The following is a 57671-nucleotide window of genomic DNA, read 5'->3' as shown; positions in this document are numbered from 1 at the left end:
AAAGGTCGGGTGAAAATAGCTGAAGGCTTCCAGCGTGGGAGGGCGACGGTCGGGGGGGATGAATAGCTTCCAGGGCAGATCAGTAGGGACACCAAATGCTTCGGAGTTGAAGAAGTTTCCCCAACGGCCAATTGCCTGGCCCAGAATCAGCGCCGGTACAACCAGATCCGCCAGCTGCCAAAAAGACACGCCGTTACGTCGGGCAAAGAGAATGGCCGCCAAGCTGCCGCCGATGATGGCACCGTGGATGGCAATGCCGCCCTGCCAGATCGCCAGAATCTCTGAGGGATGGTCGCGATAGTAGCTCCACTGAAATAGCACATAGTAGGCTCGCGCAGCGGGAATAGCCCCAGCTACAAGCCAGATCGCTAAGTCCCCGATCAACTCGGGATTGACCCCACTGCGCTTAGCAAGATTTTGGGCTAGGAATGTGCCCAGTAACAAAGCACTGGCAATCAGTAGGCCGTACCAGCGAATAGCGAAAGGACCAAGCTGTACCAAAATAGGGCCAGGCGAGGTGAACTCAAAGGCTAGAGGCAGCGACGGGGCGACATGAAATAGAGTCGATAGCATACGTGACAGGGTCAGAAAGTCCCACCTTTGAAAGATAACTCCCTGAGCCCACTCCGAGGGCGCAGCCAGAGGCGTTCTAGTTTGTGGGGGAGAGGGGAGCAAGTTAGCACGTCTCAGACCAAGGTCAGCAGGTGACGAAAGCTGGTCAAAAACAGGCTATAGACCTCGATACAAAGCCAGGGATTCTACTTCTACCTTTAGACAGAATTCAAATTAAATAAATTCAATCTCTAGACAGAGGAAGGGACTTAAAAGAATTGCTTACGTGTTATGCTGGCTACACATAAGCTCGAATTAAACACACATAAAAACGGGCGAGATTATACTCTATTTTTGTGGCTATTCTGTGCTTGACGCTGAAATTTCATAGAGTGCTAACAAAGCGGTGAAGTTTCAGAAAAATTAAGGATCAAGCTAAAGGTTGGTGGTCCGAACTGGCGTACAAAGCTATCTATACCTCGGTGTTTAACGATATAGACAACTGCCATCCGCCTGCATGTTTTAAGATGCAAAGTCTTCACCACTTTTCTAACCCGTTCATTTAAACCCCCAAACTGTTTGGCTGAGATCCCTATCTTTAAGCGGTTAATATTTCTCCTGATCTACCTAAAGAGATGGGCGCATTTCCCGCAAAGGGCTCACAATCCTGAAAGTGACTAACCTGAGTTTCACCCTGTGCCTGAACCTGAAAGCTAGCTGTCTTGAGTGCTCAGCCCTTGTGTAAGATTTCGAGGGCAAGCTTAAACCCAATAAGGGTTAAGCCCCAAAGCACATTCGAGTAACAGGCTGATTACTGCCGGGCTAATTGCTACCGGATCTACTCGTTTGCACCGTTGTAGGTGTGTTAGCTCATTTGTTAGTACAGGTTGCCCCATGTCTTTTAGCATGCTTGAGGAAAAAGCTCGGAACCAGCAGCTATTTGGCATGAGCTTTTATAACGGCGATTTGCAAACTGCCGTTGCTGAGATGCTTTCGTGGGTTCGCCAAGGTGACCATCTGCGGGTTGTAGTTACCCCAAATGTTGATCACATTGTGAATTTGAGGAATCAGTCTTCCAAGTTCAATCAGGACTATGCCGGTGCTTATTGGCGTCTTCCAGATGGCATGCCGGTGGTTTGGGCATCAGCGCTCTTGGGCTATCCTCTGCGGTCGCGGATTCCCGGCTCCGATTTGTTGCCACAGTTGCTGGCTGGTGCTTCGGAGCGTCAATTCAATGTTGCGGTGATTGGGGCTAGCTCAGAGCTCCTCAATCAATTCAAAGCCTATTGTCGAAAGCATCATCCTGGGATAAATTTAGTTTCCCTTTGGGCCGCACCAAAAATGTTTGATGTGCAGAGCTCAGTTGCGGCTGCTCATGCCCAATCCTTACATCAACTGCCAATCGATATTCTGTTAGTGGGTCTAGGCTTTCCTAAGCAAGAAACCTGGATTTTTAAGTATGGTAGCCAAACTTCAGCCAAGTTAGCTGTTGGGATTGGAGCGAGTATTGAGTTTTTGGTGGGAACAAAGCCCAGAGCCCCAGCTTGGATGCGCGAGCGAGGTCTAGAGTGGCTACACCGAATGATGCAAGAACCGCAACGTCTTGCTCCACGGTACTTGCACGACTTCTACTTTTTCAAACTGCTGTTGGATGAATGGCAAAGGACTAAGATTTCCGGGAGAAAACATGGCTGAATTCTGACCAGGTGCGTCCGTAGAGCACAGTTCACTCAAAGCCTGTTTTAACTTGTCTTATGAACATTTCCAGCTCAGCAATTCCAGTCTCACCGCCTAAAGCTCTACTGAGCCTGCCCCGTGCGTCACGCTATTTAATCGCAATCGTCGGCGCTAATGTTTTGATTTGGGGTTTGACACTGGCTTACCTAAAACTTGCGCCTAAGGCTTACACCAGTGACTGGTCTTTGATCTTGCCGGGCGCTGGGGCGAATTCCAGTGTCAACATCGGCGGCATTGGACAGGCTTCTTACTCTGCTGATTCTGCCTATGCAGGTGGTTCGGTTCTGGATCCGAAAGCCAACTATAAGGCAATTGCTGCAAGTGATGAGGTTCGCGAGCTTGCTGCTAAATCTTTAAAAATCGAACCCCGAGATTTAGATAAGCCTCGAATTGAGCTGGTCGATTCCACTTCGGTGATTGAATTTTCCGTGACTGGTGACAGTCCTGAAGAAGCTCAACGTAAGTCTCTGGCTTATTACGAAGCGTTGAATGCGCGTCTTAACGAACTGCGCTCGGATGAAGCAGAGCAACGGGAAATCGGGGTTCAACGGGCGATTGGCGAAGCTGCCAAGAAACTTGAGGGTGAACAACAACGATTATCGGCGTACAAAGCTAAGTCTGGCTTGGTCTCTGCTGACCAAGTTGAGAACCTGCTGCAAGGCATTGAGGAGTTGCGCAAACAGTGGATTGCGCTGGTGGCACAACAGCAACAGTCCAGCAGCCGTCTGGCGCGCTTGTCGCAAGATCTAGGGCTGACCCCTCAGCAGGCTTCAGAAGCTTTTCTCCTCCAGTCAGATCGACAGTTTCAGCAAAATTTGAAAGATTACGCTGAAACCAGCGCAGCTCTAACAGTGCTGCGTTCTAAATGGGGGACCGAGTATCCAGGCGTACTGATTGCAGAAGATAAACAAGAGGCGACGCGAGAGGCGCTGCTCAAGCGGGGCCGTACCCTATTAGGCCGACCCGTAGATGAAGTAACACTGCAAAGATTGGGCTTGCCGGGTGAAGTCGAGGGCCGTGAAACTCTGTACAAGGATTTGATCGCCTCTCAAGCAGATCAAAAAGGCATTACAAGTCAGGTTAATGAGTTAGCCAAGCAAATTTCTCGCCAGGAAGAAAAACTGAGCGAACTAGTGCGACAGGAGCCTGGATTAGAGGATTTACAACGCAATTTGAAAGTGTCAGAAGCGGTTTTTACCTCGACACTGGCTCAGCTCGATCTGGGTAAATCGGATCTGTACGCCTCTTATCCCCTGGTTCAACTGCTAGAGAAACCAAGCCTGTCGCGTTCACCCAGTTCTCCCAATCCACTTCTGGCCTTTATGGGTTCGGGTTTTGCTTCTGCGCTAATTACGGGCGGCTTGATTCTGCTGTGGCTGCGTGGGGGCGGTGGCGGTGCTCAGCCACCGAGTGAAGTGTCTCCAGAGGTGCCCCACAAAATCCTTTACTTGCCTGAAAACAGTGCTGAAACTGTCTCGTTGAACGGCACTAGTCCTGTTCTAAGTGGGCAGGGAACAGCCAATGAAGCCGATAAGACCAAAGACCCTTAATGCCTGATCGCTGAAGTCAAGCTACTGGAATAGAAACTGGGGAACAACGCAACGCTGCACCGGAGCTATTAGATGCACCTTCTATCGAAGACCTTTGCCCAGAGATTTTGGCTAGTTCTCACTGTCTCGATCGTTAGCGTTGTTCTGCTGGCCAGTTTATTTTGGGTGCTTAACCATCCCTACGCGACAACTTGGGATGAGGCAGCTTACATCAACCGTGCTTACGAAGATGTTGGCTCCTTTCAGAAGGACGGCCTCTACGGGTTAGCAAAGTCGATTATGGGTGCAGACCGAGGCAGGCCTCCGGCGAATCGGCTGTTGGCATTACCGGTCACGCTGTTGGCTGGTGTGAGTCCAATCTTGCTTCGTCTGGTGTCGCTTAGCGGCTGGGCTTTGAGCCTGGGTTTGATTTACCTTGCGGCTCAACGGTTAGCAGGTCCGACTGCCGGGGCTTTCGCTAGCCTGTGGCTCGCGCTCTGCCCAATTGCCATTTTGTCGAGCATGAGGTTCTACACCGAGTTCTCTCTATTCTTGGCAATTTCGGCGATGCTGTTCTTCCTATTTCAGGATTGGAATCATCAGCAAACTTCGCCTTGCAACTGGATTGGTCTAGGTTTGGCTTTAGGTGCAGGTACGTGGGCCAAGCCAACCTTTATTCTCATTGCCGGTCCTGTAATCTTGCTGGCGCTTCTATTGAGTTGGCGCCGAGTTGTAACCGGACCAGAACCGAAATTTCTACTCAAAGCCTTGGCTCTAGCAGGGGTTGTAGCGGCTCCTTGGTGGCTGCTGAATGCTCAGTATTCCCTGGGCAATGCGACTCGCTCCAGCACCAAATTTGTGCGGCATTCTATGGGGTCTCCCTCCTTGGAAACCTGGGCCAAGTGGCTAATTGCTTTTGTTCAGACAGCAACTGGCCCCGCTCTAGCTATCCTGGCCGTGGCTATCCTGTTGAACCTGCTATTGAAGGGCTATCTCAAGCAGGGACTTGACCTGAACCTGACTCAAAAAACTGCTCTCTGGCTTTGCTGTGCGGGCTCATTACCCCTACTCACAGCCCAGCTCTTTGCCACTAATCACAACCTGCGTCTGGTATCACCGTCACTACTGCCTTTGGCGATTGGCCTAGCCGTGATTGCGGCAACTCTGCAATGGACTCAAATTCGCCTATTGGCTTTGACGGCCAGCGTGGTCTTTTGCACTCAATTGTTTGTGTTAATTACCCCCACATTGCGAGATCCTCAGGCCCAGTTTCAAGCTGTGCAAGCCAAAGTCTTTCTAACGGACAGCTCAGACACTGTCCTACTGCGACGGGAACAGTGGGATTGGAGTCCATTACGACAAATCTGCCTCCAACACCAAATTCAAAAGCCTGTGATTGCCTATATAGGAGGCAATGGTGGCGCGTTTAATCTTCCCCAAATTCGCTACCCCTGGGTTGAAGTGGGTGAAGCTGTACAGGTTGAATGGCTGTGGCGCTATGAGCTGGGAGAAATCGATTGGCAGACCGTGACGAATAGGGTCAATGCCAGCGATGTTGTTTTGACGGCCCCTACCTATGTCCAAATGGTTCGCGAAAACGCGAATAAAGACCATTTAGACAACCAGCACAACTTTGAACTTGCACACCGGCTTGAAACCAATTCAAATTTTCAGGAACCGATCGAATTGGAGATGGGACAGTTTGAGCCGGTCAAGGTGCTGGTATTTATTCGTCAACGAGAACACACGAAAACTAGCTTTGCCTAATCAGCTTTGCCTTACTGAAATTTCTGAGCTTGCAAATTTTTAAATCCGTTAATGGCTCTGGAGAAGTGTATGAAAAGCCCTGTGATTGCGATTGGACTAGATGCGGCAGACCCTACCCTGCTTGAGAACTGGATGTCGCAGGGATATTTGCAAAATCTCAATCGCTTACGGGAGCAGGGAGCCTACACCCGCTTAAAAAACATCGACTACTACCGAGCCGAAACGCCCTGGACAACCTTTTTGACCGGCTGTTCCCCGCAGAAGACAGGCTACTGGTCGCCTGTAAAACTACGGCAGGGTAGCTATGAGGTTGAAGATATTGGCGCTTACGATTTCAGAGAATACTCGCCTTTCTATGCATTAGGAGAAGAGCACCGAGTCGCAGTCTTTGATATGCCCCAATCCACCTTGTCTGAGCAGGTGAATGGTGTGCAGGTTCTGGCCTGGGGAGCGCACTCTGCCCTGACGCCCAGCAGCTCCCAACCCCCAAGCTTATTGCAGGAACTGGTTGAGCAGTATGGTGAGCATCCAGTCTTCAACCGAGACCACGCTGATACTCGAAACTTAGCAGCGCTTAAGAAGCTTCAGCAATCTTTAGAGACTGGTATTACCCGCCGCTCAGCCATTTGCCAAGACTTATTAAAGCGCGAGCCTTGGGATTTGTTTTTGACCATCTTTGGCGAAACCCATTCAGCAGGGCATTTCTTTTGGCATCTTAGCCAACCCGATCATCCCCTTTATGGGCAGTTAGTTCATAAGCAATCAGGTCACTGCCCTGACGATGCTATGTTGGCGATTTTTGAAGCAGTGGATCAAGCTATTGGCGAGATTCTAGCCCAAGCTCCTGAGCAAGCTACGATCTTAATTTTTGCGGCTCATGGCATGGGAACTAACGTGATGGACCTTCCCAGTATGCTATTCTTACCTGAGCTGCTTTATCGGTTCTCTTACCCAGGCAAATTTGGCCTTGCTCTAGGTCAGAGGGAAGAACCCCTAGAGCCTCCCATTACAGCCTATAGGTCACGGGGCTGGTTAGGAGAGATATGGAGCCAGAAGCATGACTCTAATAAGCTCCGCTGCTTCCTAAGACGCGAGGCACCAACCAAACTTTTCAACTTATTGGAGAAGTTCATTGGTACCACTGAGCAACCCGATTTAGTTTCACCTCACCAGCTCTACAAACAAGCTGATCCCCTCTTCTTTCAACCAGCTAGATGGTACAAGCCTTTCTGGCCTCAGATGAAAGCCTTTGCGATTCCGAGTTATTCGGAAGGTTACGTTCGAATTAACCTGCAAGGGCGCGAACCAGAGGGTGTTGTTACCCCTTCTGAATATGAGGCTCTCTGTGATCAATTAAGTGGCTGTCTCTATGCCCTTAAAGATGGCAGAACTGGTCAGCCGACGGTCAAACAAGTGCTGCGAACCCGGCAATCAGCAACGGACAATGATCCCAAATTGCCTGATGCCGATCTAGTTGTGATTTGGCAAGAGGAATATGCCACTGATGTCGTTGATAGCCCAGACTTAGGTCGAATTGGTCCAGTTCCTTACAACCGTACTGGCAGTCACCGAGCCAATGGATTTCTGCTAGCGCAGGGACCTGGAATTGTTCCTGGCTCTCAGCTTCCGGTTGGTCATGCGCTGGACTTAGCCCCCACTATTCTCAATCTGATGGGAGCGCCGATCCCTCAACATTACGAGGGTAAGCCACTGCTCGAAACGGTTGCCCTTGCTAACTAAACGCTAAGCAAACAGGCATTGCTCTCCCACAAAACGAACAGATTTCAAACCAGCTTAGAAACTAGATCGAGCTGTTTCTGAAGACTAACTCAGATATTACAAATTCTGATTGGCTCGTATGGATCTGCACCGGCATGAGCATCGATCTTTTTTCACCTGCAAAGTGGTTCCGTTGGCCTGAACTTGTTCTTGTTGCCCTGGTCGGTTGGGTTCCCTACTTCCCAGGAAAAACTCTTCGTAGGCTTCTGTACCGTCTAATTTTTAGACAATTAGGCACTGCAGTACAAATTCAACCTGGCTTTGAATTTGTAAGAGCTGATCGTATTGAAGTAGGGCATGGTACTCGGATTGATCAGCAGGTACGAATCAAAAATGTAGGGCCGAATAGTAAAATAAAACTTGGCAATCGGGTGCACCTAGATCGGGGCATTGATATCAAAGCTCATCCCGGTCTTGATGACTATATTGAGATTGGTGAAAACACTTATATCGGTCCTTACACCTGCATTTCCGGACGCTATATCAAGATTGGCCGTGATTGCTTGATCGCCTCGCACTCAAGCATCTATGCCAACAATCACAACTTCTCTGATCGAGATCGAATTATCAAAGAACAGGGAAGTAATTACCGAGGTATTGTGATTGAGGATGATTGCTGGTTAGGCAGTGGTGTCAGGGTATTGGATGGTGTCACCATTGGCCGGGGCAGTGTCATTGGTGCAGGAGCTGTCGTAACCAAAAGCATTGCACCCTATTCTGTTGCCGTGGGAGTTCCCGCCAAAGTGATCTCCAAACGCGAAGAGATGCAAGTTTGTCAGAGTTAGTAATCCTTCGGGGTAACAAAATTCACAGCGAAATATACCAATTCAATAGGCTGAAAGGTGCAGGATGAAAACGATCCAAGCAGTTGCCCGTTATCTCCCAGATGACTGTGGGGGTATTCAAATTCGCCTCAGTGAACTACTACCGGTTCTGCGGGCCCATGGCATAGACAGTACAGTTGCGGCAGCCAGCAGCAACGCTCAGGAAGATTTCTATCATTACGCTGGAACTGAAGTTTATCGATATCCCATTTCGTCCACTCCTAGACTGGAGCCCAATCATGGAGAGGTTCCCCACGGTGGCTTTGAGCGTTTCGCACGTTGGCTAAAAGCACAGCGAGCCGATCTCTACCATCAACATCAGTGGAACCCTCGCTGTGGTTTACCCCATTTGCGCCTAGCTAAAGAATTAGGCATGACAACAGTTGTCTCGATTCGCTTGCCAGAGGCTATCTGTCAACGGCAAACCTTGATGCTGAATGGTCAAGAAGCCTGCGACGGCAAGATTGATGAAGTGCGTTGTAGCCGCTGCTGTGACAACTTAACCGCCAATTTGCCTGAGCCAGTGATCAGAAATCTAAGCCGCCTGCCTATATCAGTGCTCAGTAGGTTGCCACTGCCCCAAAGTGCTCACTTGGCTACATCCAGTGGCTCAGCAGGATCAATAGTGCGGCCTTTAGTTGTGCCAGCCTACATCGCAGCTCGTCGGCAAGGCCTGTTAGAAATGGCCAAGTTCGCAGATCGAATTGTCACGCTTAGCGAGCGTCTGTACGAGATGCTGTTAATTAATGGCATTCCTGAAGATAAGCTAGTCATCTGCCGTACAGGGATTCCTGATTCATTTCCTAAACCAAGTTCTCAGGCCCAAGCTAGAACAGGGCCTCTGCGCATCGGTTTTTTGGGACGCTGGAACCATACGAAAGGAATCCACATTTTGGTAGATGCGGTTCGCGCACTACCAGCAGAGATTCCAATTGAGTTAGTGATTCACGCAGTGCCAGATAGCCAGCCTTATGAACAACGATTGTTAGCTGAAATTGAACAAGAGCCGCGCATCCGGGTTGCCTCCAAGCTCGCTCGCGAGGAAGTACCCGCTGCTATGGCTGGTTTTGATGTGTTTGCCTTGCCTGCCCAGTGGTTCGATGTCCGGCCGATGGTTGTTCTAGAAGCTCATGCCTCAGGGGTGCCTGTTCTAGGCTCAAATATGGGCGGAATTCCTGAGCTGATTAGGCACGGGGTTGATGGCTTATTGCTGCCCCCTACGGATGTACAAGCTTGGACGGATGCATTGGCGCGATTGGCAACCGATCCTATCCTCTTAGCAGAGCTACGAGCAGGAATTAAGCCCCTTCGCACGATGAGTGAGGAAGCAGCCGATACTGCAGAGCTCTATCAGAGCTTGGTCACGCAATCAACGCTTAGTGTTGGAGCCGGACGCTAATGAAGCCCCAAAACCTAGAAGAGAAAGTAGTTTGGTACTACATCATAGGCACCTACCTGCTGTATTTTCTGGGGGCGCAACATATTTCGGCACCAGCAATCGCGTGGTTGCTGGTGCTGTATTTGGGTAAAAAGCTTTGGCAGCAAACCGATCAAACACCAGTTGAAGACAGAGTCCGCATTCCCCTAGGAGTGTGGGTATGGGCCATCTCTATTCTGTTCATCGAACTGGCCCTAGTTATGGGCTTATCAGACTTCGGTGCGGATACATTCCGAATCGTTAAATCTAGTATTAACGGGTTTGCTAGAACCTGGGCTCTGTTAGCACTGTTTCCTTTAGTCGGCTGTCTCAACATTCGATTCCAACTGCTGAGTCGAGCTATTTGCATTCTCTGTTTGCAAAGCCTGCTGATTATTCCCGTTCTCTATCTGCTCAGTCAACTAAATTTACCCGGAATCCTATACACTTCTCCACTATTAAAAATCGGCGGTATTGGCCCAGAGTATTACAATGTGGGCCTTTATGTGATGGAATCAACTGGACGCATCCGCCTTCAACTGTTTGCACCTTGGTCACCCGCGATGGGGTTAGTTGGCAATGTCTGTTTCGTGCTGGCCTCACAAGAACCAGATCGGAAATGGCGTTGGATTGGCATGATTGGTGCCATCGCAATGACGCTGGTATCGGTCTCGCGGCTTGGCCTAGTGTGCTTGTTCTTTGTGCCAATTGCTACTTATGTTCTCGCTCGGGTCAGCCGACCTCAAATGCAGATTGCCGCTGGCGTTGGTAGTTTTTTCGGAGGTCTGTTTGGCTTTCAACTTCTGAGCGCACTTCGTGATTTCAAAAATTACTTTGACAGCCAAAGAGCAAGATCTTCAGAAATTAGAGAGCTTCTGGGCCGTATTGCCCTGTATCGGTGGTGGAATGATGCCCCGATTTGGGGGCATGGCTTAAAAGAGAGACGAGGCCCTGAGCTTGTGGTCTTCAAGCCGATCGGCTCTCACCATACCTGGTTTGGCGTTCTATTTACGCATGGTTTAGTGGGTTTTATGGCCCTGGCAATCCCTTTTGCCTGGAGCTTTATTGAGCTATTGCTGAAGGCTCAAACTAGCAAAATTGCCCAGGCAGGCTTGAGCGTCATTTTGGTCTTATTTCTCTACTCTTTCGGCGAGAATTTAGAATCTTTGGCTTATGTTTATTGGCCCGGTCTGGTTTCCATTGGTCTGGCGCTGAAGGAGAAGCGGATGGCAGCCAGTCTACCTAGTCAGCCAATGGGTGTTGGGGCTCTTGGCTAAAGCATAGTTTGGATGATTTTCGACCTATATTCCAATAAATAAACTCTCAATTAGCTTAGTGAGATTTTTGCTCTCTCAGGCTAATTTTTTGCTGTCAATCTATCTGCTTTATTGTTGCTTCAAATATGTAATGCTCTTGTGAAAATATCAGCGACAGCTGACAATATTCACTATTCAAATGTACGATGTTGCCATAGCTTTCGAACTAATAAAGCTACTTATTTCTGCAATGAATTGATTTCAGCAGAATGGCAAGATTCTGTTGATGATTTTTACAGAAAAACGAGAATTTCAGCTGCACTACAAAGGCTGAGAATCTCCCGCTAGGAGAGCAGTTTTTATGCCGACAATCTCTGTCATCGTTCCTGCCTACAATGCTGAACAGACAATTTCTGAAACTATTCAGTCCGTTCAGCAACAAACTTTCACAGACTTTGAACTAATTGTCATCAATGATGGCTCGACTGATAAAACCTTAGACATTCTTGAGCAGATTCAAGACCCAAGGCTGAAAATCTTTACCTATGCCAATGCAGGCTTGCCCATGGCTCGTAATCGCGGCATTGGCATAGCTACAGGGGAGTTCATTACTTTCATTGACGCCGATGATTTGTGGGTTCCAGATAAACTAGAGCTACAGTTGATGGCGATTCAAAAATCTCCCGAAATTGGGGCTGCCTATAGTTGGACTGCATTTATCGATGCCGCAGGACGATTTTTGTATGCCCGTGAGCCAATTTTTCTAGAGGGTGATATCTATCCCCATCTACTGGTTAAGAACTTCATCTCGAATGGTTCCAATATCCTGGTTCGTCGCCGAGTTGTCGAGTGTGCTGGTCGCTTTGAGCCAACACTTAAGTCGGCAGAGGATTGGGACTATTACCTGCGCTTAGCTTCTCGCTGCCAGTTTGCGGTGGTGCCAAAGTATCAGATTTTGTATCGGCAGTCCTCACAGTCTATGACCTCCAAAGTAGACGTTATGGAAAAGTACAATCTGCAGGTTATTGAGAGGGCCTTCCAGTCGGCACCGTTAGAGTTGCAGTACTTGAAAAAATGTAGCCTTGCTAACACCTATCGATACATTGCTCAACTCTATTCAACTCACGCCCTCAACTCGCAGAGTATTAAGCAAGCTTCTCAACGGCTACAAATGGCAATTCGCTTAAATCCTGATCTTTTGATGGAGCGCAAAACGCAGCGGCTGGCATTAAGATTGGGGCTGTTGCAGTTATTGCCTTATCAGCTGGCAAGTGACTGGGTCGGTTTTCTGGGTAAACATTTCCCCACTGCTGCCAGTCAAGTGCTATCAGAGGAGGGAGTTTCTCTAAGTTTGCGACCTGCCGCTAATTGACCTAAAAGAGAGGTGTTTTCCCAATCAACTGCTAGTGTCGGAGGTTTGGGATTCGAGAGCTAGGAAATTAGCGATTGAGCGAGATTACTGTAGTAAGAGACGGTTGGGGACTCGCTAGTGATACTGGTTGACAAAATTGGGGTGAAACTCAAGCAACAGTTGAGAAGCAAGTTCATTCGTAATTTGGGCTGGCTAGGCGGATCAGAAATCGCAATTCGGCTGGTGCGCTTAGCGGTAACGGTCATTCTAGCCCGCTTCCTGACTCCCTATGACTACGGGTTGGGGGCAGTGGTCTTAGCCGTTCGAGAGTTCACGCAGGTCTTCACGCGCATTGGCATTGGCGCAAAAATTGTCCAGGCCGATTCAGAAGATCTAGAGCGCTTGTGCAACGCTGGCTACTGGTTAAATTGGGTAGTTTTTTGTGGCTTATTCGTAGGCCAATGCCTGGTTGCCTTTCCAGTTGCTTGGTTCTATCACGATAGCAAGCTGATCCTACCCATTTGTGTCTCTGCCCTGGTTTACTTGCTCACGCCTATGGCTGCGGTACAAGCCGCTCTCATCCATCGGGAGAACCGTCTTGAAATCGCAGCTTTAGCGAAAACTCTTCAGAACTCCTCAAATTACGTTCTGTCTGCGCTACTGGCTTGTTTAGGGCTAGGAATGTGGGCAATTGTTCTGCCGGGAGTTTTAGTCGCCCCAGTTTGGGTTTGGGTTTACTATAGCCACCACAGTTGGCAGCCAACCTCCGGCTTGACAACCAAAGATTGGCCAGAGATCTTTAGTTTCGGCAGAAATATTTTAGGAGTTGAGTTGCTGAAGGCCCTGAGAAATAATCTAGACTATCTCATCGTTGGCCGCTTCATTGGCATCGCAGAACTCGGAATTTATTACTTTGCCTTTAATGCTGGTCTGGGTATCAGTCTCAGCATTATTAGTGCGCTCAACTCAGCATTATTGCCCCATTTGTGTGCTGCTCGTTCCAACTGGTTGGAATTTAGGAAACGCTATTGGAGCAGCCTGAAAATCATTGCCTGCATTATTGTTCCTTTGGTTGTTTTGCAGTCAAGTCTCGCGTCTTTCTACGTACCGACCGTTTTTGGTAAAGAGTGGACCGCTGCCATTCCTATTTTGATCATTATCTGCTTGTCGGCTATTCCAAGACCTTTCGCCGAGGCCGCTTCTCAGTTGCTAACCGCTGTTGGTAAACCAAATCTTGACTTGAGATGGAATGTGCTCTTTACAACCATCTTCGCGATTGGCTTATTAATTGGCGTCCGCTGGCAGGCCTGGGGGGTTGCAACTTCTGTTCTGTTAACTCACGCGATTTTTCTGCCCCTGTTCGTGATCTGGGCTACGAATCATGTCTTTCACTCATCCAAGCTGCTCACCTCCAATGTCTAAATCCTAAATGTGGATGATTTCGTAATTGCTAACTTTTTAGATGAACTACCACAATGCCTAAAGTAGCTGTCATTATTCCAGTCCACTGCGTCGAGAAATATATCGCTGCCACTGTGCAGTCTGTGCTTAAGCAAACTTTTTCAGATTTTGAGCTGCTGATCGTTGATGATCAATGCCCGCAGCGCAGTGTAGAGATTTGCCAGCAGTTCTCAGACCCCAGAATCAAAGTTATTCATCAGCGGAACCGGGGGTTGGCTGGAGCTAGAAATACAGGGATTCGGCAGGCTCAGGGTGAGTATCTGGCCTTTCTAGATGGAGATGACTTATGGCTGCCTGAGAAGCTAGCTAAACATGTGGAACATCTCGAACGTTCACCCGAAGTGGGCGTAAGTTTTAGCCGTTCGGCCTTGATCAACGAGGCAGGAGAGGCGCTAGGAACCTACTTGATGCCACAGCTTCAGAACATTACCGCCGCTTCTCTGTTTCGAGTTAACCCCATTGGCAATGGTTCCGCTGCTGTTCTGCGTCGACAAACATTAGAGGCTATTCGCTTTCAAGCCAATCTCTATGGCACACCTGAAGACTTCTACTTTGACGAGCAGTTCCGTCGAGCTGAAGATATTGAGTGTTGGTTACGCATCGCCAGTTTGACGGATTGGCAAATCGAAGGTTTACCTGAAGCCTTGACCCTATATCGTGTTAACTCAGGAGGGCTTTCAGCCAACTTAGAACAGCAGTTGGCTGCCTGGCAACAGGTGGTTGAAAAGGTGCAATCCTACGCTCCAGATCTGGCCGAGCAATGGGGCAAGTTGGGCACAGCCTATCGCTTGCGCTACCTGGCTCGCAGTGCCGTCCGGCTTCAAGCAGGACCAATGGCTGTGCAATTTCTGCATCGGTCCCTACGCCTGGATCCACGCATCCTCTGGCAAGAACCACGCCGTACACTGCGTATTTTGGCAGCGGCCTATTTACTCTGGCTCCTACCTCAATCGCTCTACAACCAACTTGAAAACTCGGCAGCAAAAATTGCAAGCACGCTGCAAAAACGTCGCATTTTACAAGAGCAGTCTGGACAATCAGCGTGAAACCGTGTTTTACAAGTTCTGAACAACGGTTCTGAGCAGCGTGGGCAAAGACTCAATTTCAGGTTGCATGAGGTAATGAAGGTCTATGACTCCGAACGTTTCAGTCATTATCGCGGTTTACAAAGTAGAGCAGTATATTGCTGCTACGGTGCAATCAGTTTTGGCGCAGACCTACCAAGACTTTGAATTATTGATTGTCGATGATGGTTCACCCGACCGCAGCGTTGAAATTTGCCAACAGTTCCAAGACCCTCGCATTCGGATCATCCGTCAGAAAAATCGGGGTGCTAATGCTGCCAGAAATGCCGGTATCCGTCAGGCTCAAGGTCAATACCTTGCCTTCTTGGATGGCGATGATTTGTGGCTGCCAGAAAAACTAGCTAAACACATTGAGCATTTGGAGCAATCGTCTAAGGTTGGTATTAGCTTCAGCCGTTCAGCCTTTATTGATGAGGCAGGCAATCCTTTAGGCATTTATCAAATGCCCAAGCTTCAGGGAATCACCCTTGCCGATACTCTGTGCCGTAACCCAATTGGCAATGGTTCGGCGGCAGTGATCCGACGGGCCGTATTTGAAGCAATCAAATTTCAGGATGAGCTTGATGGTACCCTCCAGGATTTTTATTGGGATGAACAGCTTCAGGGCTCGCAGGATTTAGATTGCTGGTTTCGCATTGCAATTCAAACTCCTTGGCAAGTTGAGGGTATTCCTGAGGCTTTGACTTTGTATCGGGTCAATTCAGGCGGGGTATCGGCGAATCTACTCAGAAAGCAGGCCTCTTGGGAGCAAGTAATTGAGAAAACCCGCGCCTATGCGCCTGCCCTAGTCGCCCAGTGGGAGAATCCAGCTCGTGCTTATCACCTGCGCTACCTGGCCCGCCGAGCTGTCAGTTTGCGGGACGGTGCTGTTGCCGTGCAACTCTTTCAACAGGCTCTAACAACTTACTGGCGAATGCTACTGGAAGAACCTCGACGGACGGTTTTGACAGGGGCAGCTGCCTATTTGATCTGGCTTCTACCCCAGCCTCTGTACTACCAATTAGAAGCTCTGGCACTGAAAGTAACCGGTGCCAATCAAAAGCGTCGCATTTTGCAGGACCAAGCGCAGGAGCAACAGGTTGGGCAACTGGTGTGAGCATTCACTGCGGCCTTTTGCTTTCCTAATCTTATGAGTGAGCTGCTGGTCTTTACAGGGGCAGTTACGGGATTGATCCTTGCCGGGTTAGTAGTTTTCCTGGTGGGACAGTCTCAACTTGCGCTTCAGCTCCTGACCAAGGGACTTCGTTGGTTCCATCAACGTAGGGGGCGACAGCTGTTGCTCCTGCTGCTGATCTTGGCAGTTTTCGGATTGCCTCAAGTTGGCAGGATGGGTGGTGAATTTTTAAATTCTTCCAATTCTGGACCTGTTTCAGGAAGTGCTTCAGAATATCAACGTAACGCCGTTTTGGGAAGAACCAATGTCGCTATTGGGGGTGGCGGCTATGTTACTGGCATCTATCTGCACCCGCTGCAAGCTGATCTGATTTACATCAAAACTGATGTCGGCGGTTTTTATCGCTGGAATGCTGCTGATCGAAGATGGATTCCACTCACGGACCATTTTCCGTTAGCCCAAAAAAATTACTATGGGGGTGAGGCGCTAGCACTTGATCCCAACAATCCTGATCTTGTTTACATTGCAGTTGGCAATTACACTGCCCGTTGGTGGCCACATCAGGGCACGATTTTCAAGTCCACAAACCGAGGTGAAATCTGGACTAAATTAAACCTGGATTTGAAAATGGGCGGCAATGAAAAACTACGTTGGACTGGCGAAAGATTAGCTGTGAATCCGCAGGATTCCAGAATGCTTTTTTTCGGTTCTCGGCGAGATGGGCTTTGGCAGTCCTTGGATGCTGGTTTGAATTGGCACCCAGTCACTGCTTTCCCCGGCACCCTCAAACCTGGTATTGGCATCACAGCCGTTGTGTTCAAATCGCAAGTGCCCGGATTTGTTTACGCAGTCGCTTATAAAGACGGCATTTATCAGTCCCCTGATGCCGGAATCACTTGGAGTAAATTAACAGGTAGCCCAGCCGAACCTAAGCGTTTAGCTGTGGCTAGGGATGGCAGCCTCTATGTGACCCACGAATCAGGGGTAAGCAAATACGCTAATGACACCTGGCAAGATATCACACCCTTTAGAAGAGCTAAAACCTTCAACGCCCTGAGCGTTAATCCGAGCAATGCCAACGACCTTTTGGTTAGCTTAGGGGAGACAACCTCAACAAAAATCTATCGCTCTTTAGATGGTGGATCGAGTTGGACCGAACAAGCTCGCCGTAGGCATAGCACTGTGCCTTGGTGGACTCGTTTTATGCGTTCGCAACCCTGGATTGCTGCCATCGCTTTTGACCCGAAGAACACGGGTAGAGTGTGGCTAACAGATTGGTATGGTATCTGGCGCACTGACGATATTAGTCGCCAGCCAGCAACCTGGACTAACCAAGAGCAAGGCCACGAAGAATTGGTTTTATTTAGCTTGGTATCGCCGCCTGAAGGAGCCTTGTTGATTAGTGGCGCGGCTGATGTCGAAGGCTTCTATCACGACAAGGGATTGGACCAATATCCGTCCCGGAAATTGGAATTAGGCAAAGCTGGAGAGTCGCTGCAAGACACCTACAGCATCGCCTTTTGTGAAGCTGATCCTCAGCGGCTGGTGCGTGTGGGCGCCAGACGCTGGAACTCGACTTATAACGGAGCAACCTCAACCGATGGTGGTCGAACCTGGCAACCATTTGCAGACTTTCCCACCAATAAAATGCCCTTACGGGTTGCGGTATCGGCAACTCAGCCCGATGTGTTTGTAGTGACGATTAGTGAAGACCAAGCCCTACGTAGTACCGATGGTGGTGCTTCCTGGCAAAGGGTTTCTGGTTTGCCAGATGCCAGTAAAGGACCGTGGAATTGGTCCCAATCTTTGACTGCCGATAAGGTCAATGGTGATGTTTTCTATTACTACAGCAATGGCAAAGTTTATCGCAGCATTGATGGTGGGAACTCGTTTGTGCCTGTCAATCGCAGCCTACCTCGTGAAGATTGGCACTCGCTGAAAACAGTGCCAGGTGTTGAGGGAGAAGTTTGGCTGAGTCTGGACCAGCAAGGGCTTTACCAATCAACCAATGGTGGTAAAACGTTCAATGCCGTCTCAGGTGTGAAAAGAGCGTATCTGTTTGCTTTTGGCAAACCGCAATCGGGTAGTACAACACCAGCCTTATATCTATACGGTGAGCTGAACGGTGAGCTAGCTGACCTCGGCGAAGGCATTTTCCGTTCGCTAGATCGGGGTAAAACTTGGCGACGGCTGGGTGACCCACAAAGACCAATTGGCAAAGACCCGAAAGTGATGGAAGCGAGTCGTCAGCAATTTGGTTTGGTCTTCGTTGGTACTGGCGGCAGGGGAGTTTACTATGGCACGTCCTAATCGGACACGGTTTAAAACAAACCCATCGAAATATTTTTGACCCGCTCATTGTTGACTTGCTGACTTGTTCACTGGCTGCCCTTAGGAGAAACTAATGCCTCTAGCCCGTCCCCGTGTCCTGCTGATTGCTGAACTGGCTAACCCTGAATGGGGCAGCGTGCCCCTGGTTGGTTGGTCCCATAGCCAAGCAATTGCAGCTCTGACTGATGCTTACATCGTCACCCATTCGCGCAATCGCAAAGGCTTTGTCCGAGCCGGTTGTGTGGAGGGTAAAGACTTCACTGCAATTGATGTCAAGCGAATCAGCAAGCCGATTAATCAGGCGTCATCTTGGCTGCGCGGTGGAGCGGGCCGAGGCTGGACAACAGTGATGGCGCTATCGGTTCTGTCGTACTACTACTTTGAGCACTTAGTCTGGCAACAGTTCGGAGATCGAATCAGCGCAGGTCAGTTCGACCTCGTTCATCGGGTCACACCGGTCAGCCCGACGGTCCCTAGCCTGCTTGCCCGCAAGTGTGCGCAGGCGGGTGTACCCTTCGTGCTCGGTCCTCTCAACGGTGGCCTCCCCTGGCCTCGAGGCTTTGATGCCTTGCGTCGCAAGGAGAAAGAGTGGCTGTCCTATATTCGCTGGATGTATCGGCTGTTGCCTGGTTACACTGTGACTCGACGCCATGCGGCGGCGATTATGGTTGGCTCACAGGCTACTTGGGAGCAGATGCCCGCTCGCTATCGAGACAAGTGCATTTACATGCCTGAGAATGCTATTGATCCCCAACGCTTTTCTCGGCAGCGTAGTCGTCAAGTTACTCAGCCTCTGCGAGCTATTTTTGTCGGACGCCTGGTTCCTTACAAAGGCGCTGACATGCTGATTGAGGCAGTGGCTCCGTTGGTCCGAGCAGGAAGATTAACCCTGAAAATCTTGGGGCATGGGCCTGAACTCCCTGTGCTCAAGGCGTTAATCGAACGGGAAGGGGTTAGTGAAGGCATTGAACTCACAGGTCGAGTGGAGCACACTCGCGTTCAAGGCTATCTCGCTGAAGCCGATGTCTTTGCCTTCCCCAGCATTCGCGAATTTGGCGGCGCGGTGGTACTTGAGGCGATGTCAATAGGGCTAGTCCCGATCGTGATTAACTACGGGGGGCCAGGTGAACTCGTTACCCCATCAACTGGCTATGCCCTACCTCTAGGTTCAAGAACAGAACTGGTAACCCGTTTACGCGATTTGCTCAATCGCTTGGCGTCCGATCCCAGTGGTCTAGCTCAGATGAGCCAGAATGCCCGAAATCGAGCCTTGGAGCAGTTCACCTGGCAGGCTAAGGCGAAGCAAACTCTGGCAGTTTATCAATGGGTGCTGGGTCAACGGACCGATAAACCTGACTTCGGCATGCCCTTTCCCGAGTTAATTCCTCAGAGCTCAATAGGACATTGAGCCGCAACAATCATTCTTAAGAATGATGCAGCTTTACAGAAGCTTGATATCTGCACAGTTGCTCAATCTTTGTTCAGTAACCGCTGATGAATCCTCAAAAGCCTTATCCTGTAGGGAAAAAAGACTGAAGTAAGGCAACCATAGCCCAGTAAATCGACCCTTTTAAGCTAAAGACAGGTCTGTTATCTTCACCGGAACTTCATGAAAATTGGTAAAAACGGCAAAGATTCAGCAAAGCATCAACAACAAGTTAGTGTAACTACGCAAACTCTCTAAGATGTTGATCAAGTGGCGTAGCGCGAAGCAACGTAGAGTCGCTCAGAACTGACTGAACGATCAAGAAATCTCACTCGATTAGGAATATTGAGCCATTGGCCTGCTTAGGCGTGAATAGTTCTTTTCCTGCGGCGAGCACTGATTGCTTGACTGCTAGATTGCTCTTGCCATATCAGGGTTTCAAAGTATGCCAGTGATATCTGTCATTGTTCCTGCCTACAATGCTGAAGGCACTATTCTAGAAACGATTCGCTCAGTTCAGCAGCAAACTTTCACTGATTTTGAATTGATTGTTGTTGATGATGGCTCTAGAGATCGCACATTGAAGGTTCTAGAAACCATTGAAGATGAGCGTCTAAAAGTTTTCTCTTATGAGAACGCTGGTGCTGCCATTGCCCGCAATCGAGGCATGGTCCAAGCTAAAGGCGAGTTTATTGCTTTTCTCGATGCTGATGATCTTTGGACGCCAGATAAACTAGAGGCTCAGCTTCGGGCATTGCAGCAACATCCAGAAGCAGGTGTTGCTTATAGCTGGACAGAATTCGTGGACAAGGATGGCAAGTTTTTGTACGCGCAGAAGCCTGTTCATTTTGAGGGCAATGTCTACGCTCAGCTCCTGCTTAGAAATTTCTTTGTCTGTGGCTCGATTCCGCTGATTCGTAAAGCCGCAATTGACTCAGTTGGCGAGTTCGATCCTGCCCTGAAACTGGCTCACGACCGGGATTACTGGCAACGTTTGGCTGCTCAGTGGCCTTTTGTTCTAGTTCCCCAGTACCAAATTCAGTATCGTCAGTCCTCTAGTTCTCTATCGGCTAACCTTGACTTTCGAGAGAAGTACAGCCTGCTAGCTGTGGAAAAGTCATATCAAGCCGCACCCATAGAACTTCAACCGCTCAAAAAACAAAGTCTCGCCAATGTTTATCAGCATGTAGCGCGTATGTATCTGTTTCACCGCCCTACGACCGAAGGAGTGCAGCAAGCAGGTCAAAGACTGGGTGAGATGTTGCACCTGTACCCCAAGATGTTATTCAAGCGGGAGACCCAAAAGTTGCTGCTGAAATGGTCGCTGATGCGCCTGCTCTCGCCACAAGTAACTAACCGTTTGCTACAACGCTTCAAAGATAGGTCTGTCCAAATGCCGGGGCTTTCTGTAGGGCCCTAGAAACAAAGCGGGTTAAGGTGCTCTGCCTGCCTAGTAGATAGATTGAGATACCTGATTGAGCACGCAGAATCTTGAGGCCAAACTGAGGCAGGCAAGCCGTGCTCGTGTTGAGAAATACCATACTATTCAAAAAATAATGAATAAATTATTTGGCATGATAAGAGTCTACTAAGTTCTCAAGATTCAGAGATGACAACACAGCCGAAAGTACAGTAGCGCAGGGACATCGCGATGAGAGTAGCTTGCCTGGTTGGTGAATTTCCTGTTCTGTCGGAAACCTTCGTCCTGAATCAGATTACAGGCTTGATTGACCGGGGGCATGAAGTTGATATTTACGCCAATCAACCAGGTGACACATTAAAAATTCATCCCGATGTGGAAAAGTACAACCTTCTGGAGCGCACCTATTTTATTCGGCGGCCGCTAGACCGCTCGGAATGTGCGCTCAAGGCACTGAGATTGCTGCTCACCCATTTCCACAGGGCCCCCTTAAGGTTTTTAGATACTCTCAATGTCTTCGCGCATGGCAGCCAGGTCACCTCATTTGGGCTGCTATATTCACTTGTGGCATTACTAGACAAAAAGCCTTACGACATTATTCACTGCCAGTTTGGAACTCTGGGATTTAGAGGCATGTCATTTCACGCCCTGAATGGGAAGCAGGGCAAACTAGTGGTTGCGTTTCGAGGCCATGACATTAGCAAGTATCTTCAGGAGGTTGGTGACAGAGTTTATGACCAGCTCTTTCAAGTCGGCGATCTTTTCATGCCCAACTGTGACTACTTTAAACAACGGTTGATCAAACTAGGTTGCGAAGAACAAAAAATCTCTGTTTACCGTTCAGGTATTGACTGTAGCCGTTTTCGATTTGCACCCCGTCATTGGCCTGCCGATGGACGAGTTCGCATTGTCACCTCGGGTCGCTTAGTTGAGAAAAAGGGCATCGAATATGGTATTCGGGCGGTTGCTCAACTGATTCAAACCAATCGAGATGTTGAATATATTGTGGTTGGCGATGGCCCACTCAAACCTGAATTACAGCAACTAATTGACCAATTGGAAGTTAGCCATGCCGTCAAATTAGTGGGCCGCAAGCAACAGCAGGAATTGATTGAGATTCTTGACAGCGCCCATATTTTCATCGCGCCCTGTGTGACTAGCAGAGATGGTAATCAAGACGCACCGGTAAATGTCTTAAAGGAAGCAATGGCAATGGGCTTACCCGTCATTGGTACTTGGCATGGGGGTATCCCTGAACTCATTGAAGATAGTATCTCTGGCTTCCTGGTGCCTGAGCGAGACAGTGAGACTCTGGCTGCAAGATTGAACGAGTTGATCGAACACCCAGAACAATGGCCTGACAGGGGCCGAGCTGGACGGGCCTATGTAGAGCAGCATTATGACCTGTATCGACTGAATGACCAACTGGTTGACCAGTACCAAAAACTGATGAGTGTTTAAGTCCAAGGCAGCTTTTCAAGCAGTGTGAGGAATTCTCTATGATCAAAGCCCTTTCCAACCCCAGATTTTTTAAAAAACTAGGACCCTTTGAAAGGCTAGCCTCCTCTGTTTGGCAAGTGCCTCGTAAGTCTTTGTACTTTGGCTTGGTCATGATGTTTGTCGCGTCTGTACTAGACGCAATTAGCATCGGCCTGATGATTCCTTTTTTAAAGATTCTGCTGAACGAAGGTAATACGTCTTACTTTCCTCAAACCCGTTTTACTGAAGGCTTAAACAGCTGGCTAGTTCAGCAACCCAAGAGTGAGATTGTTGGGCTTTTTGCCTTGATTTTGGTAGGGGTTTTTATTCTTAAAAGCGCCTTTTATTATATTGCGCAAGTCATCACCGCTTTCTACCGGGAATCGGTAATCGAGCTGCTCAAAAAACGGATCTATCAAATTTACCTCTATTCGCCAATGAGCTTTTTCGATGAAGCTCAGATCGGTAAGATCATGAGTACGCTTCATGGTGAGCTGCTCGATACGAAGAAGCTGATAGGAGCCTTTTTCTTAGGCCTGTCGAGCTTGATGATCCTGCTCGCTTACCTGGGTGTGCTTCTACTGGTGTCCTGGCGCATGACCTTGCTCACTGCGCTTTTGATCTCAAGCGTTGCTTTAGGGCTTACGGTTTTGCTCCGGCAGATCAAGAGAGATGGCAACGCAGTGGTAGTTGCTAAACGTGCCCTCAATGCTCTAGCTCTGGACTCGCTAGGTGGCATCCGCATTGTTAAGTCCTATGGCACCGAAGAGTTTGAACTAGAGCGGTTCAATCACATTTGTGATGACTACATGGAGGCCAATTTAGGCTTAGCCAGAAAGCAAAGCCTGATTGACCCACTCACCGAGCTCGTCACGCTCATGGCTGCCATGCTGATATTAGTGGGCAGCTATACATTATTAATTTCTAAAGGGCTACTCGGTACGTCAGAGTTGCTCATCTTCATGCTGGTTTTGATCAAAATTGTTCCAATCACCAAACGTATCAACAGCGCTAGAGGCTTGGTTCAGGAGAGCCAATCTTCACTAGCTAAAGTTGCTGAAGCTTTGAGCATACCGCTTCAGTATCCCGTGCCGTCAGGATCTGAACCTTTTAGGGGCTTACGCCAAAGCATTGCCTTCAACAATGTGCGTTTTTCTTACAACGGTAGAACCAATGTTCTCAATGGTATTTCGCTAGAAATTCCCCAAGGCAAAACGATTGCCCTGGTGGGAGGATCAGGTGCCGGAAAGTCTACAATCGCGGCCTTGATCCCACGTTTTTATGAGGTCACCGAAGGTTCTATCACCCTAGATGGCAAAGATATTCGCCAGTACGATCCAATCTCTTTGCGCCAATGCATTGGCATTGTTAGCCAGGATACTTATATTTTCAACGCTTCGATTCTGGAGAATATTGCCTACGGGCTTAAGGGTGTAGATAGAGCTAAGGTCGTTGAGGCTGCTCGTCTCGCTAATGCTCACGGCTTTATCTGTCAATTATCAGAGGGCTACGATACTGTAGTTGGCGATCGGGGTGTGAAACTGTCTGGCGGTCAGCGTCAGCGCATCTCGATTGCCCGGGCTATGCTCCGTGACCCAGAGATTCTGATTTTGGATGAGGCCACCAGCGCCCTAGATTCTCAGTCAGAGCATCTGGTTCAAGAGGCGATCGAGCGGCTGCGCTGCAACCGAACAGTGATTGTGATTGCTCACCGTTTATCGACGGTGCGTAATGCTGACCGGATTGTGGTGTTGGAGAAAGGACAAATCGTGGAACAGGGCGAACATGACCAACTGCTGGCAACCCGCGGGCTTTACTGGTCCTACCACAACCTTCAGTCGCTGCCCGTCTGAAGTCTTTCAAGATTGGGCAAGCGAGCGCCTCAGCCAATTTTGACTTAGAGGCTCAGGACCGGAGCTTTGTCTGTACCAGTTCCAGGCCCAAGCTGAAGAAAAAGATCCCAAGGAAAATCTGCCAGAATGCCAGTTCTGGGAAACCAGTATTTGGCACCAGCAGATAATGCCAGAGCAGATAGACACAGCCGCTCAGCACAAGGTGGAGCAGCAAGCTCCTGCCAAAGGCTAGAACCAATAGGCTGAGCAGAGCAATGGCGTTCGTCAGCATCCATTGGATGCTCTCAGCCAAGCTCCTTAAGGTCTGGTCTAGCCATTTCCAGCTTGCTCTCATCATCTGTTCCTTGGGCTGTGAAAGTTCCTCGGCCTGGGAGAGATGGTCCCCGTGCCCGCCCCCTGCTCCGAAAATATACGGAGACTACCTTCACTGTTGACCAGGTCCTTTAGCAGTGTCAACCGGTAGTCTTAACTATCCGTGTCAGCCATGTTGATTGTCAGTGTCAGCTACTTTTGGCCTGGCGACTGGCCTGATGATTGGCCTGATGACTGGGACTAGCGGCTTTAAGGGGTTTCGCCAGTCTCGGGTCAGGTGCAGTTGCCCTAGACTCGATCGTAAAGTTGGGGATTTCGCTCAACTCACTGTCACTGAGACTGTACTGCTCACAAACTAAACTGAGTCGAGAGCCAGCACTGTGTACGGCATTCACTGAGTGAGTTAGGTCGCCCTGGAAGTGAAGCAAGGTATTAGTCTGCGGCCGAATTTGACCGACCTGACGTTTGCCATAGCGCAGCACCAATTCGCCGCCCTCCAGATCAGGCGGAACCTGGACATAGAGAACACTCACAGTGAGGGGCGGCTCAATAATTTTGCAGTAAGAGCGCAGACTGCGGTCGATATGGGGGTCCACCCGAGAGCCCGTCTTTAGCAACAGAGGGTTAAGGTAAAAAGCATTACAGGTAGTTTGCAAAGCTTGCTGCAAATAAGGTCTAAAAAAGGGAAAGCGGCGCTCAACCTGATCTAGCCCAGCGCGCTGGAATACCACAGAGAAGCCGCGTGTTCCCACAAAATCACGATTGAGATTATTCGTAGCTAGGTAAGGGCAAGCCAGAATTTGCCCTCTCAGCTCATTGAGGTAAGCCAATGGAAAAGCCTGAGTCGTGGCGGTGTAGTAGCTCAAAGACTGAATACCTGACAAGTATGAGGGGTGACGTTGTATCGCCGTTTCTCAACCTAGAAGGGTAAGCTGAGCGAATGGATATCCTGCGCTCTCTGCCCATCGGTCTGTATCTAGAGCAGCCACTCACCTGGCTGCATTATTTAGATCCCCGGATCAAAATGGCATGGCTGCTCAGTTTTCTGGCAGCTCCCATTTTGGCGAGTAATGCCTGGCGACTGGCGATGGTCGCTGGCCTTATCCTCCTAACTATTGCCGTGCGAGTGCCCTTGCGGGTATGGCGGCAACAGATGGGTTGGTTGATGATCCTAGCGCTGTTTGTCCTGGTTGTGACCTCTGCGGCTCCTGATGGCATTAGAGCTAGCCATCAACCTCGGCGTGAGGGCTTAGTCTCAACCACGTCTGCCAGTGGGCAGGAGACAGAAAGCCCACTCTTTTTCAATTTGCTACGTCCACCGGGTGAACTGCCCCAACCCACTGACTACCACTACAAACTGGTGGATATTGGGCCGCTCCATGTCACTCGGCGGTCGCTACAACTGGGCTTGCGAGTGAGTACGCTGCTCTTCACCCTGATCTACGCCACAACTCTATTCCTGCTGACCACTGCGCCAGAAGAAATTACCAATGGTCTAGAAAGCTTGATGCGGCCACTGCGCAGCTTCGGCCTACCGGTTACGGAGATTTCACTGGCACTGACGCTGTCTCTGCGCTTTGTTCCTTTGGTCCTCGAAGAGGTGCAAAATCTGTTCCGAGCCGTGCGGACCCGAGCGATTAACTGGAAAAAGCTGGGAGTTCGCCGCGCGCTCAATCTCTGGTTAACCGTAGCTGAGCGACTGCTGGAGAATTTGTTGCTGCGGGCTGAGCAGATCGCCAGTGCTATGCAGGTCCGGGGCTTTACTAGCCCTAACGAGCACCGGGTGATTTGGAGTCGGCTGCAACTCCGCCTATGGGATTGGCTAGCCCTGGCGGTCCTGGGCGGCTTTTGGGCCTTACGGATTGGCTTCGGCGGCGTTTCTTAGGCTCGTCTCGGTTTGTCTGGTCAAAACATCGCTTTGTCTAATCGAGACGTCGGCCTGTCAGCTCAATGAAAATATCTTCCAGGTTGGAGGGGCGAGCCATCATACCGGTTCGGTCTTCCTGCGCATCGACATAGGCAATGGCCGCCGGCAAATCTGGGAAAAAGTTATGATCTCCGTTGCCTTTAATCACTACGCCTTCGCCATGGCGAGAGCGTAACTCCGAGGGCCGACCCAGTTCAATCAGCTTACCCGCGTCCATGATCCCAACTCGTTGACAGAGAGTCTCTGCCTCCTGCATGTAGTGCGTAGTTAGCAATAGGGTAAGCCCCTTGCTATTGAGATCCCGGATAATTTCCCAGATACGGCGACGGGTTTGAGGGTCAAGCCCTACGGTGGGCTCGTCTAGAAATAGGATCGAGGGCTCATGCAGCAGAGCCCGCGCGATTTGTAAGCGGCGCCTCATGCCCCCTGATAGCGTCTTGACCAAATCATCGCGTCGGTCGCTGAGTTCGACATAATCCAGCCAAGATTCAATTCGCTTCTGCCGGTCCGGATTGGGAATGTGATGGAGCCGCCCATGCAGCTCCATGTTCTCCCACGCCGTCAAATCGAGATCCACGCTTAGCTGTTGCAAAACCACACCGATCGAGCGTCGCACCGCCAAAGTTTCACGGGTGACGTCGTAGTTAGCAACCTGGAGCTGACCAGAGCTAGGGGCAGTCAGCGTGGTCAACATGCGAATGGTCGTCGACTTGCCGGCCCCATTAGGACCCAGCAGGCCAAACATCTCACCTCGTCGAATTGCCAGAGACAGGTCATTGACCACTGGCACGCCGTTGTAGCTCTTGGAGACGTTTTCAAGGGAGATGGCGATTTCTGTCACAGGTTACCTGGAATAAGCAGGGGGAGAGATACAACCTTCATTAAACTATTTGTCTAGGTTTTTCTCCTCAGACTCAGGCTTATACCGGGATCGCAAAGGCAGTAGCCTGACTGAGAGATGGCACCGGACTGATGGAACTTAGTCTCGGGCTGCTTCGATCAACGTGCCAGGGAAGTTGTTCTCTAGCCATTGGGAACGATTGCGTTCAGCCGTATCCCGATCTAAGTAGGACGCAGCCTGGATAAAAGGTTGGTCGTTGACAACCCGCTCGAATGCATCTGGCGCCAACTTCTGCACCTGCCCTAGCGTGCCGGGATTGTAGCGGGGAATCAGGATGCGATAAATCACGCGTCGCTCTTGTTCAGAACGAGAACGATTGGTCCCCTGGCTACCTTGGCTGCTCAGGCTAACTGGGCTACTATTGGCCCGTTGGTTTGTCCGACCTGGGAGTCGGGAGTTAGAGTAATTAGCTGCTGATCCTATAGGACGACTAGCAATCTGGGTGACTCTCAAGGGCTGAGAAGTGCTCAGTTGGCGGTCCAAGACGTTGGCCTCAAAGCCACGGCGACGGAGTTCAGCAGAGGTTTGGTTCGCCTGAGCTGCGATATTCGTGCCATAGGCCGCGATCAGTGTCTGTTGACCATAGAGAATGTATTGAGCGTCTAACCCCGTATTCTGGCGCAGGAGTGGTAGAGCATTGCCATTGCCCCGAGGATCAATCAGGACCAGGTAACGGGCAAAGAGGTTATTGCCCGTTTGGGTGTTGGTGCGTTGCACAACCGTCACCTCTTGACTAGAGTTGCTTGGAGCAGCGACCACCAGAGCAGGTAGGTCATAAGTTGACCCTAAATAGTTTGCCCACTGGTTGGCCCGCTCCAGGTCCATATACCCTAATCGGGTCGCGGTTTGGTTGTAGTAGCTACAAGGCGTTGCTCCCGCAAACAGCGGCTGCACCTGCGATAGTGCCGTGTAGTCACTGCGTAGCACGAGTAGTAAAGCGCCTGCTACACCTGGGAGTTGACAGTCTGGCAGCGTATAGCTGCCAGTTGTGGTTCCAGTTGAGAGGTTTGTACTGAGCGGTGCGGGTGAGACTTGAGCTGCTGCTGGAGCCATCTGTGCCAGTGCCATTTGTCCCAGCGCCAATGCCACTGCCAAACTTGCAATTTGGCGGTACAGGAGTTGCAAGACGTTATAGCTCATGGGCTTTTCCCCGTGAGTGGGTGCGGTGCCCCAAATGCCTCAGCCCACAGAAAATCCACCCGATTGTAGCTTGTAAGGCTACTAAATGGGCAGTATCCTTTCCAGTCCCTCAGCTCCTCATCTTTGAGCCGTCCTTGAGCCGTCTTTGGACCAGTCTTTGACCCAGTTCTTAAACTGATATCAAAGACGCCAAAGGATCGGCAATCTGCTCAGAAGGAGCCTGAAATTCCCCAGTTGCCACATACTCTAGGCGCAACTGCAGCCAGCGAATAAACTGAGCATCCGTAGAGACCACCGCGGCGGCTGGTTGGGGAATTTGCTGCTTCAGGTTGGCGAATTCAGGTGCTTCCAGAAAGGCAGGGGCTTCCACTAGCCAGAAGTCAATATTCTTTTCTTGCTCACGATAATGGCGCTGACGCTCTTTGAGCACTTCAGTAAGCGGCTCTTCTTCTAACAAGAAACGGCGGCTGGCAGCAACAAAGTAGTAAGTCTGCATAGAACGGTCTCAGATTTCAGGCTGCAATCGCTTGATCATACCGATTGCTGGCCCACAATCAGTTGTTTCATTTCGCGTACGGCTCGTTCCAACCCAACTAGTACAGCTCGGCTGATGATCGAGTGACCAATATTCAATTCCTCCATGCCTGGAATGGCGGCAATTGCTGCCGTATTCCAATAGGTAAGACCGTGGCCCGCATTGACCCGCAGGCCGAGCTGTCGGGCCTGAGTTGTTCCCTGTTGTAGCACTGCTAGCTCGCGATGCTGTTCAGCTTCCCCTCGGGCTTCTGCATAGCGTCCGGTGTGCAGTTCAACAAACTTGGCTCCAACTTTAGCTGCTGCTTCTAGTTGAGGTTGATCAGCATCAATGAACAGACTGACCGGAATGCCTCCCTGCTGCTGTAGCTGGTCAACAATTTCAGTTATCCGGCTTTGCTGACTGGCGATATCTAAGCCACCTTCGGTGGTTACTTCCTCCCGCTTTTCCGGCACCAAGGTGATGTAGTCGGGCTTGAGGTCTAGGGCAATCGCGACCATCTCCGGTGTGGCTGCCATCTCTAAATTGAGATGAGTACGCACGGTCTGCCGCAACAAGCGAACATCCCGGTCCTGAATGTGACGCCGGTCTTCGCGCAGATGGACGGTAATGCCATCTGCTCCCCCCAATTCAGCCAGAACAGCCGCCGCTATAGGATCCGGTTCAACCGTGCGGCGAGCTTGGCGGATTGTGGCAACGTGGTCAATATTGACGCCCAGAGTCGGCATAAGAAAATCATCAAGGACGCTCAGAATCAGCAGCCGTCCGGCAGTTAGCGGGTGGCTCCATAGTCACAAGATATATGAAAGCGCGATACCCATCGCTGCCTGCGTTGGTGTACTCCAGTTTCAACAGAGCTGACAAAACTGCATTATCTAAGGGCTCTGATCCACTACCCTGGACCAGGGCTGGGGCCCCGAACCGCTTGCCTGAGTCGTTAACGGCAACAGCAATACTGACCTGTGGCCGTACGCCAGCAGAGCATGCCTGCTCTGGGTAGGTTGGCGTTACCCAACCAGTGATGCCTTTGCCCTCTAGCTCCTGCTGGGCAGCAGGGCCTGCCTGAATGCGAACGTATTTGGGAGAGAGGGAGGCTCCCGGCGGCAAACTAGCCGCTAGCCGCTGATACCACTGCGTGAGAGTAGATGCTCCCTCGCTATTAGAGGTACCTGAACTAGCTGAGCTGGGTTGAGGCGTGGATTGAGGTGTGGGCTGAGCTTGGGGCCTGCGGCTGTAGATCGGGTCATTAAAAATGCCAGGAGTTGGCCTCGCTGTAGGTGTTGCTGCCCCCGTTGGTGTTGGTTGTGGCGTACTCTGAGCAACCGAGGGGGGGGTAGGTGTTGCCGATGCTGTTGGCGTTGGTACTGGCGTTGGTACTGGCGCGGGCGCCGCAGGTGGAGCCGGGACCACCGTTGTTAGGGAAGGTAGAGGCGGCAGGGGCGGCAGCAGCAGATCGGGCAGAGGGGTTGGATCTGGGGGAGCAGGCGGCACCGAGGGAGACACCTGTTGAGGTAATGCAGAGATGGCACCTTGATCGACTAGTGGAGTGTCAGTTGTAGGCAGGTCCACCAAGTTCACCATTGATTCTGGGGCCAGCTTCTCGGGCGTCGAGGTTGCGCTGAGGGGATTTTGGGCAACCGTTAGCCACAAGACAACATGGAGGCCCAACGAACCCACCAATGCAAGCCAGAAAGGGTTTTGCAAGCGGGTTGATAGGCCCTTGGGGAATCTGCGCTTGCGCATGACAGGATTCATAGACTCTAGGGCAGGAACAAAGGAGAACAGGGGGGACTGCTGAGAATCCAGGTTAAGCGGTTCTGTCTGTTTTCACTAGAGCAGCTTCTCAAACCGGATGCCTGAAACAAATCACTGGCAGGCAACTCTTGGCCACACTGGTTCTGTAGGTCTTGAGGTCGGTGGGCTTTAAATCTGTGTAGATGTATTAAGACAGTTAGCCACGCAAATAAGAAAACAGACGGAGTTACTGCACCGTCTGTTTCAGCTTCCAATAGTTAATTGCCCTGGTGGGCTGTTGAAACAGCAGAGAAAGACTAATTTTCTCTGCAAAAGGGCCGAGAGTAGGCCTCAAGCCAGAGTGAGCTGAGGTAGATCGAGCCTGTAGCAGAAGCCAGTGCTGGAGGCAGGCATGACCTGTAGCCCTAAACTGCCTTGGTGCAGCTCAGCGAGTTGGTAGCTCAATAGGAGCCTCAAGCTCTTCTCCCATTCCAAGATCGCCAGGGCGTCTAAGCCGCTGGCTGGTACATCTACTGGTACATCTAGCTGTCGTAACGCCACCTGATCCATGAACTGGAAGTCTGCTGGAAGAGGGCTGCTGTAGTAGCTGGCAGGACTGCCAAGGCTGCCCGGTACTAATCCATCTGAACTCCAGACCGCCAAAGACAGCAAATCGGCAGAACTGGTGATTTGTAGTTGTACCACACCTCCCTCAGCTGAGCTTTGGAGCAAATGCATCAGCAGGTGATAGAGCATTTGTCGCACCTTCAATTTGTCCAAAACCCAGAGCCGGCAACCTGGCTCAATCGACAACTGTAACTGTTGCTGGCGTCGAGCAGCACTGTGGCTGGCGGTCTTGAGAATTTGCTGACCCAGCATCTCGATGTCTACTGCTACTAAATTCAACTCGCAGGTATCGCCATCAAGTGCCCCTAAATCCAACAATTCGTCCACCAGCGATAGCAAATCCTGGCCACTACGGTGAATGACATCTAGGTACTCCCGCTGCTTAGCGGTGAGAGGCCCAAAGACTTCGCGATGTAGCACGCTGGTCATGCCCAGCACAGACGTGAGGGGCGTGCGCAACTCCTGGGAAACCTGGCTCAGCAGCCCAGCCTTAGTCCGGTTGGTTGGGCTGGTGAGTCTAGGCTGAGAAGACTGTTCAGCCTGAGCACTGGAGAGGTAACGACGCTCAACTTCGCTCACAGCCCATTGCGCAACCAACTCCAGAAGTTCGACTTCTTGAGTCGTAAAGCTGTACGGCGACAGATCCATGACGCTCAAAGTCCCTAAGCAGTCTCCCCCAGTGCTGATCAGAGGCACACCTAAATAGGAGCGCACTCCGTACTGCTGCACCAGCAGGGAACTCGAAAAGTAAGGATCTGCCAAAGTATCTGTGACTGCTAGCGGTTGATGTGCATCAATGACGTGAGCGCAAAAGGATTCAGCTAAGGGAAACTGTCGTGATTGGTTAAGGTTCAGTGTGTCAAAGGAAGCAATATTTGTGGTGAAGCGCAAACTGCCAGCAACCCGACTGAGGCTAGAAAGTCCCACGGCCGCTCGAACCTGGAGCTGGTCATGGTTGACCAGGTTGAGTAAGCAGAGCGGCAACGGCAAAAAGCGGCTAACCCGTTGAACCGCTTCTTCAAAGATCGGTTCAACGCTGTTTCGTAAAAGCCCTAACCGGTTGAGCGTTTGGTTGCGCTGCTGCTCTCGAACTTGAGCTGGAACCAAACTCAAACTGCAAAAAGGGTTACTCTCAAAAATTTCATTGGCAAGCGTCTGCCTACTGAATCCCAGCATACCGAATCCCAAACCCCCCGTAAAAATAACTACCTGTCTGGAAGCCCAGAAGTAGGTATATCAAGGTTGGCCCAATCCTAGCTGAGACTATCTCGGGGATTATGCGAGATTTGGAACCTCGGCTGTGAGGTCACATGAAAGCTCAGTATTATTGCGAGGAACTGAGCTTATGAGGCATTGGCAAGTGTTGTCCGTAGTTGTTCAACCACTCGGTCTAACCCTACAGAATGAGATGCTTTAAATAAGAGTCGATCGCCGGGTTGAATCAGCTGCTGTAATCTTTCAACAAGGGCTGCTTGAGTTAGGAGACGCTCAGTGGGCAAAGGCGTGGCTCCCACGGCTAGCGCCTCTCCTTCCGGCCCATCCTCCAAAATTAGCAGCCGGTCGAGCTGGAGATGTCGAGCCTGGGCTCCAACTTGGCGGTGAAATTCTAACGACCGCTCGCCTAGCTCCTTCATCGTGCCCAGTACTGCAATCTGTCGCTGACCCGGAGTTTGGGACAGCAGGTGCAGAGCTGCCAGCATTGACTCTAAACCTGCGTTATAGGTTTCATCCAGAATGACAACATCGTTGGCGAACTGGTATTGCTGAGCCCGTCCATCCGGTAAGCGCACCGACAGGCCAACCTTTAGGGGTTCCCAGTTCACCTGAAGCAGCTGAGCAACGGCTAGAGCTGCTAAATAGTTGAGGGCATTGTGACGACCGGGCAGAGGTAAGGGCAAGGCAACGCCAGCAACCAGAAGGGTCTGAGGATCAAGCAGCTCCCCCTGCAGATCGCCCCCCTCTAGCCCGTAGGTTAACGTTTTGCCCTGCCAAACCGTTGCCGCTGTTGACAGCAGGCGAGCGTTGTCGTGGTTTAGAACGGCTGTCCCTGCTGTTGGCATTGAAGCCAGCAATTCACACTTAGCTTCAGCAATAGCTTGCTCTGAACCGAGACGACCAATATGGGCTGTTCCCACGTTGGTGATCACAGCGATATCGGGAATTGCAATTTGGCTGAGACGGGCAATCTCACCTGCACCGCGCATGCCCATCTCAATCACGGCATAGCTGTGCTCCGGCCCAAGTTCCAATAGGGTTTTAGGTACGCCAATCTCGTTGTTGTAATTGGCCTGAGTTTTGAGCACTTTGCCTTGGGTTGCCAAAACTGCTGCAATCAACTCTTTAGTTGTCGTTTTGCCAACTGAACCCGTGATTGCGATGACTGGTGCCGCAAACTGCTGTCGCCACCACTGAGCCAAGTCCTGATAGGCTTTGAGCGTATCAGCAACCCGTAAATGAGGTACTGCCAGAGGCATATCAGCAAGTACGGCTACCGCGCCTTGGGCTAAGGCTGCACTGGCAAACCGGTGACCGTCAAAGTTCTCACCTCGTAGCGCCACAAACAGTTGTCCAAGTCGGAGGCTGCGTGTATCAGTGGAGACTCCGTGGAAAGATTGGGATAGATCGACACCCACAGGCTCTGCATCGAGACCTTCAGCAATTCGAGCTAAGCTACTCTGGCAAGGCATGGATTTGTGCAGGCCTCAAAGCCTCCATAAAGTCCTGATTAATCTACCATCCAGCTGTAACTCACCGATGCAGGCATGGGTAGAAGTCTCTGTTGACAGGGTATACCTGAGCCTGTACATTACTTTGGGTGCTGAAACTAAATTCCTCAAACGGTACGCTTCAGGTAACAGCGCTCTTACGGCAAGGTTTTTATGGCTAACCGACATCTGAGTAGTAGCTGCCTCAGGCCTATGGGGGGACGTAGCCTGCGCAGATTTGTACTTTTGATGTCTGCCTGTCAGTAACCAGACCGAAATATTGCAGATGTGTCTACCCTTATTATCCTTCAGCACTATTACTGGCTTGAGCTGAAGACTCATTGGTTAAGTCTCGGGGAAACTGCTATTGTGATTGGCTTTTAATAGTCAGCATAATAAAGCTACTGAGAGTGGTATTGGTGCCCAAGGTGCTCAGGGCGAAAGCTTCCAATTCCTCTCCAATCCGGTCAGAAAAGCTTGCTCATAAAACATTACATAGACTTATCTCTGGAGTCGCAGCATGTTGGGACAAGAAACCACCTCTATTCGCTTTTCTGCGGCACAGACATCTAATTATGTGATCTGTGAAACTGAGCTTACCAACCAAATGATCGATTGCTACCCCTACGCAATCCGTGGCAGCTTAACAGCGCTGGCTCTAGGAATTGGCTTCTAGGGTAGCATCATTAGCTTATTCATGCTGCTGTTCTAGACTTTGATGTAAGCATTCTGTCTAAGCGTTGGGTTTGCCATTGGAGGAGTCGGGAGAGTCGTTAGGTTCACCTCGTTTTCCTCCTTCCAACATTGAAAGAATTCCTTGAACTGCACCGGGCAGTGAATTGGGGTCCATAAACAGAACCTTGGCGTTTGGGCTCTGGCTAAGATCACCGCTAGTCTTGAGGTAATTCTGGGCAATCAGAAATTGCAGAGCTGCTGCTGAGTAATTACCCCTGCTTAGCTCGTTAGCAATCATGTTCATCGCCTCAGCATTGGCTTTGGCTTCAGTGCGGGTTGCCTCAGCATTACCTTTGGCCTCGGTTTCAGTCGCCTCCCTAAGGCTGCGAGCTTCGACTTCACGAGCCATTGCATCCAAAGTTTGCTGCGGTGGCTTAATTTCTTGGATCTCGACTCGGGTGACCTTAACGCCCCAGCCCTCAGTGACGCTATCCACTTCTTTCAGCAATTTTCGGTTGATTTCGGCTCGCGAGGCGAAGGTTTCTTTCAAGTCCATCTCACCAATTTCGCTGCGCAGAAAGGCTTGAACCAAACTCCCTAAAGAAGGTCTGAGCTCCTGCACCGAAATGTAAGCGCGGTAAGGATCAATAATTCGCCAGAAAATAATCGCATCTACCATCACAGAAATCCCGTCTGCGGTGAGGCACTGCTGTGGTTGGACATCAAGCGGTTGCTCTCGCATTGAGTACTCGACCGCAATACGCTCAAAAAACGGAATCATCAAATTCAAACCGGGTTGTAGTGTTCGGCTGTATCGTCCCAACCGTTCCACAACGACTACATTGCCCTGCTCAATTTGCTTAATCGATCGGGTCACATAAAAAGCGACTAGAACGATCACAATCAGCAGCAGCATCAGAGCGCCCATTTTGCCTCTCCTCCCGTTTTTTCTGTTGACTGTTGGTTTCTGATAAGGCTGTTATCTGGAGGTGTGGGTTTGGCCCGTTTGATCTAGACCGCGTCGAAGTAGGTCAGTGGAACGACAACCAGTGTGTTTCCCTCTCGTCCGACGACATAAACCCATCGCTCAGCCCCAATTGTCTCCCCTGGCTTGAGCACTTCACAGCGAGCACTCCAACTGGTTCCCTCATAGAATACCTGACCCGGATAGCCAGCCTGAATGGGTGTTAAAGTGCGTGCCTCCGCTGTTCCACTCAGGCTCTCGGGAGGACGCTGTTTGGGCACTACAAACCAACGCAGCAGGAGTGTGATCGCCGTCGATAAAATACCCCAAGCAAATACCTGAACCAACGCCGGTAAGCTGACCTTCAGAATGAGTAGCCCAATCAAGAATGCGGCAATGCCCATAGCGGGTAGAGCAGGATCGGGAGCACTAAGAGCTAATAGGAGTAGGGACCCAGCTCCCAACCACCACAGGGTTGTTGCTGAAGCTAAGGGCAGGATGGAGAGCAAGATCATCATCGAAAAATTGGGCTGTCAAGCCCGATGCACCTCACCCCTAGTATCACCTGACCACTCTCGTCATTGAAACAAAACTTAAGGGTTCTGCCCGGCTGAAGCCTTGTCTAGGGTTACACCTTGGGCTAGCCGAAGCTAGCGATCATTTTGTATGATTCTCAATAAGCAGGTTTTCTTGAAAATTATAGATGTCCTCCTACGTGGTCACAGCACAGTCGCTGAAGGCAGAACTCAACCAGAAGGGCTGGCGATTGACCCCTCAACGGGAAGAGATTCTGAACGTTTTTCAGACCCTCAAACAAGGGGATCACCTCAGTGCTGAAGATCTTTACGACCAACTGAGAGTGCAAGGTAGCCGCACCAGCTTGTCTACGATCTATCGCACCTTGAAGTTGATGGCTCGGATGGGAATTCTGCGCGAGCTGGAATTGGCAGAAGGACACAAGCACTACGAGCTGATTCGCCCCCATCACCATTTGGTGTGTGTCAAGTGCAACCGCATTATTGAGTTCAAGAGCAATTCTGTGCTCAAGATCGGCAGTAAAGTTGCTCAGCACGAGGGCTACAAGCTACAGGATTGCCAACTCGTTGTTCATGCAGTTTGTCCAGAGTGCCAGCGCTCTCTGGTCTTCGCTTAGGACTATTCGCTTCAAGCTTTAGCAAACTGAGAAAGCACTGCATCTAAAAACTCAGCTAGAAGCGGTCGCTAGGGAGTGCTGGTCGGCTCTGGCATGGGACTGGCATTGCTGCCTGCCTCAGTCTGGCTGCCCTCTGCAGAGTCTGGAGAATCTGGAGTTAAAGCACCGTTATCAAAAGGGCCAGGAGTCGGCGTGCTCCCTAAAGGTGGCATTTCGTCAGGATGGCTGGGCGGAATGCCTTGGCTAGTAATAATCGCTTCAACAAGGGCTTTGACAATAGGTGCGGCAACCGTCGAACCAAATGCATCTTCGCCTTGGGGCTCATCGATCACTGCTAAGACTGTGTAGCGTGGCGCTTCGGCTGGAAAAATTGCGACGAAACTAGTAATTTTCGCGCTCTCCATATACCCGCCATCCGGAGCTGCTTTCTGGGCAGTACCAGTTTTACCGGCAATCCGGTAGCCAGGGACATAGGCGGGGCGGCCTGTGCCCTTGTCAACCACGCCCTGCATCATGCTCACCACTGTCTGTGCTGTATTCGTGGAGAAGATTTGGCGCGGCGGCGGCAGAGAGGGTTGCCAGAACAGCTCCCGTTGCTCGTTCAGAAGACCACGCACAACATGGGGCACGACTAGACGTCCGCCATTGGCTAGCATGCTGTGAAACTGAGCAAGCTGAATAGGCGTCAGCGAGAAACCCTGACCGAAGGCGGTAGTCGCTGGTTCAATCGGGTAAGCCGTGAACTGGTCCTGCGCCTTGATTTGGCTAGAACTTTCGAAGGGTAAATCGATCCCGGTTGTCTGCCCCAGCCCTAACCGCTCCAGCCAGCCATAGTAAACTTCAGGCTCGAGCTGCTGGATAATATGAACCATGCCCACATTGCTGGAGCGCTCTAGAATCTGCGGGATTGCTATTTCGCCGTTTGGTCCTACATCTCGGTAGTCGAAGTTTTGGATAGGCCAGCCGCCAACGCTGATTTGGCCTTCGTCGTAAAAGGTTGTGTCAGGTTTGATGGCTCCAGCTTCAAGCGCAATAGCAACGTTAACTGGTTTGAAGGTTGAGCCAGGTTCGTAGAGGTCTGTAACCGTCCAGTTCCGAAACAGGCTGACATCGTAGTTGTAGTACTGGTTGGGATTGTAAGTCGGCTCAGAGGCCATTACTAAGATCGAGCCATCGGTGGCATCCATCACGAGCACGGCACCGCGCTTGGCTCGATAGTTGCGCAGTTGCTGCCGCAAGGCATAACGAGCGACGCGCTGGAGGCGTGTATCCAAGGTCAGCTGCACTGAGACTTGATCCGCATTGAGAAAGCCCGGCGGAACATTGGCCGCAACTAAAGAGCCGTGCCCATCACGGGACAGCATCACCGGCTTCATATCTCGCTCTAGGAGCTTTTGCTGGGCGTATTCCACGCCCGCTTGACCCTCGTGGTCTACATTCACGTAGCCCACTGCTTCAGCCATCAATTCTTGTTGGGGATAGAGTCGGCGCTGTTGTTGCACCATCTCCAAACCGTTAATGTTCAGCCGGTTGATGCGGTCTGCTACATCTTCGGACATCCAGTATTCAAGCTGAATGCTGGTGTCTTCCTTAGAGAGCCGCTCAGTTAACTGATCAATGGGCTTTTCTAGGATCGGTGAGAGCTTGGCCGCAACGTCCGCTGGTGTCACCCCGGGATCAAAGAGAAAGGGATGGGCAAACAGCGTGTAAACCGGCTTATCCACTGCCAGCACTGTGCCATTGCGATCAACAAGCTGACGGCGCGGGATAAAGGGTCGCAAGGCGACCATCTGCTGCTGTCGAGCTTTTTCCCTTAGGCTGGTGCCATCCTGAACCTGTAGGGTCACCAGACGCAGCACTAAGCCTAAACCTGCCAGCAGTAGCACGATCCAAACGATGAGCAACCGGCGCGACGAAAGAGGATTGGTCCCGGCACGACGACGCCCAGGTCGCCCGGTTGGGGTACTCCATGCCATGTAGCCACTCCTTGCCTTTTAGTAGCCTACTGGTGAGGAGCGTACAGGTTCTAGTGGTGGGGACGCGGGTGTTTGCCAGGGACGCTGGGGCTCCGGTGGCAAAAATAGGGTCTGGTCAGGTTTCTGCAACACCAGACCACTGAGTTGGCCTTGCGTGGGTCGACTAGCCTGGTCGTAGAGAGCGGCGTTAGCACCGGTCAACTGGCGCTCATCGCGTTTGAGCTGCTCTAGCTGACGATACTGGTCGGACCAGACCTGTTGGGAATAGACGGACCAGCCGTAGATGCCAAAGGTGCAGGTTGCCAGACCGAGAGTTGTGACCAGGGAGTAGCGTTGCAACACCAATAACAAAACCAGCCAGCGAGGCAACGGTTGAGACTGGGGTAGTGAGGTTACACCAGACTGGTATTGCCGACGTCCCACCGACCGGCGTTCTGTAGAACGCCTGCGCTGAGGGGGGGGGACAAAAGCTTGTCTGGCAGCCGTATTCATCCGGGTGACCTCACTCCTTAGTCAAATGCGCGGGCGATGGAACCGAGTGATCGCCTCAATTACTGGTCGAGAATTAACCGTTCAGCAAGCCTAAGGCGGGCAGAACGAGCCCGAGGGTTTGCCTCTAGCTCTGCCTCCTGGGGCCAGATTGGTTTTTTGGTGAGCACCTTCAGCCGTTCATCCTCGCGCAACCGATGTTTAACGATGCGGTCTTCGAGGCTATGAAAGCTGATGGCGCCGATTCTACCACCTGAATTCAACCAGTCTGGTGCCCGTTGCAAGAAGGTTTCCAAAGCTTTAAGTTCCTGGTTAACCGCAATGCGTAGGGCCTGGAAGACTCGCGTTGCTGGATGAATGCGACCGTGGTCACCTCGCTTAGAGAAGCGAGGTAGGCAACGAAACACCACTTCAACCAGCTGGGTTGTGGTTTGCAGAGGACGGGCAGCGACTACTCCTCTAGCAATGCGTCGAGAGAAGCGCTCCTCGCCATACTGATAAAAGATATCCGCTAACTCCGTCTCAGAGGCAGTATTAATCAGCTCCGCTGCTGTCAAATCCTGATCCGGATCCATTCGCATATCCAAGGGAGCCTCATGGCGGAAGCTAAAGCCCCGTTCTGGGACATCAAGCTGAGCTGAGCTCACACCCAAGTCGGCAAGGATGCCATCGAAACGCCGACCGAGACCAAAGATTGCGGGATCAATGTTTGCGAGATCAAAGGCAGCAAAGTTGCCAGCCCAAAATTGAACCCGCTCTGAATAGATGGCTAGATGCTCTCTTGCCGCATTAAGGGCTGTGGGATCACGGTCTACTGCTACAAGTTGAGCTGTCGGATCCGCCGCTAGAATTGCTGCACTGTGCCCGCCACCACCTACAGTTGCATCTAGGTAGAGACCCCCTGGTCGCACCACTAGCCCAGCTACAACCTCAGTACAAAGTACTGGGATGTGATGGAACGGCAAAGAGGGTGAAGAGCAGGACGGCAAGAGAGTTGCTCAGCTATGCAATAGATGAAACTTTAGGATAGACCAGCTTTGGCGTAAATCACTTAAATTCCGCCTAAAAAACAGAGGCTTCTGCCATAAGTTTCAATAGGCAACCGTAGAATTGGAAAAGGTTTCTAATACACCTGTTTCTATGGCCCCCCGTATTGAGATTTACACCTGGCAAGCTTGCCCATTTTGTGTCCGTGCCAAACGTCTACTCGACAGTAAAGGGGTAGATTACATCGAATACTCGATCGACGGCGACGAGGAGGCGCGATTTAAAATGTCGCAACGGTCTAATGGCAAACGCTCGGTACCTCAAATTTTTATCGACGACCAGCACGTTGGTGGGTGCGATGATATTCATGCCCTTGATCGAATGGGTAAACTCGATCCCCTATTGCAAGCCTAGGTGTTGTAAATCTAGGCTGAATCTTTATGAGGCATTCAAGGCGTGAAATTTGCCTTCATCATTGACCCGATTGCCAAGCTAGATCCAACCCACGATACTAGCGTGGCGATTATGGAAGCAGCTTGTCGCCTTGGCCATGAGGTCTGGATCACGGGTGCGCAACTGCTCAGTGTTGTGCAGGGCCGGGCTTGGGCTTTGCTAGAGCAGGCCCATCTAGAGGCAGTGCAGTTAGTTGAGGGTCGGTGGCTGGCAGCTGATCCCTGGTACAGCATTGGCGATCGGCGCTTGCAGGCCTTGGATCAAATGGACGCTGTGTTCATGCGCACAGATCCCCCTGTAACAGTTCCCTACCTCTACGCGACCTACATTCTCGACTATGTTGATCCCGCCAAAACCCGCGTGATCAACACTCCGGCTGGAATCCGGGCAGCCAACGAAAAGATGTATGCCCTGCAATTCAGTGGTGCCATTCCTGAAACGATAGTGAGTCAGGACAAGAAGGTTATCCGTCAGTTTTTAGAAAGCCAGGGCGCTGCTGTGCTCAAGCCTCTAGGCGGTAAGGCTGGAGAAGGTATTCTCTTCTTGGATCCCGCCGATCGTAACTTCAACTCCTTAGTAGAAGTCAGTACCTACATGGGGCAAGTGCCGGTCATGGTGCAAGCCTATCTGCCTCAGGCTAAAGAGGGCGATAAACGTATCATTTTGCTGGATGGAGAGCCTATTGGCGCAGTGAACCGCATCCCTACAGGTAGCGACTTTCGCGGCAACATGGCAGTCGGTGGACGAGTGGCCGCAACAGAGATCACGGCACGGGAGCGAGAAATTTGCGCTCAGTTGGCCCCCACCCTCAAGCGGGACGGTCTGATTTTTGTTGGCATCGACATCATCGGTGGCTATTTAACTGAAGTGAATGTCACTAGCCCCACGGGAATCCGCGAAGCTGATCGACTGACTGGTACACGACTAGGAGAGCAGGTCGTCGCCTGGATCGAGCAACATCCACCTTCTTAGCAACTCGTAGCTACAGCGACAACCAATCTTGGCAGAAGTCGGCTACTCTGATGCCTAACTGAAAAACTGGCAACTCAGAGGTTCCATTGGCGTATGTTGCACTGGGAAGACCGACTGCAAGAGTTTGAGTGTTCGATTAGTTGCGATCAGCTTCGTAAGCGCATGGTTCAACTAGTTCAGGCGGCCTACTGTCAGAACTGTGGCCCTGAAGATGTGGCCTTAATGCTGACTCAGACAGTGGGGGTGCCCTATTATGAGGCGCGGCAACTAGTGCGGCAGCTCTCGACTGAGTGGAAAACAACTCGCCCTGCTAACCAATACCTGCCCGAGGTAATGATGCATTCCGGTGTAAGCGCTACTGCCAGCAGCAATGACTATGATCGCTACTGGCAGCAGCTACTGGCTTGAGAGTGTTTAGAAATTGTCTAGAACTCACAAATTCCCAATTGAAATGGGTCAACCTAGATTGACCCATCTGTAAAGCGAAGCTATGCCAAGGTCACAACCTAGCTGAGGCTAAGCATTGGCCTAGTTCTACATCTGCTTGTCTGTAGGCGCTTCAGTATTTACGGTTCAACCTGCTGTGGGGCTGTTGGCATTTTGCCGTTCAGCCCACTGAGAAACATGGGCACAAACCGCTCCATAAATGCCTTGGGATCAGCGTTTACACGTTCCCAAGCTTTCTGCACTGCCATGATTCGGGTTTGTTGAAGGTCGGGTGCCAAGAGGGTTTGGGGTAGACGCTCCATGAGGTAGGCCGGACGCTCCCACAGGGGCATAGTATTGGCAACGCTCACTAACTTCTCGACACGGCGTAACTCAGCGCCAATTGTAATATCCATGCCTGCCTCAAAGGCTGCTTGCTCAATAGCCGCATACTTTTGCTTAGCCTGCTCAACCTTGAGGCGCTTTTCTGGGCTCTGCCGAGCAACTTCGGCCAACCAACGGGTGCCCCAGCGCACATGCCCGGCCTCCTCCGGCATGATCTTTTCGATCGTTTCACGGATCTTGATGTTCTCCTCGGTTTGAGGCGCATCTTTGAGGGCTTTGATGTGAGCAGAGAAATACTCACAGCCCCGCTTTTCGGTCACATTGATCGCTGCTAACGCTTCAATGATCCCGTCTTCCAAGCTCAGATTTCGGTCGATTAAACGCTCGAATTCATCAATGTAGGATGAGCCAGGGGGAGTCCCAATGTCGAAATTCAGTTCGTACAACAGATCTGTGAGCCACATAGCATGGCGAGCTTCATCAGCCACGTGATGCGACAGGTCGCGAACCAGTTCACGGGGCTGACCATTAAGGGTTTCGATCAGATCTGTTAAATCTTTACAGGAGCGCTGCTCGTTATAGCGATAGCGATTGAGGGTAATCAGGTGGATTTCTCGGTCGCGTACAACCTGGCTCAGGATGTCGCGAGCGCCAAGTTGGTTGCGCAGCTTGCGGGGGTAAGTGACTGCCATTTGACCCTTTATGTCTTTTTGTAAAGCCTAATTTTCAGATTCTAGCCTAGCTTCTCTAAGGCAATCGCGTAATCCCAAACTTTATTCACGCTTTGCTGCGAAATGAGCTGAAAAATCTGCTTAAAAACGATCCCAACGGAAAGCGGAGAGCAAGGGGTCAACAGCTTCTGTTTGCAAAAAATCGGCAATGAGCTGAGCTGTGATCGGCGCTAATAGGATGCCGTTGCGGTAGTGTCCGGTTGCTAGCACAAGATTTTGCCAAGGGCTAGGTCCCAAAATCGGTGCTTCGTCGGGCGTAGCGGGTCGAAACCCCCACCACAACTCAGCGATTGTCAGCTCTGCCAGTGCTGGAAACAGAGTAGTGGCGCCCTTCAACAGGGCAGAAATGCCTGCAACTGTGTTGCCTTTTGTAAAACCAACCGCTTCGTTGGTTGCCCCGACCACAACCCGTCCATCTTGCCGAGGCACCAGATAAATGTCCTCCCCGTAGAGAACGCGTTTAAAGGGCGGCTCTGGCGCTTGCAAGGCAAGCATTTGGCCCTTGCGTGGGGTCACCGGAAGCTTAAGTAGCTCATAACTCCAGGCTCCAGTTGCCAGCACGTAATGGTCAGCTCGAAATTCTCCTGCTGTGGTGAGCAGCTGCCTAACCTGATCACCATCACTCTGAAACTGTTCAAGCTCAACTTGCTCTCGGACGTCAACACCCAGTTGCAGAGCTGCCGCGAGCAATACTTGAGCTAGGAGGCGATTGTCTACCTGTCCCTCTTGCGCTAACCAGCGACCACCGATAACTTGAGCGCTCAGACCAGGCTGTAACTGGTGAATCGCATCAGCGCTCAACCAATCTTGAGGCCGTTCTTGGCAGGATAGTTGGTTTTGATGCTCAGCCAGCAGCGGAACCAAAATGCCGCAGGGCCAGTAACCGGTATTGAGGCCAGTCAGTGTCTCGAGTTTGGCTGTCCAATCCGCATACAAACTCAGGCTACGCAGGGCCAGCTCGAGCAAGGGGCCAGAGGGTAATGCTTCTGCCTGAGGTGCCAGCATGCCTGCCGCCGCCCAAGAAGCGGCCCGCGCACATTGCCCCCGTTCCAACACCGTGACTTGAGCCCCGCGCAGGGCCAGTTCAACGGCGGTGGCCAGACCCACGATACCGCCCCCCGCAATGAGGACATCACAAGTTGGATTAACCAAAGAACTCACCGCAATTCGAACCAGAAGACTCAGAAGAAGATCAACATTAAGCTGCTCTGAAGTTGCAGGTCAGAACATGAAGAATTCGCGTGAATTGATGGAGTTGGACGTCTATGCGGAGGTCAGCTCAGAATCCATCTGTTATGTTATCCCTCGTCGGAACGGGAGATAACGTCATGGCCCAAGCTCAAGAAATGCCGCCGATTGCTGCAGTATCGGTGACTTCAGCCAAGGCCGCAACTGAGTTGCGTCCCTGGGGCTCCTTCACGATCCTAGAAGAAGCCCGAGCCTACAAGATCAAGCGGATCGAGGTCAAGCCCGGTCACCGTCTTAGTCTCCAGATGCACCACCACCGCAGTGAGCACTGGATTGTGGTTTCTGGAACCGCCCGGGTTGTCTGTGGTGATCAAGAGACCTTACTGGGTCACAACCAGTCGACCTATGTTCCCCCCTGCACCAACCACCGCCTGGAGAACCCTGGCGTGATCCCCCTGGTCCTCATTGAGGTTCAGAATGGTGAATATCTGGGCGAAGATGACATCATTCGCTTCCAGGATGATTATGCTCGCACCGAAGAAAAAGCTAGCAGCAACGGTAAGAAGAAGTAGCCAGCCCGTTTAAAGCATTCCTCCAGGTCACATAGGAGCGCCCACAGCATGATTAGCTGTTGGGCGCTTTGTTTGTGCACTTGTTTGTGCAGATGATGCAGAGCGTTTTGGGGGACTAGCCCCTACTCAATCAGCTCATCAAACTGATACACCACTGCCCCACTGACTGGGTGGTTGGTAATGGCTGCATAGCCTTCAGCGTGTAGGCGTTTGAGGGCAGCCTCAACTTCTCTGAAACTTTTGCCAGTGGCAAGAACGCCTTGAGTGACTGTGATCATGCCGCTCTTTTGCTGCGCAACAGCCAGCAACTGTTGCACTAAGCGGTTATGCTCTGCTTCCGGATCCGTTTGGAGCTGGTAGGTTGCCTGTTCACCAGGCCGTAGTACTAGCTCCCGAGGAGCTGTCATTGAGCCATAGAGCAGGCGCTGTTTGAGGTTGTATTCGTCGACCATACCGGGAACCAGCAGCAGATCGACTAAGTGACCCAGTCCAAATACACCCCAAGTCAGAAGCCAGATTGTTCCACTTAGATACTTGCCGGTATAAACCCGATGGAATCCCGATAGCCCAATAAACCCTAAACACCATAGAGCATAGGCTGTACTTTTTGAGCGTTCTGAGGATTTGACAGCACTCATGGTCGATTAATCTGGGTTAGCGCTGTGTTCAGATTAGCTCAGGCTATCTCTCGCCTTCGAGCCCCAAATTTTGAGCCTTAGATTAGCTGACCTTGCAGAGGTTAACCTGGAGTTGAGGTACTGCCTTAACTGATTTTCCTGACCTTGCCTGACGATGGCCTCATACAGGACCGAGCCTGAGTCTAGCGCCGCCCCCAGCCCCGAGGTAAGAACTCAGCCGCTCGAAGTTCTACAGGGTGTGGTTGAGCGCCTGACTTACCATAGTGCTGAGAATGGTTACACGGTGGCTCGCTTACAAGTCCGGGGCGTGCGTGAGCTGACCACCATCGTTGGCAATTTTCCTAATATCCAGGCAGGACAGACTCTGCAGTTGCAGGGCCAGTGGCGAGACCATCCCAAGTTCGGACCGCAATTTCAGGTCAATCAGTATCGGGAAACTAAACCAGCAACTCTAACCGGCATCGAGAAGTATCTGGGCTCTGGGCTGATCAAGGGGGTTGGTCCAGTCACTGCCAAGCGAATCGTTGCGCATTTTGGCCTACAGACTTTAGAAATCATTGAAAATGATATCCAACGCCTAGGGGAAGCACCGGGAGTTGGCAGAAAACGCGTTCGGATGATCGCCAGTGCTTGGGAAGAGCAAAAGATTATCAAGGAAGTGATGGTCTTTCTGCAGGGGCACGGCGTTTCAACAACCCATGCCGTCAAGATTTACAAGACCTACCGCGATGAGGCGATTACTGTCGTCAGCCAGAACCCTTATCGATTGGCTCAAGATATCTGGGGAATCGGCTTTATCACTGCTGATACCATTGCTCGTAATCTAGGCATTGCCCCCGACTCCCAGCACCGCTACCGCGCTGGTCTGGTCCACGTCCTCGCTACCGCTACAGAAGAGGGACACTGCTATCTGCCCATTGCCGAGTTAGTGGAGCGCGGTATTGCCCTGCTGTCCCTCAAGGACTTTACGCCCGATGCTGAGGCGATCAAAGCCTTGCTCTACGAAATGGCGATTGGCGATGAGCTGGTCATGCAGGGGCTAGAAGGCGAAATGGTGTGCTACCGCCCTTCGCTTTACCACGCCGAGCAAAACCTGGCGAACCGACTACGTCAGTGGGCAGCGCTACCTCTGAGTGTCGATAGTCAAAGGGTCCAGAACTGGCTCGACCGCTTCACCGCCAAGTATCAAATCCAGCTCAGCGAACAGCAGCGTCAGGCGGTCGAGCTGGCAGCCTCCAGTCGGGTTCTGATCCTGACCGGCGGTCCTGGGACTGGTAAGACCACTACCACCCGCACAATCGTTGCTCTGTGGAAGGCGATGGGACGCAAACTGGCCTTAGCTTCTCCTACAGGTAGAGCGGCTCAACGTTTGGCTGAGGTGACCGGGCAGGAGGCCAAAACCTTACATCGTCTGCTCGAATTCGATCCTCGAACCGCTGACTTCAAGCGGGGACGGGAGAACCCAATCGAGGCTGATGCCCTCGTAATCGATGAAGCGTCCATGCTTGATCTGCCTCTGGCCTACGCTCTGGTCCGGGCGATTGCTTTGGACGCTCAGTTGCTGCTGGTCGGCGATATTGATCAACTGCCCAGCGTTGGCCCTGGCAAGGTTCTGCAAGATCTGATTGCCTCTGAGCAATTGCCAGTCGTTCGCCTCACCGCCGTCTTTCGTCAAGCTGCCAGTAGCCGCATCATTACTAATGCCCACCAGATTAACCAGGGCAATTATCCTGAGCTTGAACCGATTCGGGCGCAGCCCAGCTCCGATTGCCTATTTTTGCAGGCTAATGAACCTGAGCACGTTGTGCAGGGTATTCAGGACGTGTTGCAGCACTTGATCCCCGACTTGGGCTTTATTCCTAATCAGGATGTGCAGGTACTGTCGCCCATGATCCGAGGGCAGGTGGGTACGCGCAACCTTAATCAGGTGCTGCAAGCGCAGCTTAACCCTGCGGGTCCAGGACGGGCTGAGGTGCAACGAGGAGGGCTGACTCTCAGGGTGGGCGACCGTGTCATCCAGCAGGTCAACGACTACGACCGCGAGGTGTTTAACGGCGATCTCGGCATCATTGCCGCCATTGATCTTGAAGAGCAGGAGGTCACGGTCCGTTTTGGCAAACGGCTGGTGACTTATGACAGTGCTGACCTCAATACCCTGACTTTGGCCTGGGCAATCACCATTCATAAAGCGCAGGGGAGTGAGTGTCCGGTCGTAATTTTGCCGATTCATACACAGCACTACACGATGCTCAGCCGTAACTTGCTCTATACCGGGCTAACCCGAGCCCGACGTCTAGCTGTACTGGTCGGTACCCGTAAGGCGATTGGTATGGCAGTCCGCCAGGTTAAAGACAGTGAGCGCTACACCGCCCTTAACAAACGTCTTGTCCGTGGCCATCCCGGTTAGTGGAACTCTACTATTTGGTTCAGCGTCTTTGTCATTGAAGCTCTACTGCAAAAGACAAAATAGACAACCCTCCAAACAGAGATTTACTAGAGATTCCTGACTGATGTTATGCTCGCAATCCTTTGAACGGGCTACTGCAACAGGCTGGTTCCAAAACCTCAGTAGGACTGCATAAACGATAAGATCGCCCACTAAGGTGATGTTACGCCAGACACTTTTCCGTCATTGTGAATAGCATGATCCGTTAGTGAGTCGGTGGTTTTCCTAAACCGGAAAGCCAAGTGTCACAAACCCCCCGTGACCTGCGCCAACTTTCTAAGTACCTTGGAAAAGTAGAGGAAAAAAGCAGTTAGAGGCCTGGTTCACAGCAACTTCTAAAACTACTAGCTCCTAGGCTTGTGTTCTGCATCATTCCCTTACTTCTTTAGGTAGAGGAACAAGATAAACTTATATTAAGGCCCTGATTTTTCCGTTGTTCCCTAACATTTATTCCCAACCTTTTAGGATCGCCGCGCCATGACCACGTTAATCCAGGCCACCTCAGTCCCACGTCTGAAGGAGCCCGTTGAAGTCATCTCTACCAGCCGGGTCTTTATGACTTATGGCAGTGGTTCTGAGACGATCCGGGCAGTGCAGGGCGTGGACCTTAATATTGATGCTGGTCAAATTGTCCTATTAATGGGGCCTTCAGGCTCGGGCAAAACGACGCTACTGTCGATCCTGGCAGGCATTCTCACTCCTACTAGCGGCAGTGTCGAGGTGCTAGGGGAAGAAATTAATGAAATGTCTTCTGAGCGGCTCGCTCGCTTCCGGCTCAAAAATATCGGCTTTGTCTTTCAAGGCTTTAACCTCTTGCCCGCTTTAACAGCACAGGAGAATGTCGAAGTTGTCCTGAATCTGAAAGGCATCCGGGGGCGTGAGGCTCGTCTTGAGGCGCAAGATCTGCTGGAGCAAGTGGGGCTAGGCAACAAAATTCACAGTTTTCCTCGCGACCTCTCCGGGGGGCAAAAGCAGCGGGTGTCCATTGCCCGAGCCCTCGCTGGCGACCCACCTTTAATCATGGCTGATGAACCAACTGCCTCATTGGATTCGCAAACTGGTCGGGCTGTCGTTGACCTGTTGCGCACTCTGGCGCGTGAGCGGAACCGAACCGTATTAATGGTCACCCACGACCCGCGAATTCTAGATGTTGCCGACCGTATTATCTACATGGAGGATGGTCACGTGGTTAGCCACAATTCTGAGCTAGCCTTTCCTCACAACTAGCTGTCAGTCACTGAGACGGCTCTGACTACCCAAGACCCGACTCCAAGGTGGTGATTAGGGCTTGCAGAGCCTCAGTGATCTGGTCAATCCGCTTGAAGCCTTCGTCTTGGGTTTGAGCCAGAGTGCGTACGGATTCGCTGAGCAGTAATACCTGTTGACCCTGTTGCTGCAACTGGGCAGTGACCTCTTGGATTTGGTGCCCCTGCTCCTGGATCTGCCAGCTCTGCTGCTGCACGTGTAGGGTCAAAGTGTCTACGCGCTCAGTCAAACGGTCCAAATTTTCGGTGGTTGCCAGAACTGTTTGGGCTATTTGTTGCGTCAGATCTTCCAAACGATTCAGTCTGAGATCAGTCATGCTGGTTACGCTCATCATATCCAAGGGGCACACCACAGGAATCAGCTTGGGCGTTGGCCAAACGGGGGCTAGTCAACCAACTTTCCCAAAACAAACTGAGTATATGCGAAATAGTCATTAAGAAATGTATTCGATTATCTATAGATCCTGAAGAACGGTAGCCCCAGATCTAGTCGAGTCTAACCCTTGACAAATTGACAAGCAAGCATGAGCATGATAGATACCCTGGGAGCTTGTGTAGAAGCTGGTACAGCTGAGACTTACTGCAACCAGGATTGAAAACTTTCTGTCGGGGCCAGTCCCGCAAACATCTCAGGATGCAACAACTCAGCCAAGATTTCTAAGCTCTCAACTAAGCGAGGGCCGGGGCGGTTGAAGTAAGCATTGCCGTCGGTAACGTAAACACGGCCTTTGCGAACAGCGCTCAAGTTGCTCCAACCGGGTCGCTCTGTTAGAAGCTGCATTTCCTGAAGGGTGCGCGGGATCTCAAAGCCACAGGGCAAGATCACCAACACTTCTGGATCGAACTCGCGTACCCTTTCCCAGCTCATCATGTGAGAGGGCTCGCCAAGGCCAGGACCATACCAGGTTCCTCCAGCTAACTCCACGAGTTCTGGCATCCATTGACCAGAGACGAATATTGGCTCAAGCCACTCTAAACAAAAGGTTCGAGGTCGAGTTTTGGCTTGAGCAGCTTGCTGCTTGACCTGTTCGATGCGCTGATTGAGCTTAGCAATAAGCACCTCAGCTTGGTCCGTCCGGTCAAGGGCTGAACCAATAGTACGCAAATCCGAGAGCATTTCCCCTAAGCGGGTTGGCTCCAGAGAGATCAACCGGGGTACCGGTTTGAGTTGGGAGATGACGCGCTCTACCTGTGAGTAGGAAACTGCACAGACATCACAGAGTCTCTGGGTAAATACAACGTCGGGCCGAAGCTCTGCTAGAACCTCGGCTCGGAGCGTGTATAAACTAGTTTCCTGCTCAAAGCGCTCTTGAACCCGAGTATCAATTTGTGAGCTACTGAGTTCAGGTTCACTCAAGGGGCTAGACGTTACCACTGTCTTGCCGCGAACTGAAGCTGGATAGTCACATTCGTGAGTGACGCCAACTAGCTCATCCTCAGCACCCAAGGCTGCTACTGCCTCGGTAATACTAGGCAGGAGCGAGACTATCCGCACCGGAGAGCCTTGACTCAAGCCATTCCCACAGCGCTACTCAAGGCGCTTTGCAGGAACTGAAGCAGCAAAAAAGCCAGTAGTGGCGAGAAATCAATTCCACCAAGCGGCGGAACGAAGCGGCGAAACAGATTCAGGTAAGGATCGGTGAGCTGAGACAGAGTTGAGAAGAAGGGGTTTGACCAATCAATGGTCGGAAACCAGGACAAGATGACCCGAATAAACAGCAGAGCCAAATAAATTGACACGAAGCTGGACAGGCTCTGAACTAAAAAACTGACGGGTTCCATACTCGCTCTGCGTCCTCTCAAGTGACAGCAACGCTTACAACTCTAGCGTACTGCAACAAAGTCAAGCTCTGCTGCTAGCTATTACTTCCCAAACTGTACTGGCCTAACTGTACTGGCCACCATTCTCTGGAGTTGAATCGCTTTTGGGCGGATTAGTGGGACTGGAGAGCTGGTCTCGTACCGCATCAATAGCTTCGTTGAGCTGAGCGATTTTATCCTCCAGGCCGCGTCGGGGGTCCTCGACCCGACGCGGCCTGACCTGGCGCGGCTGAGGCGCAGCACCGTTCAGCTCTGGGCTAGAAGCTTCGGTAATCAAATTCTCTTCACTACCCGCCTTAGTTATGCGGGAGCCCACGACCACCCCGATTAGACCACCGAGAACGCCGCCGACTGCTGCTCCCAAGGCTACCCCCGCGAGAAAGCCATCTGAACGCTCTTTCATGGACCCCTACTGTATAACAGCTCATTCAGCATAGCGAGTTGTGCGAAAACCCGTCTATGCCAGTGTTCAGAGATTTTATGGCGAGTTATCAGGATTTCAGTCCAAAGTCCTGAGTCAGGGCCTTGAGAGTCATCAGATTGACTCTTTGATTCCAATCAACAAACTCTTAGGCTTTATCCCAATCCAGTACCAAAGGTACGGTCACCGGCATCACCCAGGCCCGGCACAATGAAGCCATGCTCGTTGAGTCCCTCATCAATCATCGCTGTGTAGATACTCAGGCCTGGGTAGAGATTACTTAGCTTCTGAAGTGCTTGGGGAGCACAAACTACCGCAATAATGCGGGTGAAATCAGGATTGATGCCTCGGCGTGTTAATTCAGCCATGGTTGCCACGATAGTGCCGCCGGTCGCTAGCATCGGCTCTGGGATCAAAATTCGAGTGCGTGGGTCCAATTGCTCTGGCAGTTTATTCAGGTAGCAATGGGGCTCTAAAGTCTCCTCATCCCGAGCAAAACCTAAGTGGTAGATCGAGGCCAGAGGCAGTAGGGGTTGGCAGCCATCCAGGAGCGCTAGACCTGCTCGCAAAATTGGCACAATCGCAATCGGAATTTCCGCATCAATAAAGGTGGCTGGAGTTTCGGCGAGTGGCGTTTGTACCGTGCCCTCTCGAGTAGGCAGCCAATCTCGAATCGCTTCATAGGTCAACCAGCGCCCCAATTCGGTCATGCCGCTGCGAAAGATGGAGCTGGGTGTATCTTGGTCTCGCACCACTGCCAGCCAGTGCTTGATCAAGGGATGTTCTTTGACATACACACGCAGCTGCAGGGTCATAAGGTGATCTAGAAGGAAAGGCACCCCTCATGATAAGCGAGCAATTGGCTGGTACAGAATCAAGCGTGTACCCAGCGGATCATAATAGTCGATTTCTCGTCCGTGACTGGGCTGACGGAGAGAGCTGCTCGGTTGTAAGCCTAAAGTAGCCAGATGGGCCATTGCCGCTTCCAGGTCTGCAACCTCTAAACAAAGACTGACTGGGCAAAGACTACCTAGGCAAGGACTGGCTGGAGAGTTAGGTGTAGTGGTCAATGGTGCGGCAGCTTGTTCTGGTTTAAAAATGCCTAGGCGCAGACCTGGTAATTGAAATTCAATGTAAAAGGGCTGATCAATCTGAGGTTGACAGCCTAAAACTTGCTGGTAGAAATCTCGAAGTTTGGGTAAATCGGCCGCTGCCAGTGTCATTAGGCAAGCACTCAATGTTAATCCCATAGGCAACGCAGGCAGGTCCTAGAAAAGAAGTGCTTCTAGAGTTTAATGAAGTGAAAGTTGATCAAAACCCCCTGATTCTTAAGTGCTTGAATCAATTCCTCAAAGCACCGAATCAGGGGGAGTTTTAGTAGGTTGTGGCCCTAATTAATGGCGATTTTTGCTAGCTGGCTGATGGCTCTTGCCGTGGCTATGATTTTGCCCATTGTGGTTGCTATTATTTCCCCCATTAGCAATTACACTGTCGCGGGGCATTAGCAAACCATAACCGCCATGGTTGCGCTCATAGATGACATTAATCTCTCCAGTGAGAGCATTGCGGAACATATAGAAATCGTGGTCCACAAGTTCAAGCTGTTCTAGCGCTTCCTGCGGTGTCATTGCAGGCATAGCAAAGTATTTGGTGCGAACGACAGCCCCTGGCAGCTCAACTGGCCGATCTGTACTGGGCAGAGTCACTACATCCGGCAAGCTCAGTGTGTCTAGCTTGCTAGGTTGCGGTTTAGCCTGCTTTTTCTCCTTATATTTACGCAATTGCCGCTGGATCTTATCGGCAACCAGATCGATACTGGCGTAAAGGTTCTCGCTCGACTCCTCAGCTCGGATTACTGTACCGTTGGCAAAAATAGTAACTTCGGCAGCTTGTTGCGGTGCAGTCCGAGCATTATGAGCAACGGACAAATGAACATCGACTTCTGTGGTGAGAGTTTGAAAATGACTCACGGCTTTTTCAATCTTTTGATTGACGTACTCGCGAATCGCATCTGTAATCTCGATGTTTTTGCCCTGAATGACGAGCTTCATAAAGTTTGCCTCCCCTAAGTGTGGTGAGCGGTGAAGGTCGTGAATTAACCCTAACACTTCGTATTCTGGAGAACAGACACGCTTCAACTTTCTTCAGATTCTAGAAAATGAGTGATTACGCTCGTTGATTTATCTTGATAATCTATAGCCTAAGTTCCGCAAATTCCAGCTTGATTTTGTGAACACTATTTCTAGTGACTCAGTTACAAGCACGGCTCTACGTCGGCGTTGCTATCTTTACCAATTGGGTCAGATTCCGTATTTAGAGGTTTGGAACTGGCAGCGACAACTGGTAGAAGCGCGCAAGCAAAATCCTGGCTTGCCGGATGTGTTGCTGCTGCTAGAGCACTTGCCTGTTTATACCTTGGGGCAGGGCGCCAGTCTTGAGTTCCTCAAGTTCCAGACTGACTCCACAGTCGAACTGCATCGGGTAGAGCGGGGGGGAGAGGTTACTTACCACTGCCCAGGGCAACTTGTGGCTTACCCGATCTTGAACCTGAACTTCTATCAGCGTGACCTGCACTGGTACTTAAGGATTCTGGAAGAAGTGGTGATTCGGGTTCTAGCTCTCTATGGCTTGCCAGCCGAACGGATTCCCGGTCTAAGCGGAGTTTGGGTAGAGGGTCGTAAGCTCGCCGCTGTTGGTATCAAAGTCAGTCGTTGGCTGACGATGCATGGCATTGCCCTCAACGTTGACCCTGACTTGACTGGCTTTACGCAGATTGTGCCCTGTGGCATTGCTGACCGTCCGGTGGGCAGTTTGGCTCAGTTTTGCCCGGAGGTGCGACTAGAAGTGGTGCAGCAGCAAATGGCCACTGCCTTCGCAACCGTGCTGGGCTTAGACCTGTTGCCAATTGAAGGGCGGGATCCAACTGCAGGCTGAAGTAACGGGAACTCTGGCGTGGGAAGCTGGTCAGGGTACAAGTAGCCTAGAGGGCTTTAAGCCAAAGAGCCATGCTGCTCAAGTTTTCGCTCAAGCTGTCATTTAGTCTGTTGGGTCTATTAGCCTTCACGCTGCCAGCCAGCGCGGCTGAACAATTGGTTCTGACCTATGGTCCCCTCAGCCGTAGCTTTCCTGTCTCGGAGTTGAGGCAGTTGGCAGACACGGGTGAGGCTTCACCGTCACTTGGTGCATTACTGCGGACGGCGGGAAAAGACCCTCAAGATTTTCAGAAACTTTTGAACTCAGGCGTTGCAGTGCAGCCCCGGGTGTTGGACCAGGCGCTAAATAATCCTTTAGGAGAAGCGGCACTGGGTGAGTTGTCTGAGGGCATTCGACCGGCTCCAAATCGTCCCAACCCGCAAGCGCTGCGAGCTGCCCTGGTATTGTCTGCTAGCCAACGCCAACCCTTTAGCCTGGTTGATGTGATTGAGAACTATCCGACTCAGGAAGTCTACGTGGACGGGCGCCAGATTCAGCGTACCTACACCCGTTTCCAAGGCGTAATCGACCGGGTACAGGCTGCGCTGAGTATCTTGCGTTGAGCTTTAGCGTTGCTCTGTTGATCTAGCGACAAAACTCTTGCGGTGCAAGTTTGCGGCTGCTTGCATTTATATAATTTCGGGGCTGGAATTGAGCTGGAACTGCTGCACTAGACAGCAGCAGTTGCGTATCTGGTGCTGAGTATCTTGCCAACCATCCGGATCTTGGGCAGATGGCTGGGAAGAACTAGGTAACTATCGCTACCCAGTACTGTATGGGCAGTTCGCTGAAGTTAGGGCCAGACACCGGTTCTTCGATGACTTCTGCCGCCACGCGTCCTCTGGTCCAGCAGACTCGGGCATTTCTAACGCATTATCCAGATTTATATCGGGCGCTACTGGCCGATTGTGAGTTTGATCTGCGCGCCATTGCTTTGTTGATGAAGGCGCTGTTGTCGGCAGAATCACGGCTCAACAGTCGCACTCAGTTCTATCTTCAGGCGGTCAGCACTCGCGAGACCGCTTTTTTGATGACGAACCTACCGCCTGGCGAAGGGGCAGAGCCACTTGAGCCTCTAGAACAACCTGAGCCTGAAGTCCCAAGGGTTTATTGCACTAGACTCGGGCGCCAATGGCGTTTGGGTAGAGGACGCGCTAATGCCATTGCTCTAACCAGTCGCTTGGTCTCTCGCCATCACGCCACCATTGAGCGGGGACGAGCCCATGCAGAAGATGCCAATGTCTTTTATTTAACTGACCAGGACAGCCACAATGGCACCTTCGTTAACTACCGTCGATTGCACAGTGAGCGCCTAGCCCTGAAGAATGGGGACCTTCTGTGTTTCGGACGGCAAGAGGTTCAGTTTTTTGTCCTCACCTCGCCTCAGTCTGCTTGCTAGAATGACCTGCCACACCTGTACAGTCGTCTGTAGAACGGCAAGTACAGAGGTTATAGAGCCGCATGGCTGTGGGCGAAGAACGGCGTGGCAAAACTCGTAGGGCCAAAGCGGGTAAGGTCTATTTGGTTGGCGCTGGGCCAGGAGGTGCCGAATACCTAACACTACGGGCTCAGCAGCTTCTCGCCCAAGCTACGGTCGTCATCTATGATGCTCTGGCCGATCAAGAACTTTTGCGCCTGACTGAGCCGGGTTGTTTGCATTTGGATGTTGGCAAACGGGGCGGTGAAGAGAGCGCGGCTCAAGCGGAAATTAATCAGTTGCTAGTCAGCCACTGCCAAACGGGTGCACAAGTCGTCCGGCTGAAAAGCGGCGACCCGTTTATCTTTGGGCGGGCGGTGCCGGAAGTGCAGGTCTTGGTCGAGGCGGGTTGTGCTTTTGAAGTGGTGCCTGGGATTTCTTCAGCTTTGGCTGCGCCTTTGTTTGCGGGCCTGCCGCTGACTGAGCAACACTCAAGCCGCTGCTTTGCAGTTTTGAGCGGCCATGATTTGGAGCTGTTGCCCTGGTCTGCTCTGGCGCAACTGGATACCCTGGCGATTTTGATGGGCACGCGGCAACTGGCAGAAATCACGGCTCGTTTGGTCGCGTCAGGTCGAGTTGCCTCGACGCCAGTGGCGATTGTGCGTTGGGGTGGACGTCCGCAGCAACAGGTCTGGACGGGCACGCTGGCCGATATTGCGGAGCAAACTAAGGGCATTCAACTCTCACCGGCGGTGATTGTCGTGGGTGAAGTTGTGAAGTACCGGCAGTGGCTGCGCTGGTATGATGCGCGGCCCCTTTCTGGCAAGACGGTGCTAGTCACTCGTTCTGTGGAACAATCGGGCCAGTTTACGGAGCTCCTGAGAGAGCAGGGGGCGCGGGTGGTAGAGATGCCAGCACTGGTGATCGGCCCTCCTTCTGATGAGTGTCAGGCTTTGGACCAAGCAATTGCTGAGCTGGCCAGTTTTCAATGGCTGATTCTGACTTCTACCAATGCGGTGGAGGTGTTCTTTGAGCGACTAGCCATTTGTGGGCTGGATGCTCGGGCTCTGGCTGGCCTCAAAATTGCCGTCGTGGGACGAAAGACAGCTCAATCGCTGCGAGCCTGGAATCTCAATCCTGACTTTGTGCCGCCTGACTTTGTTGCGGACTCGCTGGTCGAGCACTTTCCGGAAGCGAATTTACAGGGGGTGCGGCTCCTGTTTCCACGAGTAGAGAGTGGTGGCCGCGATGCGTTGGTGGCAGGCTTCAGGCAGAGAGGCGCCGATGTTGTGGAAGTGGCGGGCTACCAATCGAGCTGTCCCGACCAGGCAGAACCGCAGGCAGTCGCGGCGCTGCAAGCTGGGGAGGTAAATTTTGTCACCTTTGCCAGCTCTAAGACGGTGCGTAACTTTGTCAAATTGCTGTCTCCTCACAATTGGCAACCCTGGTTGCAGGCTGTGACGATTGCCTCGATTGGACCGCAGACCTCCCAGACCT

Annotated in this window: 54 protein-coding genes (2 of these 54 running past the window's edge); 29 read left to right on the top strand and 25 right to left on the bottom strand. The window is 51.4% G+C overall.

Features of this window, described 5'->3' with window-relative positions:
- Window positions 1–573, bottom strand: the 5' portion of a protein-coding gene (gene lgt / locus H6F94_RS20665; protein WP_190804146.1) for a prolipoprotein diacylglyceryl transferase. Its footprint begins 315 nt before the window's first position; 573 of the gene's 888 nt are visible here — the first part of the coding sequence; its start codon is at window positions 571–573; its stop codon lies beyond the left edge, outside the window.
- 873 nt (window positions 574–1446) lie between these two features.
- Between lgt and H6F94_RS20660 the strand changes: the two genes are divergently transcribed.
- The 16 genes from H6F94_RS20660 to H6F94_RS20585 all read left to right on the top strand — a co-directional run bounded on the left by H6F94_RS20660 (window position 1447) and on the right by H6F94_RS20585 (window position 24381).
- Window positions 1447–2247, top strand: coding sequence for a WecB/TagA/CpsF family glycosyltransferase (locus H6F94_RS20660; RefSeq protein WP_190804145.1), 801 nt, complete (start codon window positions 1447–1449; stop codon window positions 2245–2247).
- Between the two features lie 59 nt (window positions 2248–2306).
- Entirely contained in the window at window positions 2307–3839 is a 1533-nt protein-coding gene (locus tag H6F94_RS20655) for a GumC family protein (protein ID WP_190804144.1), read from the top strand.
- A gap of 72 nt (window positions 3840–3911) precedes the next feature.
- Window positions 3912–5585 (top strand): ArnT family glycosyltransferase, encoded by a 1674-nt coding sequence (locus tag H6F94_RS20650; protein ID WP_190804143.1) that lies wholly within the window; start codon window positions 3912–3914, stop codon window positions 5583–5585.
- A gap of 69 nt (window positions 5586–5654) precedes the next feature.
- Window positions 5655–7325: an alkaline phosphatase family protein gene (locus tag H6F94_RS20645; protein ID WP_190804142.1), complete on the top strand. Its 1671-nt coding sequence runs from the start codon at window positions 5655–5657 to the stop codon at window positions 7323–7325.
- Window positions 7326–7459: 134 nt separating this feature from the next.
- The gene (locus tag H6F94_RS20640; RefSeq protein WP_190804141.1) at window positions 7460–8149 is read left to right on the top strand and encodes an acyltransferase; all 690 of its coding nucleotides are present in this window, start codon (window positions 7460–7462) and stop codon (window positions 8147–8149) included.
- 64 nt (window positions 8150–8213) lie between these two features.
- Window positions 8214–9587 (top strand): glycosyltransferase, encoded by a 1374-nt coding sequence (locus H6F94_RS20635; protein ID WP_190804140.1) that lies wholly within the window; start codon window positions 8214–8216, stop codon window positions 9585–9587.
- Entirely contained in the window at window positions 9587–10882 is a 1296-nt protein-coding gene (locus H6F94_RS20630; protein ID WP_190804139.1) for an O-antigen ligase family protein, read from the top strand. Before H6F94_RS20635 ends, H6F94_RS20630 begins: the two co-directional genes overlap by 1 nt.
- 340 nt (window positions 10883–11222) lie before the next feature.
- Entirely contained in the window at window positions 11223–12233 is a 1011-nt protein-coding gene (locus H6F94_RS20625; RefSeq protein ID WP_190804138.1) for a glycosyltransferase family 2 protein, read from the top strand.
- 117 nt (window positions 12234–12350) lie between these two features.
- Window positions 12351–13634, top strand: a complete 1284-nt coding sequence (locus tag H6F94_RS20620) for a lipopolysaccharide biosynthesis protein (RefSeq protein WP_313949342.1) — start codon at window positions 12351–12353, stop codon at window positions 13632–13634.
- Window positions 13635–13687: 53 nt separating this feature from the next.
- Complete coding sequence (locus tag H6F94_RS20615) at window positions 13688–14719, top strand: glycosyltransferase family 2 protein (protein WP_190804137.1); 1032 nt, start codon at window positions 13688–13690, stop codon at window positions 14717–14719.
- An 85-nt stretch (window positions 14720–14804) separates the two neighbouring features.
- Window positions 14805–15854 (top strand): glycosyltransferase family 2 protein, encoded by a 1050-nt coding sequence (locus H6F94_RS20610; RefSeq protein WP_190804136.1) that lies wholly within the window; start codon window positions 14805–14807, stop codon window positions 15852–15854.
- A 33-nt stretch (window positions 15855–15887) separates the two neighbouring features.
- Window positions 15888–18182: a WD40/YVTN/BNR-like repeat-containing protein gene (locus H6F94_RS20605; protein ID WP_190804135.1), complete on the top strand. Its 2295-nt coding sequence runs from the start codon at window positions 15888–15890 to the stop codon at window positions 18180–18182.
- A 94-nt stretch (window positions 18183–18276) separates the two neighbouring features.
- Window positions 18277–19611 (top strand): glycosyltransferase family 4 protein, encoded by a 1335-nt coding sequence (locus H6F94_RS20600; RefSeq protein WP_190804134.1) that lies wholly within the window; start codon window positions 18277–18279, stop codon window positions 19609–19611.
- A gap of 463 nt (window positions 19612–20074) precedes the next feature.
- On the top strand, window positions 20075–21049 hold the full coding sequence (locus H6F94_RS20595; protein WP_190804133.1) for a glycosyltransferase family 2 protein: 975 nt from the start codon (window positions 20075–20077) through the stop codon (window positions 21047–21049).
- A 231-nt stretch (window positions 21050–21280) separates the two neighbouring features.
- The gene (locus H6F94_RS20590; protein WP_190804132.1) at window positions 21281–22510 is read left to right on the top strand and encodes a glycosyltransferase; all 1230 of its coding nucleotides are present in this window, start codon (window positions 21281–21283) and stop codon (window positions 22508–22510) included.
- Window positions 22511–22548: 38 nt separating this feature from the next.
- Window positions 22549–24381 (top strand): ABC transporter ATP-binding protein, encoded by a 1833-nt coding sequence (locus tag H6F94_RS20585; RefSeq protein WP_190804131.1) that lies wholly within the window; start codon window positions 22549–22551, stop codon window positions 24379–24381.
- 52 nt (window positions 24382–24433) lie between these two features.
- On the opposite strand, the gene H6F94_RS20580 is transcribed toward H6F94_RS20585, so the two are convergent.
- Together H6F94_RS20580 and H6F94_RS20575 are read right to left on the bottom strand one after the other, a co-directional pair.
- Window positions 24434–24718 carry a hypothetical protein gene (locus tag H6F94_RS20580; RefSeq protein WP_190804130.1) on the bottom strand — a complete coding sequence of 95 codons (285 nt, stop codon included), beginning with the start codon at window positions 24716–24718 and terminating at the stop codon, window positions 24434–24436.
- A 163-nt stretch (window positions 24719–24881) separates the two neighbouring features.
- Window positions 24882–25559, bottom strand: a complete 678-nt coding sequence (locus H6F94_RS20575; protein WP_199320563.1) for a 2OG-Fe(II) oxygenase — start codon at window positions 25557–25559, stop codon at window positions 24882–24884.
- A 74-nt stretch (window positions 25560–25633) separates the two neighbouring features.
- Here H6F94_RS20575 and H6F94_RS20570 point away from each other — a divergent pair, with 74 nt between their 5' ends.
- Window positions 25634–26578 (top strand): energy-coupling factor transporter transmembrane component T family protein, encoded by a 945-nt coding sequence (locus tag H6F94_RS20570; RefSeq protein ID WP_190804129.1) that lies wholly within the window; start codon window positions 25634–25636, stop codon window positions 26576–26578.
- 37 nt (window positions 26579–26615) lie between these two features.
- Here the strand turns inward: H6F94_RS20570 and H6F94_RS20565 are convergent, their stop codons facing one another.
- The 7 genes from H6F94_RS20565 to H6F94_RS20535 all read right to left on the bottom strand — a co-directional run bounded on the left by H6F94_RS20565 (window position 26616) and on the right by H6F94_RS20535 (window position 34244).
- Complete coding sequence (locus tag H6F94_RS20565; protein WP_313949341.1) at window positions 26616–27461, bottom strand: ABC transporter ATP-binding protein; 846 nt, start codon at window positions 27459–27461, stop codon at window positions 26616–26618.
- A gap of 138 nt (window positions 27462–27599) precedes the next feature.
- Window positions 27600–28661, bottom strand: a complete 1062-nt coding sequence (locus H6F94_RS20560) for a hypothetical protein (protein WP_190804128.1) — start codon at window positions 28659–28661, stop codon at window positions 27600–27602.
- A 169-nt stretch (window positions 28662–28830) separates the two neighbouring features.
- Window positions 28831–29157 carry an MgPME-cyclase complex family protein gene (locus H6F94_RS20555; protein ID WP_190804127.1) on the bottom strand — a complete coding sequence of 109 codons (327 nt, stop codon included), beginning with the start codon at window positions 29155–29157 and terminating at the stop codon, window positions 28831–28833.
- A gap of 35 nt (window positions 29158–29192) precedes the next feature.
- Window positions 29193–29924, bottom strand: coding sequence for a pyridoxine 5'-phosphate synthase (locus H6F94_RS20550; RefSeq protein ID WP_190804126.1), 732 nt, complete (start codon window positions 29922–29924; stop codon window positions 29193–29195).
- A 10-nt stretch (window positions 29925–29934) separates the two neighbouring features.
- Window positions 29935–30939 carry an energy transducer TonB gene (locus H6F94_RS20545; protein ID WP_190804125.1) on the bottom strand — a complete coding sequence of 335 codons (1005 nt, stop codon included), beginning with the start codon at window positions 30937–30939 and terminating at the stop codon, window positions 29935–29937.
- Between the two features lie 342 nt (window positions 30940–31281).
- On the bottom strand, window positions 31282–32670 hold the full coding sequence (locus H6F94_RS20540) for a sensor histidine kinase (protein WP_190804124.1): 1389 nt from the start codon (window positions 32668–32670) through the stop codon (window positions 31282–31284).
- Between the two features lie 230 nt (window positions 32671–32900).
- Window positions 32901–34244 (bottom strand): UDP-N-acetylmuramoyl-tripeptide--D-alanyl-D-alanine ligase, encoded by a 1344-nt coding sequence (locus H6F94_RS20535; protein WP_190804123.1) that lies wholly within the window; start codon window positions 34242–34244, stop codon window positions 32901–32903.
- A 538-nt stretch (window positions 34245–34782) separates the two neighbouring features.
- Between H6F94_RS20535 and H6F94_RS20530 the strand changes: the two genes are divergently transcribed.
- The gene (locus H6F94_RS20530) at window positions 34783–34938 is read left to right on the top strand and encodes a hypothetical protein (protein ID WP_190804122.1); all 156 of its coding nucleotides are present in this window, start codon (window positions 34783–34785) and stop codon (window positions 34936–34938) included.
- A gap of 57 nt (window positions 34939–34995) precedes the next feature.
- Here H6F94_RS20530 and H6F94_RS20525 read toward each other — a convergent pair whose 3' ends face one another.
- Together H6F94_RS20525 and H6F94_RS20520 are read right to left on the bottom strand one after the other, a co-directional pair.
- The gene (locus H6F94_RS20525; RefSeq protein ID WP_190804121.1) at window positions 34996–35865 is read right to left on the bottom strand and encodes an SPFH domain-containing protein; all 870 of its coding nucleotides are present in this window, start codon (window positions 35863–35865) and stop codon (window positions 34996–34998) included.
- Window positions 35866–35948: 83 nt separating this feature from the next.
- Window positions 35949–36419: an NfeD family protein gene (locus H6F94_RS20520; protein WP_190804120.1), complete on the bottom strand. Its 471-nt coding sequence runs from the start codon at window positions 36417–36419 to the stop codon at window positions 35949–35951.
- A gap of 185 nt (window positions 36420–36604) precedes the next feature.
- On the opposite strand from H6F94_RS20520, the gene H6F94_RS20515 reads away from it, so the two are divergent.
- Complete coding sequence (locus H6F94_RS20515; protein ID WP_190804119.1) at window positions 36605–37054, top strand: Fur family transcriptional regulator; 450 nt, start codon at window positions 36605–36607, stop codon at window positions 37052–37054.
- A gap of 68 nt (window positions 37055–37122) precedes the next feature.
- Here H6F94_RS20515 and H6F94_RS20510 read toward each other — a convergent pair whose 3' ends face one another.
- Genes H6F94_RS20510 through rsmH form a run of 3 tightly spaced genes read right to left on the bottom strand, consistent with a single transcriptional unit; the run spans window position 37123 to window position 40484 of the window.
- Window positions 37123–39030, bottom strand: a complete 1908-nt coding sequence (locus H6F94_RS20510) for a peptidoglycan D,D-transpeptidase FtsI family protein (protein WP_190804118.1) — start codon at window positions 39028–39030, stop codon at window positions 37123–37125.
- A gap of 18 nt (window positions 39031–39048) precedes the next feature.
- The gene (locus H6F94_RS20505) at window positions 39049–39522 is read right to left on the bottom strand and encodes a hypothetical protein (protein ID WP_190804117.1); all 474 of its coding nucleotides are present in this window, start codon (window positions 39520–39522) and stop codon (window positions 39049–39051) included.
- A gap of 59 nt (window positions 39523–39581) precedes the next feature.
- Entirely contained in the window at window positions 39582–40484 is a 903-nt protein-coding gene (gene rsmH, locus H6F94_RS20500; RefSeq protein ID WP_199320562.1) for a 16S rRNA (cytosine(1402)-N(4))-methyltransferase RsmH, read from the bottom strand.
- A gap of 175 nt (window positions 40485–40659) precedes the next feature.
- On the opposite strand from rsmH, the gene grxC reads away from it, so the two are divergent.
- From grxC to H6F94_RS20485, 3 genes are all read left to right on the top strand, one after another.
- On the top strand, window positions 40660–40920 hold the full coding sequence (gene grxC, locus H6F94_RS20495) for a glutaredoxin 3 (RefSeq protein ID WP_190804115.1): 261 nt from the start codon (window positions 40660–40662) through the stop codon (window positions 40918–40920).
- Window positions 40921–40962: 42 nt separating this feature from the next.
- Window positions 40963–41931 (top strand): glutathione synthase, encoded by a 969-nt coding sequence (gshB, locus tag H6F94_RS20490; RefSeq protein WP_190804114.1) that lies wholly within the window; start codon window positions 40963–40965, stop codon window positions 41929–41931.
- A 93-nt stretch (window positions 41932–42024) separates the two neighbouring features.
- Window positions 42025–42339, top strand: coding sequence for a hypothetical protein (locus H6F94_RS20485; protein WP_190804113.1), 315 nt, complete (start codon window positions 42025–42027; stop codon window positions 42337–42339).
- A 158-nt stretch (window positions 42340–42497) separates the two neighbouring features.
- Here H6F94_RS20485 and H6F94_RS20480 read toward each other — a convergent pair whose 3' ends face one another.
- Window positions 42498–43394: a ferritin-like domain-containing protein gene (locus H6F94_RS20480; protein WP_190804112.1), complete on the bottom strand. Its 897-nt coding sequence runs from the start codon at window positions 43392–43394 to the stop codon at window positions 42498–42500.
- Window positions 43395–43514: 120 nt separating this feature from the next.
- Entirely contained in the window at window positions 43515–44594 is a 1080-nt protein-coding gene (thiO, locus tag H6F94_RS20475; RefSeq protein ID WP_313949340.1) for a glycine oxidase ThiO, read from the bottom strand.
- 134 nt (window positions 44595–44728) lie between these two features.
- Here thiO and H6F94_RS20470 point away from each other — a divergent pair, with 134 nt between their 5' ends.
- Window positions 44729–45193, top strand: coding sequence for a cupin domain-containing protein (locus tag H6F94_RS20470; RefSeq protein WP_524537854.1), 465 nt, complete (start codon window positions 44729–44731; stop codon window positions 45191–45193).
- A gap of 122 nt (window positions 45194–45315) precedes the next feature.
- Here the strand turns inward: H6F94_RS20470 and H6F94_RS20465 are convergent, their stop codons facing one another.
- Window positions 45316–45831, bottom strand: coding sequence for an NINE protein (locus H6F94_RS20465; protein ID WP_190804111.1), 516 nt, complete (start codon window positions 45829–45831; stop codon window positions 45316–45318).
- A 154-nt stretch (window positions 45832–45985) separates the two neighbouring features.
- Between H6F94_RS20465 and recD2 the strand changes: the two genes are divergently transcribed.
- Window positions 45986–48238 carry an SF1B family DNA helicase RecD2 gene (recD2, locus tag H6F94_RS20460; protein WP_190804110.1) on the top strand — a complete coding sequence of 751 codons (2253 nt, stop codon included), beginning with the start codon at window positions 45986–45988 and terminating at the stop codon, window positions 48236–48238.
- Between the two features lie 516 nt (window positions 48239–48754).
- Complete coding sequence (locus tag H6F94_RS20455) at window positions 48755–49504, top strand: ABC transporter ATP-binding protein (RefSeq protein WP_190804109.1); 750 nt, start codon at window positions 48755–48757, stop codon at window positions 49502–49504.
- Between the two features lie 25 nt (window positions 49505–49529).
- Here H6F94_RS20455 and H6F94_RS20450 read toward each other — a convergent pair whose 3' ends face one another.
- The 7 genes from H6F94_RS20450 to hpf form a co-directional block, all read right to left on the bottom strand.
- Window positions 49530–49859, bottom strand: a complete 330-nt coding sequence (locus tag H6F94_RS20450; RefSeq protein ID WP_190804108.1) for a hypothetical protein — start codon at window positions 49857–49859, stop codon at window positions 49530–49532.
- 260 nt (window positions 49860–50119) lie between these two features.
- Window positions 50120–51055, bottom strand: a complete 936-nt coding sequence (locus H6F94_RS20445; protein ID WP_199320561.1) for a BtuF-related (seleno)protein — start codon at window positions 51053–51055, stop codon at window positions 50120–50122.
- A complete protein-coding gene (locus H6F94_RS20440) occupies window positions 51052–51324 on the bottom strand; it encodes a YggT family protein (protein WP_190804107.1) in 273 nt (90 codons plus the stop codon). Before H6F94_RS20440 ends, H6F94_RS20445 begins: the two co-directional genes overlap by 4 nt.
- Window positions 51325–51427: 103 nt before the next feature.
- Window positions 51428–51766: a ssl2009 family thylakoid membrane protein gene (locus H6F94_RS20435; RefSeq protein ID WP_190804106.1), complete on the bottom strand. Its 339-nt coding sequence runs from the start codon at window positions 51764–51766 to the stop codon at window positions 51428–51430.
- Between the two features lie 173 nt (window positions 51767–51939).
- Window positions 51940–52599 carry a uracil phosphoribosyltransferase gene (gene upp / locus H6F94_RS20430; RefSeq protein WP_190804105.1) on the bottom strand — a complete coding sequence of 220 codons (660 nt, stop codon included), beginning with the start codon at window positions 52597–52599 and terminating at the stop codon, window positions 51940–51942.
- A gap of 27 nt (window positions 52600–52626) precedes the next feature.
- Window positions 52627–53007: a VOC family protein gene (locus tag H6F94_RS20425; RefSeq protein WP_242041307.1), complete on the bottom strand. Its 381-nt coding sequence runs from the start codon at window positions 53005–53007 to the stop codon at window positions 52627–52629.
- Between the two features lie 171 nt (window positions 53008–53178).
- The gene (gene hpf / locus H6F94_RS20420; protein ID WP_190804103.1) at window positions 53179–53835 is read right to left on the bottom strand and encodes a ribosome hibernation-promoting factor, HPF/YfiA family; all 657 of its coding nucleotides are present in this window, start codon (window positions 53833–53835) and stop codon (window positions 53179–53181) included.
- 178 nt (window positions 53836–54013) lie between these two features.
- Between hpf and lipB the strand changes: the two genes are divergently transcribed.
- From lipB to cobA, 4 genes are all read left to right on the top strand, one after another.
- Complete coding sequence (gene lipB / locus H6F94_RS20415) at window positions 54014–54718, top strand: lipoyl(octanoyl) transferase LipB (RefSeq protein WP_396426450.1); 705 nt, start codon at window positions 54014–54016, stop codon at window positions 54716–54718.
- A 71-nt stretch (window positions 54719–54789) separates the two neighbouring features.
- Window positions 54790–55320, top strand: coding sequence for an alpha/beta hydrolase (locus H6F94_RS20410; RefSeq protein ID WP_190804102.1), 531 nt, complete (start codon window positions 54790–54792; stop codon window positions 55318–55320).
- Between the two features lie 212 nt (window positions 55321–55532).
- A complete protein-coding gene (locus tag H6F94_RS20405) occupies window positions 55533–56156 on the top strand; it encodes an FHA domain-containing protein (RefSeq protein WP_190804101.1) in 624 nt (207 codons plus the stop codon).
- Between the two features lie 62 nt (window positions 56157–56218).
- Window positions 56219–57671, top strand: the 5' portion of a protein-coding gene (cobA, locus tag H6F94_RS20400) for a uroporphyrinogen-III C-methyltransferase (protein ID WP_190804100.1). The gene runs 113 nt beyond the window's last position; only the first 1453 of its 1566 coding nucleotides appear in the window; it begins with the start codon at window positions 56219–56221; its stop codon lies off the right edge, out of view.

The sequence above is a fragment of the Leptolyngbya sp. FACHB-261 genome, assembly GCF_014696065.1.
Taxonomy (GTDB): Bacteria; Cyanobacteriota; Cyanobacteriia; order FACHB-261; family FACHB-261; genus FACHB-261.
The sequence above is the reverse complement of the archived record's forward strand: the minus strand, read 5'-3'. Positions and strand labels throughout refer to the sequence as shown.

Excerpts from the sequence above, each read along its gene's own strand:
- H6F94_RS20660 (WP_190804145.1), top strand. The coding sequence starts at position 1,447 with ATGTCTTTTAGCATGCTTGAGGAAAAAGCTCGGAACCAGCAGCTATTT.
- H6F94_RS20655 (WP_190804144.1), top strand. The coding sequence starts at position 2,307 with ATGAACATTTCCAGCTCAGCAATTCCAGTCTCACCGCCTAAAGCTCTA.
- H6F94_RS20650 (WP_190804143.1), top strand. The coding sequence starts at position 3,912 with ATGCACCTTCTATCGAAGACCTTTGCCCAGAGATTTTGGCTAGTTCTC.
- H6F94_RS20645 (WP_190804142.1), top strand. The coding sequence starts at position 5,655 with ATGAAAAGCCCTGTGATTGCGATTGGACTAGATGCGGCAGACCCTACC.
- H6F94_RS20640 (WP_190804141.1), top strand. The coding sequence starts at position 7,460 with ATGAGCATCGATCTTTTTTCACCTGCAAAGTGGTTCCGTTGGCCTGAA.
- H6F94_RS20635 (WP_190804140.1), top strand. The coding sequence starts at position 8,214 with ATGAAAACGATCCAAGCAGTTGCCCGTTATCTCCCAGATGACTGTGGG.
- H6F94_RS20630 (WP_190804139.1), top strand. The coding sequence starts at position 9,587 with ATGAAGCCCCAAAACCTAGAAGAGAAAGTAGTTTGGTACTACATCATA.
- H6F94_RS20625 (WP_190804138.1), top strand. The coding sequence starts at position 11,223 with ATGCCGACAATCTCTGTCATCGTTCCTGCCTACAATGCTGAACAGACA.
- H6F94_RS20615 (WP_190804137.1), top strand. The coding sequence starts at position 13,688 with ATGCCTAAAGTAGCTGTCATTATTCCAGTCCACTGCGTCGAGAAATAT.
- H6F94_RS20610 (WP_190804136.1), top strand. The coding sequence starts at position 14,805 with ATGACTCCGAACGTTTCAGTCATTATCGCGGTTTACAAAGTAGAGCAG.
- H6F94_RS20605 (WP_190804135.1), top strand. The coding sequence starts at position 15,888 with ATGAGTGAGCTGCTGGTCTTTACAGGGGCAGTTACGGGATTGATCCTT.
- H6F94_RS20600 (WP_190804134.1), top strand. The coding sequence starts at position 18,277 with ATGCCTCTAGCCCGTCCCCGTGTCCTGCTGATTGCTGAACTGGCTAAC.
- H6F94_RS20595 (WP_190804133.1), top strand. The coding sequence starts at position 20,075 with ATGCCAGTGATATCTGTCATTGTTCCTGCCTACAATGCTGAAGGCACT.
- H6F94_RS20590 (WP_190804132.1), top strand. The coding sequence starts at position 21,281 with ATGAGAGTAGCTTGCCTGGTTGGTGAATTTCCTGTTCTGTCGGAAACC.
- H6F94_RS20585 (WP_190804131.1), top strand. The coding sequence starts at position 22,549 with ATGATCAAAGCCCTTTCCAACCCCAGATTTTTTAAAAAACTAGGACCC.
- H6F94_RS20580 (WP_190804130.1), bottom strand. The coding sequence starts at position 24,718 with ATGATGAGAGCAAGCTGGAAATGGCTAGACCAGACCTTAAGGAGCTTG.
- H6F94_RS20570 (WP_190804129.1), top strand. The coding sequence starts at position 25,634 with ATGGATATCCTGCGCTCTCTGCCCATCGGTCTGTATCTAGAGCAGCCA.
- H6F94_RS20560 (WP_190804128.1), bottom strand. The coding sequence starts at position 28,661 with ATGAGCTATAACGTCTTGCAACTCCTGTACCGCCAAATTGCAAGTTTG.
- H6F94_RS20555 (WP_190804127.1), bottom strand. The coding sequence starts at position 29,157 with ATGCAGACTTACTACTTTGTTGCTGCCAGCCGCCGTTTCTTGTTAGAA.
- H6F94_RS20550 (WP_190804126.1), bottom strand. The coding sequence starts at position 29,924 with ATGCCGACTCTGGGCGTCAATATTGACCACGTTGCCACAATCCGCCAA.
- H6F94_RS20545 (WP_190804125.1), bottom strand. The coding sequence starts at position 30,939 with ATGCGCAAGCGCAGATTCCCCAAGGGCCTATCAACCCGCTTGCAAAAC.
- H6F94_RS20535 (WP_190804123.1), bottom strand. The coding sequence starts at position 34,244 with ATGCCTTGCCAGAGTAGCTTAGCTCGAATTGCTGAAGGTCTCGATGCA.
- H6F94_RS20530 (WP_190804122.1), top strand. The coding sequence starts at position 34,783 with ATGTTGGGACAAGAAACCACCTCTATTCGCTTTTCTGCGGCACAGACA.
- H6F94_RS20525 (WP_190804121.1), bottom strand. The coding sequence starts at position 35,865 with ATGGGCGCTCTGATGCTGCTGCTGATTGTGATCGTTCTAGTCGCTTTT.
- H6F94_RS20520 (WP_190804120.1), bottom strand. The coding sequence starts at position 36,419 with ATGATGATCTTGCTCTCCATCCTGCCCTTAGCTTCAGCAACAACCCTG.
- H6F94_RS20515 (WP_190804119.1), top strand. The coding sequence starts at position 36,605 with ATGTCCTCCTACGTGGTCACAGCACAGTCGCTGAAGGCAGAACTCAAC.
- H6F94_RS20510 (WP_190804118.1), bottom strand. The coding sequence starts at position 39,030 with ATGGCATGGAGTACCCCAACCGGGCGACCTGGGCGTCGTCGTGCCGGG.
- H6F94_RS20505 (WP_190804117.1), bottom strand. The coding sequence starts at position 39,522 with ATGAATACGGCTGCCAGACAAGCTTTTGTCCCCCCCCCTCAGCGCAGG.
- grxC (WP_190804115.1), top strand. The coding sequence starts at position 40,660 with ATGGCCCCCCGTATTGAGATTTACACCTGGCAAGCTTGCCCATTTTGT.
- H6F94_RS20485 (WP_190804113.1), top strand. The coding sequence starts at position 42,025 with ATGTTGCACTGGGAAGACCGACTGCAAGAGTTTGAGTGTTCGATTAGT.
- H6F94_RS20480 (WP_190804112.1), bottom strand. The coding sequence starts at position 43,394 with ATGGCAGTCACTTACCCCCGCAAGCTGCGCAACCAACTTGGCGCTCGC.
- H6F94_RS20470 (WP_524537854.1), top strand. The coding sequence starts at position 44,729 with ATGTTATCCCTCGTCGGAACGGGAGATAACGTCATGGCCCAAGCTCAA.
- H6F94_RS20465 (WP_190804111.1), bottom strand. The coding sequence starts at position 45,831 with ATGAGTGCTGTCAAATCCTCAGAACGCTCAAAAAGTACAGCCTATGCT.
- recD2 (WP_190804110.1), top strand. The coding sequence starts at position 45,986 with ATGGCCTCATACAGGACCGAGCCTGAGTCTAGCGCCGCCCCCAGCCCC.
- H6F94_RS20455 (WP_190804109.1), top strand. The coding sequence starts at position 48,755 with ATGACCACGTTAATCCAGGCCACCTCAGTCCCACGTCTGAAGGAGCCC.
- H6F94_RS20450 (WP_190804108.1), bottom strand. The coding sequence starts at position 49,859 with ATGACTGATCTCAGACTGAATCGTTTGGAAGATCTGACGCAACAAATA.
- H6F94_RS20440 (WP_190804107.1), bottom strand. The coding sequence starts at position 51,324 with ATGGAACCCGTCAGTTTTTTAGTTCAGAGCCTGTCCAGCTTCGTGTCA.
- H6F94_RS20435 (WP_190804106.1), bottom strand. The coding sequence starts at position 51,766 with ATGAAAGAGCGTTCAGATGGCTTTCTCGCGGGGGTAGCCTTGGGAGCA.
- upp (WP_190804105.1), bottom strand. The coding sequence starts at position 52,599 with ATGACCCTGCAGCTGCGTGTGTATGTCAAAGAACATCCCTTGATCAAG.
- H6F94_RS20425 (WP_242041307.1), bottom strand. The coding sequence starts at position 53,007 with ATGACACTGGCAGCGGCCGATTTACCCAAACTTCGAGATTTCTACCAG.
- hpf (WP_190804103.1), bottom strand. The coding sequence starts at position 53,835 with ATGAAGCTCGTCATTCAGGGCAAAAACATCGAGATTACAGATGCGATT.
- H6F94_RS20410 (WP_190804102.1), top strand. The coding sequence starts at position 54,790 with ATGCTGCTCAAGTTTTCGCTCAAGCTGTCATTTAGTCTGTTGGGTCTA.
- H6F94_RS20405 (WP_190804101.1), top strand. The coding sequence starts at position 55,533 with ATGGGCAGTTCGCTGAAGTTAGGGCCAGACACCGGTTCTTCGATGACT.